General features: G+C 71.0%; 42 protein-coding genes and 2 pseudogenes. 29 read left to right on the top strand and 15 right to left on the bottom strand.

Annotated features, from left to right (window positions below):
• The 4 genes and pseudogenes from ACWCXX_RS30075 to ACWCXX_RS30060 all read left to right on the top strand — a co-directional run.
• Nucleotides 1-160 (top strand): annotated as a pseudogene (locus ACWCXX_RS30075) (flavodoxin-dependent (E)-4-hydroxy-3-methylbut-2-enyl-diphosphate synthase); the annotation flags it as partial.
• A 190-nt stretch (nt 161-350) separates the two neighbouring features.
• The gene (locus tag ACWCXX_RS30070; RefSeq protein WP_451132697.1) at nt 351-1,196 is read left to right on the top strand and encodes a GNAT family N-acetyltransferase; all 846 of its coding nucleotides are present in this window, start codon (nt 351-353) and stop codon (nt 1,194-1,196) included.
• A 64-nt stretch (nt 1,197-1,260) separates the two neighbouring features.
• A complete protein-coding gene (locus tag ACWCXX_RS30065) occupies nt 1,261-1,830 on the top strand; it encodes a GNAT family N-acetyltransferase (RefSeq protein WP_451132695.1) in 570 nt (189 codons plus the stop codon).
• A gap of 79 nt (nt 1,831-1,909) precedes the next feature.
• On the top strand, nt 1,910-3,610 hold the full coding sequence (locus ACWCXX_RS30060; protein WP_451132693.1) for a proline--tRNA ligase: 1,701 nt from the start codon (nt 1,910-1,912) through the stop codon (nt 3,608-3,610).
• A 61-nt stretch (nt 3,611-3,671) separates the two neighbouring features.
• Here ACWCXX_RS30060 and ACWCXX_RS30055 read toward each other — a convergent pair whose 3' ends face one another.
• From ACWCXX_RS30055 to ACWCXX_RS30045, 3 genes are read right to left on the bottom strand one after another with little or no spacing between them, the layout of a single operon-like run.
• Nucleotides 3,672-4,577, bottom strand: a complete 906-nt coding sequence (locus tag ACWCXX_RS30055; RefSeq protein WP_451132691.1) for an aminoglycoside phosphotransferase family protein — start codon at nt 4,575-4,577, stop codon at nt 3,672-3,674.
• A gap of 17 nt (nt 4,578-4,594) precedes the next feature.
• Nucleotides 4,595-5,128, bottom strand: a complete 534-nt coding sequence (locus tag ACWCXX_RS30050; protein WP_451132689.1) for a ferritin-like domain-containing protein — start codon at nt 5,126-5,128, stop codon at nt 4,595-4,597.
• Nucleotides 5,125-5,652 (bottom strand): hypothetical protein, encoded by a 528-nt coding sequence (locus ACWCXX_RS30045; RefSeq protein WP_451132687.1) that lies wholly within the window; start codon nt 5,650-5,652, stop codon nt 5,125-5,127. Before ACWCXX_RS30045 ends, ACWCXX_RS30050 begins: the two co-directional genes overlap by 4 nt.
• Before the next feature lie 173 nt (nt 5,653-5,825).
• Between ACWCXX_RS30045 and rimP the strand changes: the two genes are divergently transcribed.
• From rimP to ACWCXX_RS30000, 9 genes are all read left to right on the top strand, one after another.
• Nucleotides 5,826-6,323 (top strand): ribosome maturation factor RimP, encoded by a 498-nt coding sequence (rimP, locus tag ACWCXX_RS30040; protein WP_451132685.1) that lies wholly within the window; start codon nt 5,826-5,828, stop codon nt 6,321-6,323.
• Between the two features lie 2 nt (nt 6,324-6,325).
• Nucleotides 6,326-7,366, top strand: a complete 1,041-nt coding sequence (gene nusA, locus ACWCXX_RS30035) for a transcription termination factor NusA (protein WP_451132683.1) — start codon at nt 6,326-6,328, stop codon at nt 7,364-7,366.
• Between the two features lie 185 nt (nt 7,367-7,551).
• Nucleotides 7,552-7,830, top strand: a complete 279-nt coding sequence (locus ACWCXX_RS30030) for a YlxR family protein (protein ID WP_451132681.1) — start codon at nt 7,552-7,554, stop codon at nt 7,828-7,830.
• 147 nt (nt 7,831-7,977) lie between these two features.
• Nucleotides 7,978-11,028, top strand: coding sequence for a translation initiation factor IF-2 (infB, locus tag ACWCXX_RS30025; RefSeq protein ID WP_451132679.1), 3,051 nt, complete (start codon nt 7,978-7,980; stop codon nt 11,026-11,028).
• Between the two features lie 167 nt (nt 11,029-11,195).
• Nucleotides 11,196-11,492, top strand: coding sequence for a DUF503 domain-containing protein (locus ACWCXX_RS30020; RefSeq protein ID WP_451132677.1), 297 nt, complete (start codon nt 11,196-11,198; stop codon nt 11,490-11,492).
• 19 nt (nt 11,493-11,511) lie between these two features.
• Entirely contained in the window at nt 11,512-11,964 is a 453-nt protein-coding gene (gene rbfA / locus ACWCXX_RS30015; protein ID WP_451132675.1) for a 30S ribosome-binding factor RbfA, read from the top strand.
• Nucleotides 11,961-12,857, top strand: a complete 897-nt coding sequence (gene truB / locus ACWCXX_RS30010) for a tRNA pseudouridine(55) synthase TruB (RefSeq protein WP_451132673.1) — start codon at nt 11,961-11,963, stop codon at nt 12,855-12,857. The genes rbfA and truB overlap by 4 nt, the downstream gene beginning before the upstream one ends.
• 206 nt (nt 12,858-13,063) lie before the next feature.
• A complete protein-coding gene (locus ACWCXX_RS30005; protein ID WP_451132671.1) occupies nt 13,064-17,017 on the top strand; it encodes a trypsin-like peptidase domain-containing protein in 3,954 nt (1,317 codons plus the stop codon).
• Between the two features lie 43 nt (nt 17,018-17,060).
• Entirely contained in the window at nt 17,061-18,014 is a 954-nt protein-coding gene (locus ACWCXX_RS30000; RefSeq protein ID WP_451132669.1) for a bifunctional riboflavin kinase/FAD synthetase, read from the top strand.
• Between the two features lie 138 nt (nt 18,015-18,152).
• On the opposite strand, the gene ACWCXX_RS29995 is transcribed toward ACWCXX_RS30000, so the two are convergent.
• From ACWCXX_RS29995 to eccE, 9 genes are all read right to left on the bottom strand, one after another.
• The gene (locus tag ACWCXX_RS29995) at nt 18,153-19,160 is read right to left on the bottom strand and encodes an oligopeptide/dipeptide ABC transporter ATP-binding protein (protein WP_451132667.1); all 1,008 of its coding nucleotides are present in this window, start codon (nt 19,158-19,160) and stop codon (nt 18,153-18,155) included.
• Nucleotides 19,157-20,209, bottom strand: a complete 1,053-nt coding sequence (locus ACWCXX_RS29990) for an ABC transporter ATP-binding protein (RefSeq protein WP_451132665.1) — start codon at nt 20,207-20,209, stop codon at nt 19,157-19,159. The genes ACWCXX_RS29995 and ACWCXX_RS29990 overlap by 4 nt, the downstream gene beginning before the upstream one ends.
• The gene (locus ACWCXX_RS29985; RefSeq protein ID WP_451132663.1) at nt 20,206-21,147 is read right to left on the bottom strand and encodes an ABC transporter permease; all 942 of its coding nucleotides are present in this window, start codon (nt 21,145-21,147) and stop codon (nt 20,206-20,208) included. The genes ACWCXX_RS29990 and ACWCXX_RS29985 overlap by 4 nt, the downstream gene beginning before the upstream one ends.
• Entirely contained in the window at nt 21,144-22,223 is a 1,080-nt protein-coding gene (locus ACWCXX_RS29980) for an ABC transporter permease (RefSeq protein ID WP_451132661.1), read from the bottom strand. The genes ACWCXX_RS29985 and ACWCXX_RS29980 overlap by 4 nt, the downstream gene beginning before the upstream one ends.
• A gap of 91 nt (nt 22,224-22,314) precedes the next feature.
• Nucleotides 22,315-24,186 carry an ABC transporter substrate-binding protein gene (locus ACWCXX_RS29975; protein ID WP_451132659.1) on the bottom strand — a complete coding sequence of 624 codons (1,872 nt, stop codon included), beginning with the start codon at nt 24,184-24,186 and terminating at the stop codon, nt 22,315-22,317.
• 197 nt (nt 24,187-24,383) lie between these two features.
• Nucleotides 24,384-27,227, bottom strand: a complete 2,844-nt coding sequence (locus tag ACWCXX_RS29970; protein ID WP_451132657.1) for an SCO5717 family growth-regulating ATPase — start codon at nt 27,225-27,227, stop codon at nt 24,384-24,386.
• Between the two features lie 406 nt (nt 27,228-27,633).
• On the bottom strand, nt 27,634-27,867 hold the full coding sequence (locus ACWCXX_RS29965) for a DUF397 domain-containing protein (RefSeq protein ID WP_148840450.1): 234 nt from the start codon (nt 27,865-27,867) through the stop codon (nt 27,634-27,636).
• A gap of 86 nt (nt 27,868-27,953) precedes the next feature.
• Nucleotides 27,954-28,694, bottom strand: a complete 741-nt coding sequence (locus tag ACWCXX_RS29960; protein WP_451132655.1) for a hypothetical protein — start codon at nt 28,692-28,694, stop codon at nt 27,954-27,956.
• Nucleotides 28,691-30,031, bottom strand: coding sequence for a type VII secretion protein EccE (gene eccE / locus ACWCXX_RS29955; RefSeq protein ID WP_451132653.1), 1,341 nt, complete (start codon nt 30,029-30,031; stop codon nt 28,691-28,693). The genes ACWCXX_RS29960 and eccE overlap by 4 nt, the downstream gene beginning before the upstream one ends.
• A 185-nt stretch (nt 30,032-30,216) precedes the next feature.
• On the opposite strand from eccE, the gene eccB reads away from it, so the two are divergent.
• The 7 genes and pseudogenes from eccB (at nt 30,217) to ACWCXX_RS29920 (ending at nt 37,482) form a co-directional block, all read left to right on the top strand.
• Nucleotides 30,217-31,749 carry a type VII secretion protein EccB gene (gene eccB, locus ACWCXX_RS29950; RefSeq protein ID WP_451132651.1) on the top strand — a complete coding sequence of 511 codons (1,533 nt, stop codon included), beginning with the start codon at nt 30,217-30,219 and terminating at the stop codon, nt 31,747-31,749.
• 13 nt (nt 31,750-31,762) lie between these two features.
• Nucleotides 31,763-33,030, top strand: a pseudogene (gene mycP / locus ACWCXX_RS29945) (type VII secretion-associated serine protease mycosin).
• Nucleotides 33,031-33,198: 168 nt separating this feature from the next.
• Entirely contained in the window at nt 33,199-33,708 is a 510-nt protein-coding gene (locus tag ACWCXX_RS29940; protein WP_451132649.1) for a hypothetical protein, read from the top strand.
• Complete coding sequence (locus tag ACWCXX_RS29935) at nt 33,701-35,320, top strand: hypothetical protein (protein WP_451132647.1); 1,620 nt, start codon at nt 33,701-33,703, stop codon at nt 35,318-35,320. The genes ACWCXX_RS29940 and ACWCXX_RS29935 overlap by 8 nt, the downstream gene beginning before the upstream one ends.
• Before the next feature lie 67 nt (nt 35,321-35,387).
• Nucleotides 35,388-36,671: a S8 family serine peptidase gene (locus ACWCXX_RS29930; protein ID WP_451132699.1), complete on the top strand. Its 1,284-nt coding sequence runs from the start codon at nt 35,388-35,390 to the stop codon at nt 36,669-36,671.
• Nucleotides 36,672-36,755: 84 nt separating this feature from the next.
• On the top strand, nt 36,756-37,115 hold the full coding sequence (locus ACWCXX_RS29925; RefSeq protein WP_451132645.1) for a WXG100 family type VII secretion target: 360 nt from the start codon (nt 36,756-36,758) through the stop codon (nt 37,113-37,115).
• Nucleotides 37,116-37,179: 64 nt separating this feature from the next.
• Nucleotides 37,180-37,482: a WXG100 family type VII secretion target gene (locus ACWCXX_RS29920; RefSeq protein WP_451132643.1), complete on the top strand. Its 303-nt coding sequence runs from the start codon at nt 37,180-37,182 to the stop codon at nt 37,480-37,482.
• 143 nt (nt 37,483-37,625) lie between these two features.
• Here ACWCXX_RS29920 and eccCa read toward each other — a convergent pair whose 3' ends face one another.
• Entirely contained in the window at nt 37,626-41,600 is a 3,975-nt protein-coding gene (eccCa, locus tag ACWCXX_RS29915; protein WP_451132641.1) for a type VII secretion protein EccCa, read from the bottom strand.
• Between the two features lie 228 nt (nt 41,601-41,828).
• On the opposite strand from eccCa, the gene eccD reads away from it, so the two are divergent.
• The 6 genes from eccD to ACWCXX_RS29885 all read left to right on the top strand — a co-directional run bounded on the left by eccD (nt 41,829) and on the right by ACWCXX_RS29885 (nt 48,992).
• On the top strand, nt 41,829-43,337 hold the full coding sequence (eccD, locus tag ACWCXX_RS29910) for a type VII secretion integral membrane protein EccD (protein WP_451132639.1): 1,509 nt from the start codon (nt 41,829-41,831) through the stop codon (nt 43,335-43,337).
• Nucleotides 43,338-43,531: 194 nt separating this feature from the next.
• Nucleotides 43,532-43,822, top strand: a complete 291-nt coding sequence (gene rpsO / locus ACWCXX_RS29905) for a 30S ribosomal protein S15 (RefSeq protein WP_351084700.1) — start codon at nt 43,532-43,534, stop codon at nt 43,820-43,822.
• Nucleotides 43,823-44,154: 332 nt separating this feature from the next.
• Nucleotides 44,155-46,368, top strand: a complete 2,214-nt coding sequence (locus tag ACWCXX_RS29900; RefSeq protein WP_451132637.1) for a polyribonucleotide nucleotidyltransferase — start codon at nt 44,155-44,157, stop codon at nt 46,366-46,368.
• Nucleotides 46,365-47,744 (top strand): M16 family metallopeptidase, encoded by a 1,380-nt coding sequence (locus ACWCXX_RS29895; protein ID WP_451132635.1) that lies wholly within the window; start codon nt 46,365-46,367, stop codon nt 47,742-47,744. The genes ACWCXX_RS29900 and ACWCXX_RS29895 overlap by 4 nt, the downstream gene beginning before the upstream one ends.
• 24 nt (nt 47,745-47,768) lie before the next feature.
• Nucleotides 47,769-48,521, top strand: coding sequence for a 4-hydroxy-tetrahydrodipicolinate reductase (gene dapB / locus ACWCXX_RS29890; RefSeq protein ID WP_451132633.1), 753 nt, complete (start codon nt 47,769-47,771; stop codon nt 48,519-48,521).
• Between the two features lie 12 nt (nt 48,522-48,533).
• On the top strand, nt 48,534-48,992 hold the full coding sequence (locus ACWCXX_RS29885; protein ID WP_451132631.1) for a hypothetical protein: 459 nt from the start codon (nt 48,534-48,536) through the stop codon (nt 48,990-48,992).
• A 110-nt stretch (nt 48,993-49,102) separates the two neighbouring features.
• Here the strand turns inward: ACWCXX_RS29885 and ACWCXX_RS29880 are convergent, their stop codons facing one another.
• Both ACWCXX_RS29880 and ACWCXX_RS29875 read right to left on the bottom strand, forming a co-directional pair.
• Nucleotides 49,103-49,654, bottom strand: a complete 552-nt coding sequence (locus ACWCXX_RS29880; RefSeq protein ID WP_451132629.1) for a hypothetical protein — start codon at nt 49,652-49,654, stop codon at nt 49,103-49,105.
• Nucleotides 49,655-49,747: 93 nt separating this feature from the next.
• Nucleotides 49,748-49,987 (bottom strand): hypothetical protein, encoded by a 240-nt coding sequence (locus tag ACWCXX_RS29875; protein ID WP_451132627.1) that lies wholly within the window; start codon nt 49,985-49,987, stop codon nt 49,748-49,750.
• Nucleotides 49,988-50,173: 186 nt separating this feature from the next.
• Here ACWCXX_RS29875 and thyX point away from each other — a divergent pair, with 186 nt between their 5' ends.
• The 3 genes from thyX (at nt 50,174) to ACWCXX_RS29860 (ending at nt 53,780) form a co-directional block, all read left to right on the top strand.
• Nucleotides 50,174-50,911 (top strand): FAD-dependent thymidylate synthase, encoded by a 738-nt coding sequence (thyX, locus tag ACWCXX_RS29870; RefSeq protein ID WP_451132625.1) that lies wholly within the window; start codon nt 50,174-50,176, stop codon nt 50,909-50,911.
• Between the two features lie 152 nt (nt 50,912-51,063).
• Nucleotides 51,064-51,963, top strand: coding sequence for a 4-hydroxy-tetrahydrodipicolinate synthase (dapA, locus tag ACWCXX_RS29865; protein WP_451132623.1), 900 nt, complete (start codon nt 51,064-51,066; stop codon nt 51,961-51,963).
• 131 nt (nt 51,964-52,094) lie between these two features.
• Nucleotides 52,095-53,780, top strand: coding sequence for a ribonuclease J (locus ACWCXX_RS29860; protein ID WP_451132621.1), 1,686 nt, complete (start codon nt 52,095-52,097; stop codon nt 53,778-53,780).
• Nucleotides 53,781-54,050: the final 270 nt, after the last annotated feature.

Genomic DNA, 54,050 nt, shown 5'->3' with positions numbered 1-54,050 from the left:
GGGCAACGGCAAGGGGCAGATCTTCGTGAAGGGCGAGGTCATCAAGACCGTGCCCGAGTCGAAGATCGTCGAGACCTTGATCGAAGAGGCCCTGAAGATCGCCGAGCAGATGGAGAAGGACGGCGTCGCCTCGGGCGAGCCCGAGGTCTCCGTCGGCTGAACCGGCCTCCGGCTCCGGCCGGACCGCACGACAACACCACGGCGCCCCGCCGGACGACCCGCGTCCGGCGGGGCGCCGTCGTGAGCGACCTCACGGTGCGCCCGGAAGGCCGGTCCCGGGCACGAGCGGCGTCGATGAGCCTCTTTGGGTACAGTGCGGAAATCAGCAGACCGTATGGTGAGGCCCCCTCGTGTTGACGCAGACCACCACCCGGGTCCTCGAACCCGGCGACCTCGGTGCCGCTCTCGCCGTCCTGGAGAGCGAGCCCGTCGCCAACGCCTTCGTGACGTCCCGGGTCCAGATCGCGGGTCTCGACCCCTGGCGCCTGGGCGGCGAGATGTGGGGCTGGTACGCCGACGGACGACTGCGCTCGCTCTGCTACTCGGGCGCCAACCTCGTCCCCATCTGCGCCGGACCCGAAGCCGTCCGGGCCTTCGCCGACCGGGCCCGCCGGGCCGGCCGCCGCTGCTCCTCGATCGTCGGCCCCGCGGAACCCACCGCCCACCTGTGGCGGCTGCTCGAACCCGGCTGGGGCCCCGCCCGCGAGGTCCGCGCCAACCAGCCGCTGATGGTCACCGAGAACCCCTCCACCGAGGTCGCCCCCGACCCCCTCGTCCGCCGCATCCGCAAGGACGAGATGGACGTCCTGATGCCCGCCTGCGTCGCGATGTTCACCGAGGAGGTCGGCATCTCCCCGCTCGCGGGCGACGGCGGACTCCTCTACCAGGCCCGCGTCGCCGAACTCATCGGCTCCGGACGCTCCTTCGCCCGGATCGAGGACGGCAAGGTCGTCTTCAAGGCGGAGATCGGCGCGGCGACCCCGCAGGCCTGCCAGATCCAGGGCGTCTGGGTCGCCCCCGAACACCGCGGCAAGGGCCTCTCCGAAACAGGCATGGCGGCGGTCCTGCGCTACGCCCTGGCCGACGTCGCCCCCGTCGTCAGCCTCTACGTGAACGACTACAACACCCCCGCGCGCCGGGCGTACACCAGAGTCGGCTTCCGCGAGGCCGGCGCGTTCATGAGCGTGCTGTTCTGACCGGCCGGCGACCGGCCCCGCCGCCCCGTACCGCACACCCCGTCCGGGCCAGTAGGGTCGGCGCATGGCAGCAGTCCCCGGGGGCGCCCCCCGCATTCCCAGCGTCCGGATCGGTCCGATCGATCTCGCCGCGCGCGTGGACGAGGCGCTCGCCGTGCAGGCCGTCGCCTTCGGACTGGGCCCGGAAGAGGTCGAGGTACGGCGCCACATCGTCCTCAGACACCTCGACCACCCCCAGGCCCGCGCCCTCGGCGCCACCACCCCCGGCGACCGGCTCGTCGGCTTCGTCTACGGCATGCCCAACGAGCGCGGCCAGTGGTGGTCCACCGTGGTCGAGCCCTACCTCCGCGCCACCGGCTCCGCGCACTGGCTCGACGACTCCTTCGTCATCACCGAACTGCACGTCCTGCCGGAGTTCCAGAACCGCGGCATCGGCCGCACGCTGATCACCACCGTCACGGACGCCGTCGACCAGCCCCGCTCGATCCTCTCCGCGATCGACACGGAGAGCCCGGCCCGCGGTCTGTACCGCAGTCTCGGCTACCAGGACCTGGCCCGGCAGGTGTTCTTCCCCAGTGCTCCCAAGCCGTACGCGGTGATGGGAGCCCCGCTTCCGCTGCGCCGTGCGCACTGACGCGGAAGCAATGGATTTCCGCCCACCCGTGCCGCCCGGCTAACCTCCTGCACATCACCCTTCCTAGCAGGAGTTCATCATGGCCCAGGTCCAGCGCATGTCCCGATTGATGATCAAGACACTGCGCGACGACCCGGCGGACGCCGAGACGCTCAACCACAAGCTGCTCGTCCGGGCCGGATACGTACGTCGCACCGCGGCCGGCATCTGGACCTGGCTGCCGCTGGGCAAGAAGGTCCTGGAGAACATCACCCGCGTCGTGCGCGAGGAGATGGACGCCATCGGCGGCCAGGAGGTCCTGCTGCCCGCGCTGCTGCCCAAGGAGTCGTACGAGGCCAGTGGCCGCTACGACGAGTACGGCGACCTGCTCTTCAGGCTCCGGGACCGCAAGGGCGCCGAGTACCTCCTCGGCCCCACCCACGAGGAGATCTTCACCCAGGTCGTCAAGGATCAGATCACGTCCTACAAGGACCTGCCCGTGATCCTGTACCAGATCCAGACCAAGTACCGCGACGAGGCCCGCCCGCGTGCCGGGGTGCTGCGCGGCCGCGAGTTCCAGATGAAGGACTCGTACTCCTTCGACACCACGGACGAGGGCCTGGCCGAGGCGTACGGGATGCACCGCGCCGCCTACATCCGGATCTTCGAGCGGCTCGGCCTCGACTACCGCATCGTCTCCGCCGTCTCCGGGGCGATGGGCGGGTCGGCCTCCGAGGAGTTCCTGGCCCCCGCCCCGGCCGGCGAGGACACCTTCGTCGACTGCCCCGCCTGCGACTACGCCGCCAACACCGAGGCGGTGACCTTCGAGGCCGCCCCGGCGGACGGTGCCGCGCACGGCCCCGCCGAGGAGCTGGACACCCCCGACACCCCGACCATCGAGACGCTCGCCGCGCACCTGGGCGTCCCCGCCTCCGCGACCCTGAAGAACCTGCTGGTCAAGGTCGACGGCGAGATCGTCGCGGTGGGCGTGCCCGGCGACCGCGAGGTGGACCTCGGCAAGCTGGGCGAGCACCTGGCGCCCGCCGTAGTCGAGCTGGTCACCGCGGAGGACTTCGAGGGCCGCTCCGACCTGGTGCGCGGTTACGTCGGCCCGCAGGGCCTGGACAAGGTCCGCTACATCGCCGACCCGCGCGTCGCCCCCGGCACCGCCTGGATCACCGGCGCGAACAAGCCCGGCATCCACACGAAGAACGTCGTCGTGGGCCGCGACTTCGAGGTCGACGACTACCTCGACGTGGTCGTCGTCGAGGCGGGCGACCCCTGCCCCAAGTGCGGCACCGGCCTCAAGCTGGACCGCGCCATCGAGATCGGCCACATCTTCCAGCTGGGCCGCAAGTACGCGGACACCTTCCAGCTCGACGTGCTCGGCCAGCACGGCAAGCCGGTCCGGGTCACCATGGGCTCCTACGGCATCGGCGTCTCCCGCGCCGTCGCCGCGCTCGCCGAGCAGACCGCCGACGAGCAGGGCCTGTGCTGGCCCCGCGAGATCGCCCCGGCCGACGTCCACGTCGTCGCGGCGGGCAAGGCGCTCCAGACGGAGCTGGCCCTCGACGTCGCCGAGCGGCTCGGCGCCGCAGGCGTGCGGGTCATGGTCGACGACCGCGCGGGCGTCTCGCCCGGCGTGAAGTTCACCGACGCCGAACTGATCGGCGTCCCGAAGATCCTGGTCGCCGGCCGCCGCTCGGCCGAGGGCGTCCTGGAGCTCAAGGACCGCCGCACCGGCGAGCGCGAGGAGCTCACGGTCGACGAGGCGATCGCCCGCCTCACCGCCGAGGGCTGATCCGGAACACGCCAGGAGGCCCCCGCGCACCGCGCGGGGGCCTCCTCGGGTCTCCGGTCTCCTACAGCCAGCTCGCGAACTCCAGCGTCAGCTCGCCCTCCTGGTGGCGGCCCGCCGCCAGCGCCCGGGTCCCCGACTCCACCGCGCGGAACAGCGTCCAGCCGTGCAGCCGCTCCCGGTCCACGTCCAGCGAGTCGGCGAGCTTCCGGACCCGCCGCCGGGCCGTCACCGCGCCGCCGGGGGAGGCGATCAGATCCTCTACCCGGTCGCGCACCAGACGCGCCAGATCGTAGGCGCGCTCACCGACCAGCGGCTCGGGGCCGACCGTCAGCCAGGGCGCCCGCTCCCCGGCGAGCACCTTGCTCTGGCGGAAGTTGCCGTGCAGCAGCAGGAGTTCGGGGGAGTGGACGACCAGCTCCGCACGCGCCGCGAGCGCCGCGGAGACCAGCGGCTCCAGGGCGGGGTCGGCAGCCGCGGCGGCGCGCATCGGCTCGACCCGGCGCCCGGTCCGCTCGGCGACCGTCTCGAAACCGTGCCCGGCCGGCGGCTCGACCCACAGCCTGCGCACCGTACCCGCCGCCTCCAGCAGCGCCTTCGCCTCCGGCAGCGAACGCAGCGACACCTCGGGATGCAGCCGTTCCAGCAGGAGCGCGCCGGGCCCGTCACCGAGCAGCCGCACCGCGCCCCAGCCGTTCCAGTGGGCCAGCGCCGCCCGCTCCGGTTCGGGCGCGGCCCCGGCGGGGGCGAGCTTCAGCGCGGCCGGGGTGCCGTCGGAGCACGTCACCAGCAGCACCAGACTGCTGCGGCCCCCCGGGGCGGCGACCCGTTCCACGGTCATCCGCCGCCCGGTGGAGGACAGCGCCTCCTCGATCAGCGCGGGAAGCCGCGCGAGCCAGTCGGCGGCGGCCGCTTCCCCGCACGACTCGCCCAGCGCTCGCACCAGACGCTGCGGCGGTTCGAAACCCATACGTGCCGTGTTCCCTTTCAGAGTTCCCTCGGTGTCCCGCGGTCCGCGCCGCGGCTCCCCCGGTGCGCCGGGACGGCCCCGTCCCCGTCGCCGGCCTTCGCGTCGGCCCCCGCCGCGGCGGTGCTCCCGGCGGCCCGCTCGGCGAGACCGGGAAAGGGTACGCCGCTGCCCCGCCAGCGGACCGCGCGCACCGCGGCCTCCCGCAGCGCGTCCGCGGCCTCCCGCCTGAGCGGCCCCTCGGCGGCCCGCACGAGGTCGGAGTACACGTTCGCGACCCGGTCCTCCAGCAGGGCCGCCAGCCGCACCGCCGCGGCCGGGTCCGCGACCGGGAACGGCAGGGCGTACGCGGCCAGCGCCGCCACCGGCTCGCCGTCCAGGTCGCGCACGGTCCGGGCCAGCACGTCGCGCCGGGCCCGGTGCGCGTGGTGGGCCGCACGGGCCTCGGCCCGGCGCTTCTCGGCGACCCGGGCGCCGAGCACCCCGTACCCGTACACCGCCGCGTGTTCGGCGGCCAGGGCCGCCTGCGCGGCCTTCAGCTCTCCGGCGCTCATGACGAGGTCTCCTTGGCCAGCTCGGTCAGCAGATAGGCGTGGCCCGCGCCCGCCGCCGCCGTCGACGCCAGCAGCCGGGCCAGCTCCGGCGGGGCCTCCGGGAGGGCCGCCAGCCGCGCGTCGGAGGTGCGGCGCTCCGCCGCGGCCAGCTCCCCGATCGCGGCCTTCGCCCCGGTCGCGCGCGACCGCGAGGCGGCGAGCTCCTGACCGCCCCCGGGCGCCAGCGCCCCGGCGTGGGCCCGGACGGCGTCCCGCAACGGCGAGAGAGCGGCGGCGGTGGCCGGATGGGCCCTGATCACCTGCTCGTAGTGGGCGAGCAGCTCCATGCTGCTGCGCGCGGCGTCCGCCCGGAGCTTCTTCTCCGCCCGCGCCGCGGAGATCTGTTCGGCCGGGGTCCGGGCCCCGTCCCGCTCGGATTCCTTCGGGCGCCCGGAGCCGTCGCCGCAGCCGGCCAGCACCGCCCCCAGGGCGATCGCTCCCGCCGCGGTGAGCGCACCCCTGCGCGTCGTCCCGGTGCGCCGCACTTTTCTCCTTCGGGCTGGACCTGTCTTGACTGGATCTGTCCTGAAGTGATCACCGCAGGCGAGCGTACCCGCGGCGGCGGGGAGGACGGACGGCAACACCCCTCGGGACCGGATACCCTTTGACCTGACACGCGAGATCCCACAACAGCACACGCGGCCGAGGAGTCACCCGGATGAGCACCACCCAGAGCGAGAGGCTGCGCGGACTGCTCGAACCGCTCGTCAGCGCCGAGCAGCTGGATCTCGAGGAGATCGAGGTTTCCCGGGCCGGCCGCCGCCGTGTGCTGCGGATCGTCGTGGATTCCGACGAGGGCGTGGAACTGGACGCCTGCGCCGAGCTGAGCCGCGCGATCTCCGAGAAGCTCGACGAGACCGACGCGATGGGCGACGGCGAGTACGTCCTCGAAGTCAGTTCCCCCGGTGCCGACCGTCCGCTGACGGAGCACCGCCACTACGTACGTGCCACGGGCCGCCTGGCCAAGCTGCACCTGCGCGAGGGCGGCGAGCTGGTGGCCCGCATCCTCGCCGTGGACGAGGAAGGGCTCGACCTCGAGGTGCCGGGCGTCAAGGGCCGCAGGCCCACGTCCCGCCGGGTCGCCTTCGACGAGATCGCCAAGGCACGCGTGGAGATCGAATTCAGCCGCAAGGACAAGAAGGAAGAGGAGGCGTAGCCGTGGACATCGACGTGAAGCTCTTGAAGGGCTTGGCACAGGACAAGGAGATCCCCTTCGACGTGCTCGTCGAGGCGATCGAGTCGGCCCTCCTCATCGCCTACCACCGGACAGACGGAAGCCACCGCCGCGCGCGGGTGGAGATCGACGAGCGCGGCCACGTGACGGTGTGGGCGAAGGAGGACCCGGCCGACCTGGAACCGGGCCAGGAGCCCAAGGAGTTCGACGACACCCCGTCCGGTTTCGGCCGGATCGCCGCGACCACGGCCAAGCAGGTCATCCTGCAGCGGCTGCGCGACGCCGAGGACGACCGGACGTTCGGCGAGTACGCGGGCCACGAGGGCGATGTCGTCACCGGCGTCGTCCAGCAGGGCAAGGACCCCAAGAACGTTCTGGTCGACATCGGCAAGCTGGAGGCCATCCTGCCGGTGCAGGAGCAGGTCCCGGGCGAGGAGTACACCCACGGCCTGCGGCTGCGCACGTACGTCGTGCGCGTCGCCAAGGGGGTGCGCGGCCCGTCCGTGACGCTGTCGCGGACCCACCCCAACCTCGTGAAGAAGCTCTTCGCGCTGGAGGTCCCGGAGATCGCGGACGGCTCCGTGGAGATCTGCGCGATCGCCCGGGAGGCCGGTCACCGCACCAAGATCGCGGTCCGCTCGACCCGCTCCGGACTGAACGCCAAGGGCGCCTGCATCGGCCCGATGGGCGGCCGGGTGCGCAATGTGATGGCCGAACTGCACGGCGAGAAGATCGACATCGTCGACTGGTCGGACGACCCGGCCGAGATGGTCGCCAACGCGCTGTCACCCGCCCGGGTGAGTCAGGTCGAGGTCGTGGACCTCGGCGCCCGGTCCGCCCGCGTCACCGTTCCGGACTACCAGCTGTCGCTCGCGATCGGCAAGGAGGGGCAGAACGCCCGCCTCGCCGCCCGCCTCACCGGCTGGCGCATCGACATCCGCCCGGACACCGAGACCGACGCCGAACGCGACGTCGCCGACCGGGAGCGTGCCGAGCGCGCCCGCGAGCGGTCCGAGCGGCGCTGACCGGCGCTCGCCGACAGGACGGACCCGCGCGGGGTGCCGGGCGCCCCTCCCGAAAGGGGGGTGCCCGGCACCGGTCGCGTGGGGGCCGGGAATATATCTCGGCGGCATGCCGCTGAGATCACGACAACATCCGTTCGATTTTTGCCCCAAAGGGGTGAGGTCGGTGCGGGGAGGTAGACTTAGCCGTGTCTGGCCGGACGCATGCCCGCGCTTGCCCTGAGCGAACCTGTGTGGGATGCCGGGAGCGGGCGGCCAAGAGCGAACTGCTGCGCATCGTTGCGGAAGGGAACGCCTGCGTTCCCGATCCTCGCGGTACGCTGCCCGGCCGGGGTGCCTATGTACACCCCGTCCCCGCATGTCTGGACCTGGCGGTTCGCCGCCGGGCGTTCCCCCGGGCCTTCAAGGCCAAGGGGCCGTTCGACCCCGCCGCAGTGCAGCGGTTCGTCGAGCGGGTGACACCGTAAGAAATGAACGGCACGGGACCCCGTGCGGTCAGGTACCTCGCGAGTTGGAAGTAGGTCGAGATTGCGATGAGCACTCGATGAGTACGCGATGAGTACGCCCATGAAGTAGCGACGGTCCGGCGGTAACCCGGACCTAAAAGGAGCGAAGTGGCTAAGGTCCGGGTATACGAACTCGCCAAGGAGTTCGGCGTCGAGAGCAAGGTCGTCATGGCCAAGCTCCAAGAACTCGGTGAATTCGTCCGTTCGGCGTCCTCGACGATCGAGGCGCCGGTTGTACGCAAGTTGACTGACGCACTGCAGGGGCCCGGCGGCAGCGCCGGCAAGCCCGCTGCGAAGCCTGGCGCGCCCCGCAAGGCGACGCCCGCGAAGCCCGCAGCGCCCTCTCCGGCCGCTGCGGCACGTCCTGCTGCCCCGAAGCCCGGCGCCCCGGCCCCCAAGCCGGCCCCCGCCGCCCCGGCGAGCAGCGCCCCCGCAACCCCCGCCGCGCCGGGCCCGCGTCCGGGTCCGCGCCCCGCGCCCAAGCCCGCCCCGGTGACCCCGGTCCCCGCCGCCGAGTTCTCGGCTCCGGCTCCGGCCCCGCAGCAGGCCCCGCGTCCCACGGGCGCCACCCCCGGTCCGCGTCCCGCCCGTCCGGCCCCGGCCGGCGGTCAGCGCGACGGCGGTCAGCGCGACGGCGGCCGCGGTGGCGAGCGCCCCGCCCGTCCCGCGGGTCAGGGCGCGCCGCGTCCCGGCGGCCGCCCGTCCGGTCCCCGTCCGGGCAACAACCCCTTCACCTCCGGCGGCTCGACGGGCATGGCCCGTCCGCAGGCGCCGCGTCCCGGCGGCGCCCCGCGTCCCGGTGGCGGTCAGGAGCGTCCGGGTGCCCCGCGTCCGCAGGGCGGCCCCGGTGGCGCGCCGCGTCCGCAGGGCCAGGGCGGTCCCCGTCCGACCCCCGGCGGCATGCCGCGTCCGCAGGCTCCCCGTCCGGGCGGTGCCCCCGGTGGCAACCGTCCCAACCCGGGCATGATGCCGCAGCGTCCCGCTGCCGGCCCGCGTCCCGGTGGTGGCCCCGGCGGCCGCGGTCCCGGCGGCGGCGGTCGTCCGGGCGGCGCGGGTCGTCCCGGCGGCGGCTTCGCGGGTCGTCCGGCCGGTCCCGGCGGCGGTGGCGGCGGTTTCGCCGGCCGTCCCGGTGGCGGTGGCGGCGGTGCGGGTCGTCCCGGTGGCGGCGGCGGTGGCTTCGGCGGCCGTCCCGGCTTCGGTGGTCGTCCCGGCGGCCCCGGCGGCCGTGGTGGCACGCAGGGTGCGTTCGGCCGTCCCGGCGGTCCGGCCCGTCGTGGCCGCAAGTCGAAGCGGCAGAGGCGCCAGGAGTACGAGGCCATGCAGGCCCCGTCGGTGGGCGGCGTCATGCTGCCTCGCGGCAACGGACAGTCCGTCCGTCTGTCGCGCGGTGCCTCCCTCACCGACTTCGCGGAGAAGATCAACGCCAACCCGGCGTCGCTCGTCGCCGTGATGATGAACCTCGGCGAGATGGTCACGGCGACGCAGTCCGTCTCCGACGACACCCTCAAGCTGCTCGCGGACGAGATGAACTACGTCCTCGAGATCGTCAGCCCGGAGGAGGAGGACCGCGAGCTGCTCGAGTCCTTCGACATCGAGTTCGGCGAGGACGAGGGCGGCGAAGAGGCGCTCATCCCGCGTCCGCCGGTCGTGACCGTCATGGGTCACGTCGACCACGGCAAGACCCGACTGCTGGACGCGATCCGCAAGACGAACGTCATCGCGGGCGAGGCCGGTGGCATCACGCAGCACATCGGTGCGTACCAGGTCTCCGCCGAGGTCAACGGCGAGGACCGGAAGATCACCTTCATCGATACCCCGGGTCACGAGGCGTTCACCGCCATGCGTGCCCGCGGTGCGAAGTCCACCGACATCGCGATCCTCGTGGTGGCGGCGAACGACGGTGTGATGCCCCAGACGATCGAGGCGCTGAACCACGCCAAGGCGGCCGACGTGCCGATCGTGGTCGCGGTCAACAAGATCGACGTCGAGGGTGCCGACCCGACCAAGGTGCGCGGTCAGCTCACCGAGTTCGGTCTGGTGGCCGAGGAGTACGGCGGCGACACGATGTTCGTCGACATCTCCGCCAAGCAGGGCCTGCACATCGACCAGCTGCTGGAGGCCGTGGTCCTGACCGCGGACGCCTCGCTCGACCTGCGGGCCAACCCGGAGCAGGACGCGCAGGGTATTGCGATCGAGTCCCACCTCGACCGCGGCCGCGGTGCCGTCTCGACCGTCCTGGTCCAGCGAGGCACGCTGCGCATCGGTGACACGATGGTGGTCGGCGACGCGTACGGCCGGGTCCGGGCAATGCTCGACGACAACGGCAACAACGTCGAGGAAGCGGGTCCGTCGACCCCCGTCCTCGTGCTCGGTCTCACCAACGTCCCGGGTGCCGGCGACAACTTCCTGGTGGTCGACGAGGACCGTACGGCCCGTCAGATCGCCGAGAAGCGTGCCGCCCGCGAGCGCAACGCCAACTTCGCCCGCAAGGGCGTCCGGTTCTCCCTGGAGAACCTGGACGAGGCGCTCAAGGCCGGTCTGGTCCAGGAACTCAACCTCATCATCAAGGGCGACGCGTCCGGTTCGGTGGAGGCTCTCGAGTCCTCGCTGCTCCAGCTCGACGTCGGCGACGAGGTGGACATCCGGGTCCTGCACCGCGGTGTGGGTGCGGTCACCGAGTCGGACATCGACCTGGCGACCGGCTCCGACGCCATCGTCATCGGCTTCAACGTCCGCGCTGCCGGGCGTGCCCAGCAGATGGCGGAGCGCGAGGGCGTCGACGTCCGCTACTACTCGGTGATCTACCAGGCCATCGAGGAGATCGAGGCGGCCCTCAAGGGCATGCTCAAGCCGGAGTACGAAGAGGTCGAGCTCGGTACGGCGGAGATCCGCGAGATCTTCCGCTCGTCCAAGCTGGGCAACATCGCCGGTGTGCTGGTCCGCTCCGGCGAGGTCAAGCGCAACACCAAGGCGCGCCTGCTGCGCGATGGCAAGGTCATCGCGGAGAACCTCAACATCTCCGGTCTGCGCCGCTTCAAGGACGACGTCACCGAGATCCGCGAAGGCTTCGAGGGCGGTATCAACCTCGGAAACTTCAACGACATCAAGATCGACGACGTCATCGCGACGTACGAGATGCGCGAGAAGCCGCGAGGCTGATCCGCGGGGAATCCGGGGGAACACCCCCGGACCTCTCTTTCACAGTCGGGGCCGGTCGACGGGGCGTATTTCCGTCGATCGGCCCCGGCCGTTCCGTGTACGGTTCTCGTGTTCCCGCCAAGCGCTGGCAGGACACGAACCCGAACCGGCGGGACATCCGGACATTCATGTATGTGGGGACACTGTCCTTCGATCTGCTTCTCGGCGACGTACGGTCGTTGAAGGAGAAACGCTCCGTCGTCCGCCCGATCGTCGCCGAACTCCAACGCAGATTCGCAGTGAGCGCGGCGGAGACCGGCGGTCAGGATCTCCATCGCAGGGCCGAGATCGGCCTTGCCGTGGTCTCCGGGGACACCGGACACCTCACAGATGTTCTGGACCGGTGCGAGCGGCTGGTGGCCGCCCGGCCGGAAGTGGAACTGCTGTCCGTACGACGGCGGGTCCACAGCGACGAAGACGATTGAGCAAGAGGGAGACGGACCAGTGGCCGACAACGCGCGGGCTAAGAAGCTGGCGGACCTCATCCAGGAGGTGGTCGCCGAGAAACTGCAGCGCGGTATCAAGGACCCGCGTCTGGGTACGCACGTGACCATCACGGACACCCGGGTCACCGGTGACCTGCGGGAGGCCACGGTCTTCTACACGGTCTACGGCGACGACGAGGAGCGGGCGAGCGCCGCGGCGGGCCTGGAGAGTGCCAAGGGCATCCTGCGTTCGGCGGTCGGAGCGGCGGCGGGAACGAAGTTCACCCCCACCCTGACCTTCGTGGCCGACGCGCTTCCGGAGAACGCCAGGGCGATCGAGGACCTCCTCGACCGGGCGCGGGCCTCGGACGCCCGGGTGCGCGAGGCGTCCTCGGGCGCCACGTACGCCGGCGGCGCCGACCCGTACCGCAAGTCGGAGGACGCGAACGACGAGGACACCGCCTCCGAATGACATCGCAGAACACGCCGGACGGCCTTGTCATCGTCGACAAGCCGTCCGGCTTCACTTCGCACGACGTCGTCGCCAAGATGCGCGGCATCGCCCGGACCCGCCGGGTCGGCCATGCCGGCACCCTGGACCCGATGGCGACCGGTGTGCTCGTGCTCGGCGTCGAGAAGGCCACCAAGCTCCTCGGCCACCTCGCGCTGACCGAGAAGGAATACCTCGGCACGATCAGGCTCGGGCAGAACACCATCACGGACGACGCGGAGGGCGAGATCACCTCGTCCACCGACGCCTCCGGGGTGACCCGGGAGGGCATCGACGCGGGTGTCGCGGCCCTGACCGGCCCGATCATGCAGGTGCCGTCCAAGGTCAGCGCCATCAAGATCGACGGCAAGCGGTCCTACGCACGGGTGCGGGGCGGCGAGGAGTTCGAGATCCCGGCCCGGCCGGTGACGATCTCGTCCTTCAACGTCTACGACGTCCGTCACGAGGTCGCCGAGGACGGGACACCGGTCGTCGACCTGGTCGTCTCGGTCGTCTGCTCCTCGGGCACGTACATCCGAGCCATCGCCCGGGACCTCGGTGCCGGGCTCGGCGTCGGCGGGCACCTGACCGCGCTGCGGCGCACCCGGGTCGGACCGTACGGCCTCGACGCGGCGCGGACGCTCGACCAGCACCAGGAGGAGCTGACGGTGATGCCGGTGGCCGAGGCCGCCGCCGCCGCGTTCCCCCGCTGGGACGTGGACGACAAGCGCGCCAGGCTGCTGCTGAACGGCGTACGGCTGGACATGCCGGCCTTCCCGCCGGGCCCGGTCGGGGTCTTCGGGCCCGACGGGCGGTTCCTGGTCCTCGTCGAGGAGCAGAAGGGCAAGGCCAAGAGCCTCGCCGTCTTCGCCTGACCGGCGCCCCGGACCGGACGGAACGTCATCGTGGAGCGGGCGGGACAACCCCCACGCCCGCTCCACGGTTTCCCAACGGTTCCTGTCCACCGGACGCCAACAATTCACCCCAACGAGCAGGCGCTCGGAGTGAAACAGGGGTGCATTCGGGGGCGCTTTTACTCCGAGTGGTACACGCGCCGATCATCGGACCTAACGTTCTGATCATGGGAAGCGGGGACCGGGCAGCGCTGGTACGTATCTGCGATCAGGCCGGTCGGCCGCGGGGGACCGGATTCGTCGCGGACGACCGGGGCACGGTACTGACCAGCCACGAGGCGATCGACGGCCTCGACGGCCCGGTCCTGCACGGGGCGGACGGCCGCAGCCGCACCCTCGGGGCCGACGACATCACTGCGCTGCCCGAGCTCGATCTCGCCCTGCTGCACACCCCGGGGCCCGAGGCGCTGGGCGTGGAGCCGGTGCCGATCACCCTGCGGGACCGGATCGACGCCGGGACGTACGTGACGATCGCCGCCCACGGCTGGCGCGAGGCGCGGGTGCTCGGCACCACCCCCGTGACGTACCCCGCGCGCGGCGGCTCCCACCGGATCGGCGCGGCACTGGAGCTGGCGCTCGGCACGAACGGCCGGGACGCGCTGCAGCTCCGCGGCGCGGCCGTGGGCGGGCCCGTCCTCGATCCGGAGAGCGGCGCGGTCATCGCCGTGCTGGGCACCGCGCTGCGGGCGGAGCATTCCGCCGCGGGCCTCGCCGTGCCGCTGCGGGACACGGGCACCGACGGCCCGCTCGACGTACTGCTGCGGCGCAACGCGACGAGCGTCCCCGGATACGGACGCGACCTGAACCTCGCGGGCGCCCTGCACCTCACGGCGACCTCGCTCGGCTCGGCGGGCGGCGGTCCGGACACCGGGCCCGACCCGGTCGAACGCCCGGACGTCAGCGCGGAGTTCATGGCCTTCGCGGGACCGGCGGGCGCCTCGTCCGCGGCGGGCGGCACCGCCGTCGTCCTCGGCCTCGTCGGCGCGCCGGGCACCGGGCGCACCACCGAACTGACGGCGCTCACCGCCCGCCGGGCGCGCGGCCCGGTCCCCGCGCCCACCCTCTGGCTGCGCGGCGCCGACCTGCTGGCCGACGACACCTCGGTCGCCGACGCCGTCGCCCGTGCGCTGGGCCGGGCCGGGCGGATCGTCACCGCCGCCGGGGCCCGGGGCGACATGGCCACCGCCACCCCCGAGCGAGTGGCCCGGCTGGCCCGGGAGTCCGGAATCCCGCTGCTCGTGCTGCTGGACGGCCCCGAGGAGATGCCTCCCGCGCTGGCCCACGGAACGGCCCGGTGGACCACCGCCACCGTCGACTGGCTGCGGACGAACGGCGCGCGGCTCGTGATCGCCTGCCGGCCCGAGTACTGGGAGACGGCCGGTGCGCTCTGCCCGCCCGGCGCACTGCACCGTCCCGCCCGGCCGGCCGGACGGCTGCCGTCCGCGATCCGGCTGGGCGACCTCACCGCGAACCAGGCCGAACAGGCCCGGCAGCGGTACGCCGTCCCGCCCGGGGCACTCGCCCCCGGACACGACCGGCATCCGCTCACCCTGCGCCTTCTCGCGGAGGTGCGCGCCGCCATGCCCGGGGAGGTCGCCGGACAGCCCGACACGGAGGAGGTCTTCGGCGCCCACCTGGACCTGATGTGCCTGCGCATCGCGGTCCGTGTCGCGGCGGGCTCGGGCCGGGCACCGGGGGGCGCCGCGGTCCGCAGGCTGGCCGCCCGGGTGGCGGGGCAGGTGCACGAGGCGGCGCGGCGCTGTCTGGGCCCGGGGCAGGGGGAGCTGGACCGGGCGGCGTTCGAGGAGGTGTTCCCCTGGCGCCCCGGCTGGGCGTCGGCCGTCCTCACCGAGGGCCTGCTCGTTCCGGCGGGGGCCGGTTACCGCTTCGCGCACGAGGAGCTGGGGGACTGGGTGCAGGGCGCCCACCTGGACGTGGACGCGGCGCTGTACGCGCTCGTCCACCGGTGGCACGCGCGGAAGGGACCGGAGGACGGGACGCCGGGCCCGGCGGACGCGGACACAGCTCCGGCGGGCCCGGACACGGCGGGTACGGACGCGGCGTCGGGTACGGGCACGGCGGCGGTCCGCCGGGTGCCGCAGCCGAGGCGGCCGGGCCCGCCCCGCGACCGGAGCAGCACCGCGGCGGGGACCGGGGCGTCCAGGCCGGGCGGGGGGCCCGGCGAGCCGCCCGTACCGGACGCGGGAACGGACCCTTCGGCAGAGGCGGACCGCCCAGCGGGAAGGGGCTTTCCGGTGGGTACGGGCTCCCCGGTGGGGCCAGGCTCCCCGGTGGGGCCAGGCTCCCCGGTGGGGCCAGGCTCCCCTGCAGGGGCGGATTCCTCGGCGGGTAGGGGCTCCTCGGCGGGGGCGGGACCGCGCACCCTGCCCGTGCCGCGCCACCGGATCGGCCCGGTGATCCAGGCCCTGCTCCGTCTGGGCCGCAGGCAGGGCCCCGTGGCGCTCTCCCACCAGCTGGCCGATCTCATCGAGGCCCTGGACCGGCTGCTGTCCGTGCCGGGGCCGGAAGCAGCCCCGGCACGGACGAACGCCGAGGGGGAGCGGCACACCCCGTGTCACGACGCCCGGTGGTGGGCCGTCCATCTGCTCTCCGAGACCCTGATCCAGGTGCCCGACGCCCGGCCGTACCTCGGGGTGCTGCGGCTCCTGGCCGGCCGGGTCGTGCGCGGCGGCGGGGCGGGCGGACCGGCGGGCCCCGGCACGTACGCCGAGTTCGGCCCCTGGTTCTGGCGGCGGCTGACACTGCCCGAGGCGGACCGGATCGACCTGTTCCGGCGGCTGGTCCCCGCCGACGGCCCGCCCGACGGCCACGGCGAGCGGTTCCTGGACGCCGTCGCCCGGCGGCTCGCCGCCCGGCCCCGGACCGTACAGCCCCTGCTCTGCGACTGGTTCACCGACGAACGGCCGCTCCCCGCCGGGGAAGGGGACGCGCTGCGGCCGACCGTGGCCACCGCCGCGCAGGCGCTGCTCTACGCCCGCCGCGACCTGGCCGTCGACGACCTGACCGACGCGCTCGTCTCCGCCCACCACTCCCGGGCCGGGGAACTGCTCACCGCGCTGGCCGAGGACGAGCCCGCCGCCCTGTGCCGGGCCGTCCACCGCTGGGCCCACGACGGGGACCGGCCCGCCCGCCGCACCGCAGCCGCCATGTACGCGGCGGTCGCCGCGTCCCACGCCGTCCTCGACGCCGACCGCGAGCTGCTGCGCGGGGCCGCCCGCGCCCTGCTGGCCCGCCCCGGCGACGCCGCCCTGCACGGGGCCGCGCTCGCCCTCCTCGTCCGGGATCCGCAGAGCCGGGACGGCTGCCTCCCGCAGGCCCTGCGGGCCTTCGTCAGGGGCGAGCCACAACTGTCCGCCGAGGTGCTCGCCGCCGCCCTGCCGTCCCACCCGGAGCAGGTGCTCGCCGCGTTCCGGGAGCGGCTGACCCGGCCGGACGAGGGGGCGGGCGAGGTGCTGTGCGCGCTGGCCGCGATCGACGCTCCCGCGCTGGCCCTGCACACCGCCGGGCTGGTGCGCGCCTACGTCGAGAGCCACCCGGACGACGCCGTGCACGCCGCCTCGTACATCCACCGGAGACTGGAGCGCGGCCCCGCCGCCCGCGCCCTGCTGCTGCCGCTGGTGACCGGGCTGCTGCGGGAGCGCCCCGTCCCGCCGCCCGTGCGCGGCGCGCTCGCCGGGGTGTTCGCCGCGCCCGGCAGCCCGGCCTCCGCACAGCTGCGGGGCGAGCTGCTGGAGGTCCTGCTCGACTTCGAACAGGACACCCACCGCGATCCGGCCGTGCTCGACGCATTGCTGCGGGCCGCCGCGACCGGTTCCGGAGGACGCACGCCGGCCCGCACCCGCGCCCTGGTCCACCGCACCGGAATGCTGCTGCTCCGCACCCCCGAGGGCGCGGACCGCTTCGACCGGCTGCTGGTCGAACTCGCCCGTGAAGTGCCGGGATTCGCGGCCCTGGTCACCGGGTGGCTGACCGACGCCCCGCAGGAATGGGCGGCGCTCGTCGGCCCGGACGCGCAGCGGACGGTTCGGCGGCTGGGCGGCCCCGAGGCGATGCCGATGCAGGCCGCGGGACGTGAGCATGGCAGTCTTAGACCTGCGTAAGAGGCATATCCACGTACACAGGTTCGGGCGAGGAGCGGTCAGAGTGCAGCGCTGGCGTGGCTTGGAGGACATCCCCCAGGACTGGGGACGCAGCGTCGTCACCATCGGCTCCTACGACGGGGTGCACCGCGGACACCAGCTGATCATCGGGCGCGCCGTGGAGCGGGCCCGCGAGCTCGGCGTGCCGTCGGTCGTGGTGACCTTCGACCCGCACCCCAGCGAGGTCGTGCGGCCCGGCAGCCACCCGCCGCTGCTCGCCCCGCACCACCGGCGCGCCGACCTGATGGCCGAGCTGGGGGTGGACGCGGTGCTGATCCTGCCGTTCACCCCCGAGTTCTCGAAGCTGGCCCCGGCCGACTTCATCGTGAAGGTCCTCGTCGACAAGCTGCACGCGCAGCTGGTCATCGAGGGCCCGAACTTCCGCTTCGGCCACAGGGCGGCCGGGAACGTCGAGCTGCTCGCCGAGTTCGGCGAGACCTACGACTACCGCGTCGAGGTCATCGACCTGTACGTGAGCGGTGAGGCGGGCGGCGGCGAACCGTTCTCCTCCACCCTCACCCGGCGGCTGATCGCCGAGGGCGACGTCGCGGGCGCCGCCGAGATCCTGGGCCGCCCGCACCGGGTCGAGGGCGTCGTGGTGCGCGGTGCGCAGCGCGGCCGTGAGCTCGGCTTCCCGACGGCCAACGTGGAGACCCTGCCGCACACCGCGATCCCCGCCGACGGCGTCTACGCGGGCTGGCTCGAAGTGAACGGCGAGGCGATGCCCGCCGCGATCTCGGTCGGGACGAACCCGCAGTTCGACGGCACGGAGCGGACGGTGGAGGCGTACGCGATCGACCGCGTGGGCCTCGACCTGTACGGGCTGCACGTCGCGGTGGACTTCCTCGCGTACGTGCGCGGGATGCTGAAGTTCGACTCGATCGACGCGCTGCTCGTGGCGATGGCCGCCGATGTGAAGCGGTGCTCCGAACTGATCGCCGCGTACGAGCGGGGCTGAACCCCTTCCGGACCTCGGCCGGATCTCTAGCGGACCCCGTCCGGGCCTTTTCCGGGTTCCGTCCGGGCGCCGGGCGAACGAACAGGGCCGGGCCCGTCCGGCGGTGATCCCCCCGGACGGGCCCGGCCCTGTCGCTTCCTACGCCTTCTTCGCCCGCACGGCCGGAGCGGCGGCAGCCGCCCAGTGGCACGCCACCTGGGTCCGGCCGCCGCCCGCGAGCACCGGCAGGTCCTCCGTGCGACAGGCGTCCGCGACGCCCGCCCGCTCCGCCTCGCCCGACGCCAGTACCTGGCAGCGGGCGTGGAAGCGGCACCCGGACGGCACCTTGGACGGGTCCGGCGGCTCACCGGTCAGGATCACCGGCTCGCCCCCCGCCTCCGGCAGCACCGACAGCAGCGCCCGGGTGTACGGGTGGCGCGGAGCCGTGAGGATCTGCTCCACCTCACCGGTCTCCACGATCCGCCCGAGGTACATCACCGCGACCCGGTCCGCGATGTTCCACGCCAGCCCCAGATCGTGCGTGACCACCAGCGCGGACAGCCCCAGTTCGTCCCGCAGTCGCAGCATCAGGGCCAGGATCTCGCCGCGCACCGAGGCGTCCAGCGAGGCCACCGGCTCGTCGGCCACGATCAGCTCGGGCTCCAGGACAAGCGCACCCGCGATCACGACCCGCTGGCGCTGACCGCCGGACAGCTCGTGCGGATAGCGCAGGAAGAACCGTTCCGGCGGACGGAGACCCGCCCGCGACAGCGCCTCGGACACCGCCGCCCGCTCGTCCCCCGCGTACCCGTGGATGCGCAGGCCCTCGGCGACGGCTTCGTACACCGTGTGCCGGGGGTTGAGCGAGCCGCTGGGGTCCTGGAGCACCAGCTGGACCCGCTTGCGGTACGCCTTCAGCGCCCGGCTCCCGTAGTCGAGCGGTTTGCCGCCGAAGGTGACCTGCCCGGACGTCGGCGGGACCAGGCCCAGCAGCGAACGCGCCAGCGTCGTCTTGCCGCAGCCCGACTCGCCGACCAGCGCCACGATCTCACCGGGCCGGATGTCCAGGTCCACGCCGTCCACGGCCCGCGCCGGGGCGGCCCCGCGCCGGCCGGGGAAGGTGACCTTCAGCTCCTGGGCGCTCAGCAGGGGAGGGGTGGTGCTCATGGGGTGCTCCTTGCTTCCTCGGCGTCCGGCGCTTCCTCGACGTCCGGCAGGGCCGGGGCCGGGGCCGCGGTCGCCCCCGGCTCCACCAGCACACAGGCGGCCCGCCGCTCCGGTCCCGCGACCCGCAGCTCCTGGTCCTCGGTCGCGCAGGAGTCCAGGGCCACCGGACAGCGCGGGTGGAAGGTGCAGCCGCCGGGCAGCGCCGACGGGTCCGGCGGGTCGCCGGGCAGCCCGCGGGGCGCGAACCGGGAGGCCGGGTCGCCGATGCGCGGAAAGGCACCGGACAGGGCCTTGCCGTACGGGTGGTGCGCGTTCTCGTAGACCTCGGACGCCGGGCCCTCCTCCACGACCCGGCCCGCGTACATCACCGCGAGCCGGTCGCAGGTGTCCGAGAGCACCGCGAGGTCGTGGCTGATCATGACGAGGCCGAGGTCCTGCTCGGACACCAGCTGCTCGATCAGCCGCAGGATCTGGGCCTGGATCATCACGTCGAGGGCCGTGGTCGGCTCGTCCGCGACGATCAGTCCCGGATCGCAGGCCAGCGCCATCGCGATCATCACGCGCTGCCGCTGCCCGCCGGACAGCTCGTGCGGGTAGGCGGAGGCGCGGGCGGCCGGCAGACCCACCTGCTCCAGGAGCTCGCCGACCTTCTTCGCCGCTCCGGCCTGCGTCGCCTTCCGGTGCAGCAGGATCGGTTCGGCAATCTGGTCGCCGATGCGGTGCACCGCGTTGAGCGAGTGCATCGCGCCCTGGAAGACGATCGACGCCCCCGCCCAGCGCACCGCCCGGACCTGTCCCCACTTCATGGCGAGGACGTCCTCGCCGTTCAGCAGGATCTCGCCGGAGACCTTCGTGCCGGCGGGCAGCAGCCGCAGCAGCGCGAGGGCCAGCGTCGACTTCCCGCAGCCCGACTCGCCGGCGATGCCGAGCTTCTGCCCGGCGTCGACGGTGAGGTTCACGCCGCGCACGGCCTGCGCCCCGCCGGCGTACGTCACCGTGAGGTCCCGTACGTCGAGGAGCGGCGGCCGGTGGATGTTCGTGGTGCTCAACGGGCCACCCCCAGCTTGGGATTGAGGACGGACTCGATCGCGCGCCCGCAGAGTGTGAACGACAGGGCCACCACGGCGATGGCGATGCCGGGCGGTGCCAGGTACCACCAGTGGCCCGCGCTCACCGCACCCGCCTCGCGGGCGTCCTGGAGCATGCCGCCCCAGGAGGTGGTGGTCGGGTCGCTGAGGCCGAGGAAGGCCAGCGTGGCCTCGGTGAGGATCGCGTTGGAGATCACCAGCGTCGTCTGGGCGAGCACCAGCGGCATCACGTTCGGCAGTACGTGCCGGACCATGATGTGCCTGTGGCCGCCGCCCAGCGCGCGGGCCCGTTCGATGTACGGGCGGGACTCCACCGCGAGGGTCTGGGCCCGGACCAGCCGGGCCGTGGTCGGCCAGGTCGTGACCCCGATCGCGATGATGACCGTCCACATCGAACGGTCCATCACCGTGGCGAGCGCGATCGCGAGGACCAGGGTCGGCATCACCAGGAACCAGTCGGTGACACGCATCAGGATCGTCGAGTACCAGCCGTGGAAGTGGCCCGCGACGATGCCGACGATCGTGCCGATGGCGACGCACAGGAACGCCGCGAGCAGGCCGACCGTCAGCGAGATCCGGGTGCCCCACACCAGCAGCGCCAGCACACTGCGGCCGAACTGGTCGGTGCCGAGCGGGAATTCGCCGCTGAGGGACTCCAGTGCCCCGCCGGGGGCGTCCGTGACGGACTGTGAGTCCGCGCCGACGAGCTGCGGCGCGAACACGGCGGTCAGCGCGATCAGGACGAGGGCGGCCAGCCCCCACAGACCGCTCCGGTGGCTTCGGTACTCCCGCCAGAAGCGGGCGGCGGACCGGCGCTTGCGGGCCCGTGCCAGGGCGCGCGGGTTAGGGGCGGCCCCGGCCTCCGCGGGCGTGGGCGTGGGCATGGATTCGGTCGTCATCGGCCCACCCGGGGATCGAGCAGCGGATAGAGCACGTCGGCAAGGGTGTTCGCCAGGATCACCGCAGTGGCGAAGACGAAGAACAGCCCCTGCACGAGCGGGAGGTCGGGCACGCTGAGCGCCTCGTAGAACAGCCCGCCCAGACCCGGCCAGGAGAACACCGTCTCGACCAGGATCTGTCCGGCGACCACGTGCCCGAGGTTCACGAACATCAGGGTGAAGGTCGGCAGCATCGCGTTGGGCACGGCGTGCTTGCGGCGCACGACGTCGTCCCGCAGCCCCTTCGCGCGGGCCGTCGTCAGATAGTCGCTGCCCATCTCGTCGAGCAGCGAGGAACGCATCACCAGGAGCGTCTGCGCGTACCCGACGGACACCAGCGTGATCACCGGCAGGACCAGGTGGTGCGCCACGTCGAGGACGTAGGCGAAACCGGTCTCGCCGGTGCCGGAGTCCAGGTTGCCCGTCGGGAACAGGCCGGGGACCGGACCGATGCCCACCGCGAAGACGATGATCAGGAGCAGGCCCAGCCAGAACGCCGGCACCGAGTAGAGCGTGAGCGCGAACGCGGTGTTGAAGCGGTCGCTGAGGGAGCCGTTGCGCCAGGCGGTACGGGTGCCGAGCCAGATGCCGAGCGCGGTGTACAGGACGTACGACGTGCCGGTGAGGAGCAGGGTCGCCGGGAGCGCCTCGGTGATCTTGTCGATGACCGGCGCGTGGAACTGGAACGACAGCCCGAAGTCACCGGTGAGCGCGTCGCCCACGTAGGACGTGAACTGCTGCCACATCGGCTGGTCGAGCCCGAACTGGCGTTTCAGCGACTGGAGTTGTTCGGCGGACACGGGTCGGCCGCCGGTCATCTGCTTGACCGGGTCGCTGGGGATGAGCCGGAAGAGGAAGAAACTGGTGACCAGGACCGCGAACAGGGAGACCGCGGCGCCCGCGATCTTGGCCGCGACGTACTGGAGGTATGCCTTGGTGTTGTGCGCCCGTGGACCGCGGTCGGCCGACGGACCGGCCGGGGCCGGTCCGTCGCTGTCCGCGTTCTGCACGAGCGCCGGAGTGCTGTCAGCTGTCATGGGGAACTCTCGTTACTCGTGCCGCAATGAGGAGGGGCCGACCGGTGGAGCGAGTGTTCCCCGGCCGGCCCCTCTTCACCCGTTCAGGTGATTACTCGCGGTCGTCCGCCGTGTTGCGGCGGCGCATCGCGACGAACAGCCCGCCACCGGCGAGCACCACGACCACCGCGATGATGCCGATGACGACGCCGGTCGAGCCCGACCCGCCGGAACCGTCCGAGCCCTCGCCGTCCGCCGGAACGGCCGACCACCAGCTCCAGTAACCGTCCTGGCCGTAGATGTTGCCCCCGGACTTCGGCATCGTCGTGATCGACTTGATCTGGTCGGTGCGGTACGCCTCGACCGCGTTCGGGTACGCGATGACGTTCATGTACCCGGAGTCGTACAGCCACGACTGCATCTGGTTGACGATCTCGGTGCGCTTGGCCGGGTCGTACTCGGCGAGCTGCTTCTTGTACAGCTCGTCGTACTTCTTGTCGCAGATGAAGTTGTCCGTGGAGGCGCTGTCCTTGGCCTTGGAGGGCAGCGCGGCACAGGTGTGGATGCCGAGGACGAAGTCCGGGTCCGGGTTGACGGACCAGCCGTCGAAGGCGAGGTCGTACTCGCCCGCGTACCAGGGCACGGAGACGTTGTCGAGGCAGTCGACCTTCAGGCCGATGCCGAGCTTGCCCCACCACTCCTTGAGGTACTTGCCGATCGCCTTGTCGTTCGGGTCCGTGGCGTGGCAGAGGATGCGCAGGTCGAGCGGCTTGCCGTCCTTGCCGACCCGCTGGTCGCCCTTGAGCGGGTAGCCCGCCTCGTCGAGCAGCTTCGCCGCCCTGGCCGGGTCGTACGCGAGGCTCTGCTCGGCGGTCGGCTTCCACTGGTACGCCGTGAAGCGCGGCGGGATGTAGCCCTGGCCCTCGACGGCGTGGCCCTGGAAGACCTTGTCGATGATGGTCTTGCGGTCGACGGACAGGAAGAGGGCCTGGCGCACCTTCTGGTCGAGAAGCGCCTTGTTGCCGTTGCCGAACTTCTTGCCGTCCTTGGTCTGCGCGCCCGGGTTGGTGGCCAGCGCGAAGAAGCGGCGGCCCGGCCCCTCGTTGACCTTGATGTTCTTGTCGCCCTTGAGGGAGTTGGCCTGGGCGGGCGTCAGCGCGGGGGAGCCGGCGACGAAGGAGACCTCGCCCTTGCGCAGGGCCGCGACCGCGGTGTCCTGGTCCTTGTACGTCTTGAAGACCAGCTCGTCGAACTTCGGCTTGCCGCGCCAGAAGTCCTTGTTGGCCTTGAGCTTCACATACTGGTCGACCTTGTAGTCGGTCACGACGAACGGCCCGTTCCCGACGATCGGGAAGGTCTTGTCGTTGTTGAACTTGGAGAAGTCACCGACCTTCTCCCAGACGTGCTTCGGGACGATCGGCACGTCGAGCGCGGCCATGGTGGCCTGCGGCTCCTTGAGTTCGATGACCAGCTGCGTCGGGCTGGGCGCCGTCACCTTCTTGAAGTTCGCGACGAAGCTGCCGTTGGCCTGCGCGGCGGCCTCGTCGGTCATCATCTTGTTGAACGTCCAGGCCGCGTCCTCGGCGGTGGCCTGCTGCCCGTCCGACCACTTGGAATCGGAGCGGATGGTGTACGTCCAGGTCAACTTGTCCGCGGACGGCTCCCACTTGGTGGCGAGACCGGGGATCGCGTGGTTGTCCTCGGGGTCGTAGTTGGTGAGGAAGTCGTACATGAGCCGGCTGATGCTGGTGCTCATGAGCCGCTGAGCGAGGAACGGGCTCAGCGAGTCCACGCTCTGCGCGACGGCGACGGTCAGCGTCGACTTGCCGCTGTCGGCGGCCTGCGCCTGCTGCGGCGCGGCGCCGAGGGGCACACCGGGTACGACGGAAGCGGCGGTCAGGGCCAGGGCGGCGGCACCGGAGGCCAGGAGGACGCGCAGGCGCGCGCGTGGCTGGACAGGGGACGGTGGAACTCTTTCGACCATGGTCGGGGACCTCGCGTCATGACTCGCACGGAGAAGGCGGGTTGATCTGTGGTTCGCCAGCTGGTGAAGCGAAGGTTTATCAGCGGTGGTCAAGCCCCGTCAACGGTCATCGAAACGGCGTGTGGTCTGCGGGAATGCACAAAGGGCCCACACCGTGGAGACGGTGCGGGCCCTCATTGGTTCAGACCTCTGAAGCCTTACTGCTGAGGCGCTGACGGTGGCTGCTGCTGCCATCCGCCGGGCGACGCGGGGCCGGGCTGCGGGGCCTGGCCGGGCTGTTGCTGATGGGGCGTCGGAGGAGGCCCGGCCGGGCCGGCCGGGGGCTGGGCCTGCGGGGGCGGCGACTGCTGCCAGCCGTTGCCCTGCACCGCAGGACCGGGGTGCGGCGGGTACGGCTGCGGGGGCTGCTGACCGCCGTACGGCTGCTGCTGCGGGTACGGCTGCTGCGGGGCGTACTGCTGCTGGCCGGGCATCGGCGGTGCGTACTGCGGGGGCGGCGTGGAGCCGTCCGAGGTCCAGAGCCCCTGCTGCTGCTGGGCGCGCGCGAAGTCCTCGGCGACCAGCGCGGAGAGGTTGAAGTACGCCTCGCGAGTCTTGGGCCGCATCATGTCGAGATCGACCTCGGCGCCCGCCGCCAGGTGCTCGTCGAACGGCACGACCACCACACCGCGGCAGCGCGTCTCGAAGTGCTGCACGATGTCGTCGACCTTGATCATCTTTCCGGTCTCGCGGACCCCGGAGATGACCGTGAGGGAGCGCTGCACCAGCTCCGCGTAGCCGTGCGCCGAGAGCCAGTCCAGGGTGGTGGACGCGCTGGACGCACCGTCGACCGACGGCGTCGAGATGATGATCAACTGGTCGGCGAGGTCCAGCACCCCGCGCATCGCGCTGTAGAGCAGGCCGGTGCCCGAGTCGGTGAGGATGATCGGGTACTGCTTGCCCAGCACGTCGATGGCGCGCCGGTAGTCCTCGTCGTTGAACGTCGTGGAGACCGCCGGGTCCACGTCGTTGGCGATGATCTCCAGTCCGGAGGGCGCCTGCGAGGTGAAGCGGCGGATGTCCATGTACGAGTTGAGGTACGGGATCGCCTGGACCAGGTCACGGATGGTGGCCCCGGTCTCCCGGCGCACCCGGCGCCCGAGCGTGCCCGCGTCCGGGTTGGCGTCGATGGCGAGGATCTTGTCCTGCCGCTCGGTGGCCAGGGTCGCGCCGAGGGCGGTGGTCGTCGTGGTCTTGCCGACGCCGCCCTTGAGGCTGATGACCGCGATCCGGTAGCAGGACAGCACCGGCGTACGGATCAGGTCGAGCCTGCGCTGCCGCTCGGCCTCCTCCTTCTTGCCGCCCAGCTTGAAGCGGGACACCCCGGACGGGTTGCGGCTGCTCTTCGCCTTCTGCTTGCCCCGGACCAGCCGGTCGGAGGAGAGCTCCACGGCCGCCGTGTACCCGAGCGGTGCGCCGGGCACGGAACGCTCGCGCTGGTCGTGGGTGACCGGGTTCGGCCAGGCGGCCCCGGTGCGCGGGTCGACGGGCTGCCCCTGCTGCCCCTGGGGCTGCTGAGGCGCCTGGTGCTGTTCCTGGGGCTGCTGGGCGGGCGGCTGCGGTGCGCCCTGTGCGGGCAGGTGCGGCGCGGCCTGAGCCGACCGCTGGGGCACCTGGGGCGGCAGGGGTGCCTGTGCGCCCTGGGGTGCCTGAGGCGGCAGGGGCATGCCTTGCTGCGCGGGCCACTGAGCTGCCTGCGGCGGCTGGGGAGCCTGTTGCCCCTGGGACGGCTGAGAGGTCTGGGGCGGCTGAGAGGCATGGGGGGTTTGTGCCGCCTGCGCCGCCTGCGGGAACCCGTAGCCGCCCTGCGGAGGTTGCGGGGCTTGCGCTGCCTGCGGGAACCCGTAGCCGCCCTGCGGCGGTGTCTGCTGGGCGGGGGGCGCGGTCTGCTGCGGGAACCCGTAACCGCCCTGCGGCTGCTGGGGCGTCCCGGCCCCGGGGAACCCGTAGCCACCGGCCGCCTGGCCGCCCGGCGCCGGAGCCGGGTCAGGCATCGGTGCCGGAGCAGGGGCGGGAGCAGGTGCCGGGGCGGGCGTCGCGGCGGGCCACTGCTGTGCGGGCTGCGGCGCGGCGGGCTGGAAGGCGGGCGGCAGCGGCGGCAGGGCACCCTGCGGTGGCGGCGCCGGTGCCCAGGGCTGTGGCGCGGCGGGCGGCGGGGTGCTCTGCGGCGCGGCGGCGGGCGGCGCGTCCTGCGGCACCGCGTCCGTGGCGACGTCCGAGGGTGCGGGGCCCACCGGTCCGTCGGCGCCCTCCTGCACGCCCGGTGCCGCAGTACCGGCGGACTCCGGGGCACCGATCGCGGAACCGGCCGGGGCGACGCCGTCGGACGCCCCCGTGACGGACTCCGCCGACGCGGAACCGGAACCGGGGGCCCCGTCCGCACCCGTACGGTCGGCACCGATACCGGAGCCGGTGTCCACGGATCCCAGGTCCGAGGGCCCGACATCCACGGACCCCAGGTCCGAGGGCCCGACTCCCGAGCCGTAACCGGAACCCGGACCGTCCGTCCCCCCGGCCCCGTCCGTGCCGGCGGCGCTTCCCCCGGCGCCTCCCTCGATCTCCGCGATCTGCCGCTTCAGCGAGGCCGGCGAGAACCGCACCGTCGAGCCGCTCTCCACGTCCCCGTCCCCGACCCCGAACGGGGCCGACGTGCCAGCGGTGGCCCCCGCCTCCGGCGCGGAGGAGGACGCGGGGTCGTTCCCCGCGGCCGGGGCGTCCGCCGAGGCCCGGACCGGGGCCGGGGCGGGCGGTGCCGGAACCCAGTCGGAGTCCGCCCCGTTCCCGGTCGGCGGCGCGGGCACGGACAGCGGCGCGCCGGTGGGCGGCGGCGGGGCCAGGTGCGTTCCGGCGCCCGACGAGTCCCCCGGTGAGTTCTGCGTGTACCAGGCGGGCGGGGTGTAGTCGATGGTGAACTCACCCGTCATCTCGACGGGCTCCGCGTCGGACGACTCGTCGACGGGCTTGTTCCAGCCCCCGCGGATCTCGTCCCGATCGCCGTTCACTTTGCCTCCTGGTGTGGTCGAGCACCCTTGTGCGGTCATGGGTGGGGGCGACCGTTTCCGTCTGTCCGACCGCCCGGCTCTCCCCCTGGGACACGCATCGCCTGCCCGCAGGTTCTTCTGCCGCGCCCGGACCCACCCTAATCGCCATGGTGCCCCCTGCGGCAGGCCGTACCGCAGGGCAGAAACTGTCCAGTAGGTCACGTACCGGCCTGCAAGCCCCCAGGGTGCGACAGAGCCCATGGAACGAATCGGGTGATGCGCCGCACAGTTGGGCACAACGCATTTGAACGCAACGTACCGGGGCGGTCCGTTTCCAGTATGGGCACATCGCATCGACCGGTACCCGTGCATGAGGAAAGGGGCGGCCGTCGTGTGCGGACGGCCGCCCCTTCCACCCGGTCATCGACTACGCGAGGTCGAACTCACCGTCCCGGGCGCCCAGTACGAAGGCACGCCACTCGGCCTCCGTGTACCGCAACACGGTCTCCGGGTCCAGCGACGAACGCATGGCGACCGCGCCGCCCGGCAGATGCGCGATCTCGACCCGCTCCTCGACGTCCTCGGTGCCCGGCGCGCTCAGCCACGTCACATCCGAGATGTCGAGAGCGTAGAGCTCTTCCTTTTCCTGCTGGGTGCCCATGTCGGCGTCCCTTTCGATCGAACTGTGTCGTTGCCCGGCCATCTTCCCCGGAAGCGGTGGGTCCGGGGCGGCGAACGGAACAGTATTCAGTCCATCCGGCGAGCGGCGCCCAACAGGCCGTTCTCGACCTCCGTCGCACCCGTCACCACCCAGTGGCGCTCGCGGCCCGCCACCCAGAGCGTGACCCCGTCCGCCAGGGTGGGCAGGGCCTCGCTCTCGACGCGGGCGAGCCCCAGGATTTCGCCGATCCGGTCCGCCTCGTCGGGCGAGACCCGCTGGACGCCCACGAGCGCCGACGCCCGCATCAACCGTGGCGCCACCGGGCTCAGATAGGGCAACAGCGTCAGCACCGACTGCCACGGCGAGGACACCACCCGGCCCCGGGGCGGGCGCATGCCGCAGTCCCGTACCACCACCACCGGACTGCCCACGGTCGCTCCGGTCGGCGGAACCCGGCCCACGTCGTGGAGGGACACGCACTCGAGACCGGCACCCGCGGCCTGCGCCAGAGCGGTCCACGCCTGGGCGCGCCCGGTCTCGACCGCCACCCGCGCCCCCGTGGCCGCCGCCCGCAGCGCCAGCACCTGCGCGGTCCACAACCCACCGATCAACAGGACGTCGTACGGCACCGGGCGATGGAAGCCGACCATCCGCGTGTGCCCCTCGGCATCGGTGCCGATGATCACGCCGTCGTCCCCGACCGGCAACGACAGTGCGCCCAGGTGCTCCGCGGCCAGCGTGTGCCCCGCGTGACGAGGACCGCGCAGCCCGCGCCCCGGTCCGATACGACGCGCCGGCCCGCGCCCCGGTACGGTGCCACGCCTCATCGTGCGCCTCCCAGCGGGAGCGTCGCCAGTACACCCGGCAGTTGCTCGCGGTCCAGCCGCACCAGGCCGACCTTCGCATGCCGGGCGGCCTGCTCCAACGTCCTTCGCATTCCGACCAGTTCGGTGTCGGAGCCGCCGGTGATCCGTACATGACCGGACACGGACACATCGCCCCGGCGCACACCGTGCCGCACCGTCAGACTGAAGGCCGTCGCATACGCGGGCACCTGGGTCAGCAGCGAGACGAGGCGTGGCAGGGGCGTCGCCCCCCGGCCCAACTCGGGCCAACGGTCCACCGCGTAGGCGGTGTGCCAACGGTCGTCGCACCGCCAGACCCTCGACGTCTCCGCCGTCCGCCGCTGCGGTACGGCCCCCTGCTGCCCGGCACGGGCCGACAGGACGGGATTGGCACACACGGACGTGGCCACGGCCGAGTGCAGCTCCTCCTGGTCCAGCACCACGGCCCGGAACCCGGCACCGGTGATCCGGCTCGCCACATGGTCCGCGACCCGGACCAGACAGCGCTGCGCCCCGCCGATCCCGCCCCCGCGCGCCTCGACCGCCTCCCGGCACAGCTCCGGGTCCAGCTTCACCGCCACCCAGGTCGTGCGCAGCGCGGGCGCCCCGGTCTGCTCCTGGAGCGGGGCGTAGGCGAGCCGCGCCGTCGACCGCTGCGGCAGATGCTGCGCCGGAGCGGGGCGCACCTGCTGCACCAGCTGCGCGGACTCCAGCACGATGTCGTCCACCGAGAGGGCATCGCCCAGCAGGGACAGCGGGAACGCCCGCTCGCCGTGCGCCCGGCGCAGCGATTCACCACCGGCCTCGACCCGCACGACAGCGGTCAGGAACGTACCGTCCCCGACCATGCCCACCGTGCGACGGTTCCGGTCGACATGGGCGTACGGGGCGAAGCCCGGCACGCCTTCCGCCACCGGCGCCAGCTGCGGCTCCGTGTCCGCGGCGGGCGCCCCGGCCGCTCGCCCGCGTCCACGGAGCGCGAGCGTCGTCGACACCCACTCCGGCACGGCGCGGCCCCGGCGGCGCAACACCGCGAGCAGCACCAGCAGACAGGCGACCACGCCCGTGGGAACCAGCCAGATGCCATTGAGCACAACACCCACCGCGGCGAGCGCCAGGGCTGCCTCGACGAGCACCAACCGCCGCAGTACGGGGCCGGAACGGCCGGCCCGGGAAGCCGGGCGCGGAGTGGTCGCCGCAGGAGGATTCACCGACGGGACGGGGGCCGGGCCGGCCGGTTCGTTGCTGCGTTGCCATCGGGAAGGGGAAGACGGTCGGCGGGTGGACCGCCCCGTGCGCTCGCGCGTCGCCGAACCCATCGCCGCATTGCCCCCTCGTGTTCCCGGTTACCGTTCTTCTCACGGGTGTTGACCGGGCGATCACCCTAACCCGAGCAGCGGTGGCCGAACGCCAACGGGCATAGTGGGGAGCCCGGTCGAGGACGTTTGCTCATGAACCATGTGGCAATCTGGTTGCCCACCGGGGGAAAAGGGGCAGCGGACAGATGGCATCACGGCGGGACGAACTCAACGCCTATACCTTCGCGAAACGGAGACTGGTCGCACAGTTCCTGCAACCCAACGCGACCGGTTCGGAGGAGGGCGCGCCGCGCCCCCTGCGCGCGGTGGTGCCCGGTGCGGTCGTCGGCGTTGTGATCCTCGCGGGGTTCGGGGCGTGGGGGATGTTCAAACCGGCGGCTCCCCAGGGCTGGGACACCCCCTACGAGAACGTCATCATCGCCGGCAAGTCCACCACGCGCTATGTGGTGTTGAAGACCAACGGCAGGAAACAGCTCCACCCGGTGCTGAACATGTCCTCCGCCAGACTCCTCCTCGCCCCGGACAAGGGCAAGGTCATCAAGGTCGACGAATCGGTCCTCGACAACGGCAGGATTCCCCGCGGCGCCACCCTCGGCATCCCGTACGCCCCCGACCGGCTGCCGGACGGGAAGGAAGCCGGTTCGAAGAAGCGGTGGGCCGTCTGCGAGCGGCCCGGCCAGGGCGGCAGGGCCATCCAGAAGGCGGCGTTCGTCCTCGCGGAGCGCGAGCAGGAGAAGACCGAGGGCACGGACCGGCTGCGCGGCGGCGAACTGCTGTACGTCGAAGGGCCGGGGCCGGACCGGACCCGCTACATCGTGGACGCCAGGGGCAGGGCGTACCGGGTGAAGAAGGACGAACTCCTGCTCCGCACCCTGATCGACGACAACCGCGCCCCCCAACGGGTCTCCGCCGCCTGGCTGGCAACCCTGCACACCGGGGACGCGATCGACTTCCCGGTGCTCCCCGGCCCCCTCGGCGTCGACGCGGGCATCCAGGGACAACTGCCGCCCGGGGCCGACAAGGTGGGCACGGTCCTCGCGGCGACGTCCGGCACCAGGACCCAGCAGTACGTGGTCCTGCCCGGCCGGGTCGCCCCCGTGTCGGACTTCGTCGCGAAGCTCCTGCTCAACAGCCGCCCCCTGGTCGACCTCGGCCAGGACGGCAGGGCGAGGCACGTCAGCGCCGGAGCGTTCGAACCCGGCGAGCCCTTCGAACAGGACCGGAACTGGCCCACGCACGAACCGAGGACCGTCAACTCCGCGAGCACCAGGGCAGGCAGCCGCAACACCGTGTGCAACGTCCTGCGCGACGTCGCCACGAAGGACGGGTCCGAAACGCTCAGCACATGGGCGGGCAAGGGCTTCCCCGCAACGCTCCCCACCGGCTCCAGCAGCGCCTACGTCACCCCCGGATCCGGCCAGCTCTTCCGCCAGTTCAAGGGGGCCGATGTCGACTCCGGCCCGCTCTTCCTGGTCACCGACACCGGTCTGCGCTACGCCATGCAGTCCAACGGGGACAGCGTCCAGGACGACTCCGGCATCGGCGAATCGGGCTCGAAGAAGGAGAGGGAGCAGCGGCGGCAGGAGGCACAACAGGCGCAGAACCGGCTCGGATACAAGGACGTCGTGCCCGCCCCCGTCCCCGCCGCCTGGTCCTCGTTCCTGCCCACGGGACCGCGCCTGTCGACCGGCGCGGCACGCCAGCCGCAGGGTTCCTGAGGAGCGCATCCGCATGACGACGCACCTCTTCCTGCCGTACCGGCGTCCGCTGACGGCCGCAGCCGCCACCGTCCTCCTCCTCGTCGCCCTGCCCGTGCCGTCCGCCGCCGCGGACGACTCGACCCAGTGCACCTTCCCCTCGGAGAAGTACCCGGGCCGCCCCTGGTCGTTGCAGCGCGTCCTGATGGACGAGTTGTGGGAGCAGTCCACCGGCGAGGGGGTGCGGGTGGCCGTCATCGACACGGGCGTGGACATCAAGAATCCCCAGCTCAAAGAGGCCGTGGATGTCAGGAGCGGCCACAACTTCCTGCAGAAGGGCCTCAAGGACGAGAACGGCCGCAGGATCGCGCGCGGCAAGGAGGACGGCACCACCGACACGGTCGGCCACGGCACCAAGGTCGCCGGAATCATCGCCGCGCGAGAAGGGAAGGGCACCGGTTTCACCGGCCTGGCCCCGGACGCGACGATCATCCCGATCCAGCAGAACGACGCCGAGGGCCACGGAACGGCCGAAACGCTGGCCGAGGCCATTCGCTACGCGGCCGGCACCGCCCACGCGGACATCATCAACATCTCCCAGGACACGGCCAACGCGGTGAAGCCCGCGGAGATCCTGAAGCAGGAGGTGGACGCCGCCCTGGCCAAGGAGATCGTGATCGTCGCCTCCGCCGGCAACGACGGGCTCGGCGGCAACGTCAAGAAGACCTACCCGGCCTCGTACGAGGGCGTCCTGGCCGTGGCCGCGTCCGACCGCAACAACGAGCGGGCGGCCTTCTCCCAGTCCGGCGATTTCGTGGGCGTGGCCGCCCCCGGCGTGGACATGATCTCGACGGTCCCAAGGGCGGACACTGCGCCGACAACGGCACCAGCTTCTCGGCCCCGTACGTCGCGGGAGTCGCCGCCCTGATCAAGGCCAAGCACCCGGACTGGACGCGGAAACAGATCGTCGCCCAGATCCAGCAGACGGCGGAACGCTCGGTCGCCGGCCACGACCGCCTGGTGGGCTGGGGCGTGGTCGACCCGGTGCGGGCCCTGACCGAGGACGACAAGCCCATCGAACAGCCGGTGGCGAACGAAGGCATGAGCAGGGGCGAGGCGCCGACACCGGCCGAATTCCACCTGGGCGAAACGGCGGACGAACGCAACGCCCGCCTGGCGACCTACGTGATGGTGGGCGGAGCGGTACTGGTCGCTGCGATCGCGGGCACCGCCGTGGCCGTACGCGATGCTCGACGGCGGTCCGGGCGCCCGGGAAGAGCTGGCAACGCGGGCAATTCCTGACCAGGAGTCAGGCGGAAATTGATCGGTGGAACTCGCCGTACAAGTAGGAGAGTTGGCCCTGTCATTGCCAGTGGCTAGAGTTCATGGCTTGGCGTCAGATCCGTTCACGAGGGTGCGATAGCAACGAGTGACGGTCTGAGCAAACGGGGAATCGGGGAGGGCAGCATCGTGATCTTGGCCGGTCCAGGTGACGGTGGGGGAGGCTCGGGCAACCTCCGGCGTGGCGTCGGCGCGCTGGAAAAGTTCAGGGGACGCGTCAATACGCTCCTGGCGGAGCTCGAAGGTTCGGCCGCCGGCAAGTCGAAGATCGCGGCACAGACGGTGTCGCGCGCGGCCCTGAGTGGCCAGAACACATGCTTTGCGGAAGCAGACGGCCTGTACGCCCAGTACAACCGGGTCCACGAGGCGCTCGTCTCGCTCTCCAGGTCACTCGGCGACCAGATCGAATACCTGAGCATCGGCGTGCACGCGGCAGCGGTCGGCTTCGACAACGTGGACGACGACGCACGGCGCCGGTTCTACGAGATCCAGGTCCGCCTGGACAAGGAGCACGAGCTGGACAAGGAGCACGAGAAGGCGGGGGCCGAGAGGGCTGACAGGGCGGGCAGGCCTGAGCAGCCGCGTTCCGATGGCAAGGCCGGCTCTGCCTACGACGACCTGGAGATGGCTGATGAGTGACGCCAAGCAACCAGAACTGACCCCCAAGGAACAGCGGGCGCAGGACCAGCAACGCATCCAGAACCAGCTGATCGCCACCGACGTCAACCGGCAGTCCCAGAACGTCATGGATGCCTTCGGCGGGAGTTCGGGCCCCTCAGGACGTACCTCGTTCGAGGGATGCGATCTCAACGCGATGATCGACCTGATCGAGAACTCCAATCCGGAGCACCTCGAAGACGCGGGTGGGGCGCTCCTGAAGGCAAGGACGGCCATCAAGGACGCCGCGAAGGAACTGGGCGACTTCATCAAGGGTGTCGACTGGGAGGGCGAGTCCGGAACTGCCTTCCGCGACTGGGGAAACGGCCTGGTCGCCCACGCGATGAAGCTGGGAGATTTCGCGGAGGCGGCAGGCACTCAAATCACAGTCGCGGGCACGGGCCTCGCATCGGTGCGCAAATCCCTGCCACCGCGCGACAACCGCCTGAGCCCCAAGTCCGTCGAGGAGATCGAGGCCCCGAAGCGGATCGACGGCAACCCGGAGTACGCCGCGGCGGTGAAGGTGGAGAAGGACCGCCAGGAGGCCATCAACCAGGCGAACAGGCTGGCTTCGTACTACTCGGTCTCGGCGGAGTCGCTGGCGGCGCAGGAACCGCCGCGATTCGACAAGAAGCTTGATGTTGCGATGCCGAGGCCGAGGGGCTGGAGGCGCGGACAGGCCGAGGCAGGGGCCTCATCGCAGACAGATGTCGATGCTTCGGGGAAAGGCATGACATCCAGTAGCTCAGAGTACGTTGCAGCAGACAGCCCGGTCAGTGTCGGCGTTTCTGGTGGTCAAGCTCCCGCTGAGGTGCTCGGAACTTCATCAGTGCTGGACAAGAGCACCTCGACGGAGATCGACAGCGTGACAGTGCCACAGGTACCTGTGGCAGTTTCCGACACACCCCCCATGCCCTCGACTGCAAACCCTACGGGTCCGAGCACGAGCCCGGCTCTGCCCGTAGCAAATAGCTTTGTGAACCCTGTGGCAGACAGTTCACGACGGTCCCCGACACCAACTGGCTTGCCCAGAATGATCGGACAACCCGGAAACAGCGGTCCCGCGAACAGTGGACCTGTGTCGAATGGACGCACTGGAGGTCCGGTCGGACGGCCGTCCATGCTGGGTGGTGGCCCGGGGCCGGGCATGCCCGGCCGCTCTGGTGGGAGCGGAAATCAGTCACCTTTTGTTGGTCGGCCCGGTGTGATCGGAGGCGGGCCCGCAGCAGGTACCCCCAAGCATCCTGGTCCGCCTGTTGGCCGGACAAGCGGCATCGTGGGCGGAACCTCGCAGCGCCCCGCTCCGGGTGCAGGTACGTCCGGAAAGGCTTGTGGTGTTCCGCGAGGTGGGGTTATCGGAGCTGGCGGAACGAACAAGGCGCCTCGCCCCAGCGGGCGGGGTACTCCCAGTTCGAACGGCGTTGTGGGTGTGCCCCGCAGCGATGTTTCGGGAACAGGATCGGCTGCAAAAGGCTTCACTCCCGGAGGTGCAGGCCTTGTACGTGGATCCGCAGACCGGCAGGGCTCTGATAGCGAAGACCAGAACAACAATACCCTGCGTCCTGACCACCTGACAGAAAACAGAGATGCATAGGGAGCCGGACGGCATGGAGTCGCACCTGCGGCGATCGAATAGGCATAGGGAAGGTTCGAAATTCAGGATGACAGCGGAGACGAGTCAGACTCGGAAGCGCCGCGCACCTCTCGGAGTTTCGGGTTGCCTACTTGGCACGATGGTTGCAGCCGCTGCCTGGAGCGTGGGGCTCTCAGGTTTCGCTCCCCCTGCGGTCGCTGCGGACGTGCAGTCGAAGCAGTGGTACCTCAGTGCCATGCACGCGGAGGAGATGTGGAAGGTCACTACGGGCGAAGGCGTCAAGGTCGTGGTCATCGACTCCGGTGTCAACCCAACGACGCCATCCTTGCAGGGGCAGGTTCTGAAGGGGCTTGATGCCACAGGGGCTGACGGCGATGAGTACGACGATTATGACGGGCATGGCACGACCATGGCTGAGCTGATCGCGGGGACGGGTAAGGGCGGAGGACTGCAAGGCCTTTCTCCGGGCGCAAAGATTATCCCGATGCGAATCACTGATACAGAATTCCAGAACACGCATTCAGTGAATGCCAACGATGCTGCGGATGCTATTCGTGCCGCAGCGGACAGCGATGCGCAGATTATTAGCATGTCGTTCGGTAGCGAGTTCCCGGACAGAAAAGAGCGAGCGGCGGTAAAGTATGCGCAAGGTAAAGGGAAACTCTTCTTTGCGGCTGTTGGCAACGAAGCCAAAAAAGGTAACAAAGAAGAGTATCCTGCCGCATATCCAGAGGTCGTAGGTGTCGCCGCAACCGATCGAACAGGCAGAGTGTCTGATACCTCCCAGCACGGTGATTTTGTAGACGTCGCCGCCCCTGGGGATGATGTGCCATTCTGGTGCGATCAGAAGTTTGAGCGGTATTGCCAGGGAAATGGTGGAACCAGCGCAGCCACTGCCATCACATCAGCCGCCGCCGCCCTGATCTGGTCCGCTCACCCCGACTGGACAGCCAACCAAGTTCTCAACGTCCTCTTCGACACGGCTGGGCGAGGAGACTGGAAAAAGGGCACCCTCAGCAACTATCTCGGCCACGGAATCATCCGCCCGGCCGTCAACATCCTCAAGGGCAAGGGCGACCCCGGCGACCCCGACATCAGCCCCCTCACCAAGGAGAGGACGTCCGGCTCCCCGGCTTCCTCCGCCCCATCCGCATCAGCTTCGTCGCAGCCCGAAAAGAACGACAAGAACGAAAAGAACGGAAAGGCCGACGACACCGCCCTGGCGGGTTCCGCTGCCGATGCCGAGAAGGACGACAACGGCCAACTGGGCCTGGTCCTCGGCGGAGTGGCAGCAGTCGTCGTGCTCGGTGGCGGAGCCTTCGCCCTCGCCCGTAGGCGTCGTACCGCCTGACCGGCGGCAGGTTCTCCATCCGTACTCACCGGCGAGTGAAGCCGGACCGAAAAAGAGCACCAGACCAGAAAGGAAGCCGAAGACATGGCTGATCAGAAGCTCTCGGATGCCGCCCTCCTCAAGCTGGAGGGCGAGCTCTCCACGCGGTTCGACTCCGTGAAGGGCCAGCTGAAGACGCTCCAGGCGACGATCGACAGCCTGGAAGGCGCTTGGAAGGGCATCGGCGCCGGAGCCTTCAACACCAAGCAGGAAGAGGTCAACCGGAAGATGGTCAGCATCGCCCATCGGCTCCTCAACTTCCAGGAGGCCATCAAGGCGGCGCGAACCATTTCGGGCAACACCGAGGACGAAATCCGGCAGGCCCTGCAGGGCGTCGATGTCGTCAGCGGTCACTCGGGGGACACGGCTGCAGAGGCCAGGATGTCGAACCTCAACAAGTTCTGACCCGGTCGGGCCCGCACCACGTACGACCCCTTCACGCCAAATCTAGATCACACGGGAGGACCGCATGCCGAACAACAACGACGGCACGATGGTTGTCACTTATTCGAGCCTGGACCTCGCGGCCGGCGCCATCGAGCGGCAGAGCAAGCAGCTCCAGGAGGACCTCGCGTCCATCAAGCGGATGATCGCCAATGTGTCCGAGCTCTGGGTGGGCGAAGCCAAGAGTGCCTACGACACCGCTCAGCGCGGCTGGGACAACGACGCCACGGCGATTCACAACGCCCTGAGCGAGATCTCCCGCAAGGTGCGCGAAGCCGGTGCCGCGTACCACGCCGGTGACAAGCGGGCGAGGGCCAACTTCGAGTAGAACTCGGCAGAAACACAGGTCGGGGTGGGCACACACGGGAGGTGCCCACCCCGACCTGTTGTGTTTCGAGCACCGAGCACCGAGCACCGAGCACCGGGGCGGGCGGGCGCAGCCCCGCCCCCCGGCACACAGCCCGCCCAGCCCTACCGCTCCTCGCCCACGAGCCCCGACTGCACCAGTGGATTCCCTCGCCGCCGCGTGACGAACACCCCGCGCCCCGGAGGCATCGGGCGCGGTCGTACGTTGCCGAGGACATCCCCCTCGACGGGGTCGCCCGAGAGCATCATGCCCTGCGCGCCCAGCTCCATGACGCGCTGCATGAACGGCTCGTACAGGGCCCGTCCGGCCCCCGCCGTGCTGCGGGCGATGATGAACCGGACACCGACGTCACGCGAGAACGGCAGCATCTCCGTCAGCCTGGCCAGCGGGTTCCCGCTGGAGGTGGAGACCAGGTCGTAGTCGTCGACGACCACGTACACCGTCGGCCCGTTCCACCAACTGCGTTCGCGCAGTTCCTGCGCCGTGACGTCGGGCGACGGCGTGCGGCGTTCCATCAGGTTGTACAGCGCGTCCACGTGGTGCTCCATGTTGTTGGACATGGGCACGTACTCCGCCAGGTGCGTCGCGGGGGTGACGTCCAGGAGCGTTCGCCGGTTGTCGATGACGAAGAACTTGCAGACGTTCCCGTCGTACCTCTCGCTCAGCTGCTTGATGAGCAGCCGCAGCAGGTTGGACTTGCCGGACTCGCTCTCGCCGAACACCAGGAAGAACGGGTCGCGTTCGAAGTCGAGGAAGACCGGCTCCAGGTTGTTCTCGTCGATGCCGAACGCGATGCCCCGCTCCGGATGCGCGTGGCCCGGGGGCAGCTCGTGCGCCGGGAGTTCGCGGGGCAGCAGCCGGACCGCCGGGGCGGGCGCCGCGGCCCAGTGCCGGGCGACCTCCCGGTTCATGGCCGCCGTCGCCTCGGAGAGGTCGCTGTCGGAGTTGATGCCGTCGATCCGCGGTACCGCGGCCATGAAGTGCAGCTTCTCCGGCGTGAGGCCACGGCCGGGCACGCCGGCCGGCACATTGGCCGCGGCCCTGCGGTCCAGTTCGGAGTCCATGACATCGCCGAGCCGCAGTTCGAGCCGGTTCATCAGGTGGTCCTTGAGATTGGCCCGGACCTCCATGGAGCGCGACGCCGTGACGATCAGATGGATGCCGTAGCCGAGACCGCGCGCCGCGATGTCCACGGCCGCGGCCTCCAGCCCCTCGTAGTCCGTGCGGAAGCTGCCCCAGCCGTCGATGAGCAGGAAGACGTCGCCCCACGGCTGGTCCGTGACCGGGATGTCGCCGCGCGCCCGCAGCCTGCGGAAGGTGGCGATGGAGTCGATGCCCGCGCTGCGGAAGTACTCCTCGCGCCGCGCCATGATCCCGTACACCTCGGAGACCGTGCGCCGCACCCGCTCCGGGTCGAGCCGGGAGGCGATCCCGCCGACGTGCGGCAGCCCGGAGACCGAGGCCATGCCGCCGCCACCGAAGTCCAGTCCGTAGAACTGGACCTCCTGGGGCGTGTGGGTGAGCGCGAAGCCCGCGACGAGGGTGCGCAGCAGCGTGGACTTGCCGGACTGCGGACCGCCGGTGATCTGCATGTGGCCCGCCGCCCCGGAGAAGTCCCGGTAGAGCGTGTCGCGCCGCTGCTCGTACGGCTTGTCGACCACACCGAGCGGTACGACGAGACGCCCCGAGCCCTCGAAGCCGGGCCGGGTCAGCCCGCGGCCCTCGACCGGGGAGAGCCCCGGCAGGAGCTCGTCCAGCGACGGCGGGGCCTCCAGCGGCGGGAGCCACACCTGGTGCGCGGAGGCGCCCCGGCCCTCCAGCCGGCGCACGATCACATCGAGCACCGTGTCCGCCAGGGCGTCGTCCTCCGGCGTACGCGCGGCGGGCACGGCGGCCCCGGCCCGCGGGCTCGGCTGCACGTACCGCACCGGCACCGGAGCCGCCGTGAACACCACCGGCCTGCGGTCCACCGGCAACGGGCCGGAGGGCACGGCCGACTGGGCGCCCGAGCGGTACACCCCGGAGACGTACGCGGCCTTGAAGCGCACCATCTCGTCCGTGCCGTACTTCAGATAGCCGGAACCGGGAACGTTGGGCAGGTGGTAGGCATCGGGCACGCCCAGCGCCGCCCGGGACTCGCCCGCCGAGAAGGTGCGCAGCCCGACCCGGTACGACAGATAGGTCTCCAGACCGCGCAACCGCCCCTCCTCCAGGCGCTGCGAGGCCAGCAGCAGATGGACGCCCAGCGAACGGCCGATGCGTCCGATCTGCACGAACATCTCGATGAAGTCGGGCTTGGCGGTGAGGAGTTCGCTGAACTCGTCGATGACCAGGACGAGGGAGGGGATCGGCTGCAGCGGGGCGCCCGCCGCGCGCGCCTTCTCGTAGTCGTGGATGTTGGCGTAGTTGCCCGCGTCGCGCAGCATCTCCTGTCGGCGGTTGAGCTCACCGCTGATGGAGTCGCCCATGCGGTCGACCAGGGTCAGGTCGTCCGCGAGGTTGGTGATCACCGCTGCGACGTGGGGCATCCGCGCCATACCGGCGAAGGTGGCACCGCCCTTGAAGTCCGCGAGGACGAAGTTGAGCGTCTCCGAGGTGTGGGTGACGGCGAGGCCGAGTACGAGCGTGCGCAGCAGTTCGGACTTGCCGGAACCGGTGGCGCCGACGCACAGGCCGTGCGGCCCCATGCCCTCCTGCGCCGCTTCCTTGAGATCCAGCATCACCGGGCCGCCGTCCTCGCCCACACCGATCGGGACGCGCAGCCGCTCCGTCCGGGAGCGGGCCCGCCAGGTCCTGCTGACATCGACCGAGGCCGCGTCACCGAGGTTCAGCAGATCGGTGAACTCCAGGTCGGCCAGCAGCGGTTCGTCCTCGTCCCCGCCCGAGGCCGCGCGCAGCGGCGCCAGCTGCCGGGCCAGCGCCTCGGCCGCCTCCGGGCCGAGCAGATCGGGAACGCCGTCGTAGACCAGCCCGTGCCCGGACTCCAGCCGCAGCGCGTCGGGACGCACCACGACGGACAGACCGCCGCGCGCCCCGTCGACCTCGCCCGGCAGGAGCTCGAGGACCGTCACGCCCTGGAGCCCCTCGGCCGCGGCGAGGGCCGACACCGGCGACACGGACCGGCCATCGAGCACGACGACGACATGCGGCCGGTCCATGAGCGGCTGGCCGTCGGGCTGGAAGCGCGGCCGGCCGTCGAGCCGGCCCGCGAGCATCTCCTCCAGCTCCGCGACGTCGGTGGTGATCAGACGGCGGCTGCCGGCCCCGTCGACGGTGCCCGGGGCCTGGACGTGCGGAAGCCATTTCGCCCAGTCCCAGTGCGGAGCGGCGTCCTGGCCCGTCGCGACGGCGACGACCAGATCCTCGGGGGAGTGCAGCGAGGCGAGCGAACCGACCATCGCACGGGCCGTGGAACGGACGGACTCCGCCTCGCCGCTGACGGTCAGGTGGTAGAAGGCGCGCAGCGAGACCGCCATGGGCAGGCCGTCCAGCGTGCTGTGGGCGGCCAGGAACCGCCGCATCGCCCCGGCGGTCAGCGGCTCCAGCTCATCGACCGGCGCGGTCTCGGGCGCGACGAGCGGCGTGGCGAGTTCCTGACGGCCCAGCCCGATGCGCACCTGCGCGAAGTCGGCGTCACCGACGCGGCGTTCCCACACCCGGCTGCCCTCGGCGACGAGCGCCCACAACTGGTCCGGGGACGGGTGGAGATAGAACTGGGCGTCGCGCTGCCTGCGGGCCGTCTCCAGCACGGCGCGTCTGGTCTGCGTCAGGTACTTCAGATAGTCGCGCCGCATGTCCGCGAGCTGACCCTGGGCACCCCGCCGGAAGCGGACGATCATCGCGATGGCCATGGCGACCGTCGACGCAATCATGATCATGCCCATGATCCGCATGATCGGGTTCGGGGTCATGAAGAAGAAGACGACGGAGCCGCCCATGCCGAGCATCGGCAGCAGCTGCATCATCATCCCCTCCTGCTGGCCGCGGGGCAGTTCGGGCGGAGATTGCAACTGCACCTGCCCCTCCGGCACTTCGGAGGGCAGGGCCCGTGGTGGGCGCTTGACGACGATCTGACTCACGGCTCACCAATTCCCTTGCCGGAAAGGGCTGTTCGTATCGGCGCCCCCGTGGCGACGGGCCCCATCCGCAGAGGGATCCTACTGGCGTACGGGGCGGCCGGGGGGCGATAGGGTGTCGCGACGCGTATGAGCATTCGCTAACAGCCGCAAGAAACCGGCCAGTTCGGAGCACGGGCGCGGAACCCGCGCTCCGGGACGCGACCGGAGAACGACGAGGGGGAGCAACAGGTGACGACGACGGCCCGAGCGGCAGCCACCGCATCCGGTCGGCCGGGGACCGGATCCCCACCCGGCGACGGAACCGGTTTCTGCCGGATCACGGTCGTCGCGCCCGACGGCCGCGTCGACGTGGCACTGCCCGAGGACATCGCCGTCGCCGACCTGTATCCGGAGCTCCTCCGGCTGTCGGGACAGGGCCCCGACCGGGGTGCTCCGGTCGGCTACCACCTGGTGCGCCGCGACGGCACCGTCCTCGACGGCGGACGCACCCTGGCCGGGCAGCGCATTCTCGACGGAGAACTGCTGTCCCTGCGCCCCTTCTCCGAGTCCCTGCCGCCCGCCGTCTTCGACGACGTCTCCGACGCCGTCGCCACCGCCGTCGTCCGGGACCGCACCCTCTGGGACGACGGCCTCACCCGCGCGGCCGGACTCCTCGGCGGGTCGGTCCTGCTGGTCCTGCTCGGTTTCGTGCTGTGGACCTCCGACGCCCGGCACGACACGCATGGCCTGCCCGGCGTCCTCGCCGCCGTCGTCGCCGTACTGACCCTCGCGCTCGCCTGCGTACGCGCACGGATCTACGACGACCGGGGATCGTGCACGGCCCTGGGGATCGGCGCGCTCGCGAACGCGGCGGTCGCCGGTGCCGGGCTGCTGCCGCTCGGCGCGGGCCAGGGCATCGGCAGGCTCCAGTTCCTGCTCGCCTGCACCGCCGTGCTGGTGGTGGCCGTGATCCTCATGATCGCCGCCCCCGGTGGGGACGGCGTCTTCGTCGCGTTCGCCTTCGCCGCCGCCGTCGGCCTGCTGATCACCTTCGTCGCGATCACGACCGGCATGACGCCCGCCGAGGCCGCGGCGGTGTGCGCCCCGCTCTCCGTGGGCGTCCTCGCCTTCCTGCCCGGCCTCTCCACCCGGTTCGCCCGCCTGCCCATCGGCTTCGAGCCGCCCCGCACCACCGCCGGTGACTACGGGACGTCCGAACCGGCACCGCAGGGCCCGGTCGACGCCGACCGCATCGCCGCCCAGGCGCGCCGCGGCCACGAACTGCTCGTCGGCCTGGTCGGCGGATGCGCGCTGGTGGCCGTGGGCGCCGCGGCCGTCCTGGGATTCTCGGACGGCGTCTGGGGGCGGCTGCTGGCACTCGCCACCGGGATCGCCATGCTGATGCGCGCCCACCTGTTCCGCTACACGGCCCAGGTCGGCTGCGCCCTGGCGGCCGGCCTCGGCGCACTCGTGCTGCTGGGCCTCGGCCTGTCCCTCAACCCGCCGGCCGACCTGCTGCGCGAGGCCGCCGCGGGGGACGCCTCCGCACTCGACCTCCGCACGATCTGGCTCGGCGCGGCCGTCGCGGGTGCCGCCGCCCTGGTCACCGCCGTGGGGCTGATCGTGCCGCGCAAGGGAGTCACCCCGTTCTGGGGGCGCTTCCTGGAGATCGCCGAGGCGTGCGTGCTCCTGACCCCGATCCCCCTGTGCCTCGCCGTCTTCGACCTCTACCGCTCGATCCGGTCCCTCACCGGCTGACCTGCCCCGGCAGGGCCGCCCGCCCGAACCGGCTCCGCCGGACTGGTACGCTGTGTGACGGCCGTTTGTGTACGCGCTCCCGGATCATCCTGGGAGCTGCGCTCATCGGACCCTCGCTCCCGAGTCATGGAAGCCCCCCTGAGAACGGACCAGGGGCACTCGCGGGCGCATCGAACACCAAAGAGGAGTACCGCGTGTCGCTCGACGCCGCTACGAAGAAGCAGATCATGGCCGAGTTCGCCACCAAGGAGGGTGACACCGGTTCCCCCGAGGTCCAGGTCGCGATGCTCTCCCGTCGCATCTCGGACCTGACCGAGCACCTCAAGGTCCACAAGCACGACCACCACTCCCGTCGTGGTCTGCTGATCCTGGTCGGCCAGCGCCGCCGCCTGCTGCAGTACCTGGCCAAGAAGGACATCCAGCGCTTCCGTGCCCTGGTCGACCGCCTCGGCATCCGCCGCGGTGCGGCCGGCGGCGCCAAGTAAGACGCCGTGAAGGGAGCGGTTCCCACCACTGAGGGGACCGCTCCCTTTGCTGTACGTACGATTGTGCGTATGCGTGCATGCACGGGAAGTGACGGGTCTCCGTACGACCGGCATGCCAAGCTGAGCCGAATCTCAGTAACCTGGTCGGAGAACGACCAACAGACGAGCGAGAAGCAGACCTCCCCGCCGCCGGTCCTCGGTAGTGGCCCCCGGACCCATCGAACCGGGTGCTTCGATCGAAGACCGGCCCGCCGATGGAGGGCTTCTCCGCTACCGTCCCCCGCCACACGGGCGTGGGGGCGCGAAGACGATATGTATCGGAGAAAACGCTAGTGGAGAACGAGACCCACTACGCCGAAGCCGTCATCGACAACGGCACCTTCGGCACCCGCACCATCCGCTTCGAGACGGGCCGCCTGGCCAAGCAGGCCGCCGGCTCCGCCGTCGCGTACCTGGACGACGACACCATGGTGCTGTCGGCCACCACCGCCTCCAAGAAGCCCAAGGACCAGCTCGACTTCTTCCCCCTCACGGTGGACGTCGAGGAGCGGCAGTACGCCGCCGGCAAGATCCCCGGCTCCTTCTTCCGCCGTGAGGGCCGGCCCTCCGAGGACGCGGTCCTCACCTGCCGCCTGATCGACCGTCCGCTGCGCCCCTCCTTCAAGAAGGGCCTGCGCAACGAGATCCAGATCGTCGAGACGGTCATGGCGCTCAACCCCGACCACCTGTACGACGTGGTCGCGATCAACGCCGCCTCCTGCTCCACGCAGCTGGCAGGCCTGCCCTTCTCCGGCCCTGTCGGCGGCACCCGCGTCGCCCTGATCAAGGGCCAGTGGGTCGCCTTCCCGACGCACACCGAGCTCGAGGACGCCGTCTTCGACATGGTCGTCGCCGGTCGCGTCCTGGAGGACGGCGACGTCGCGATCATGATGGTCGAGGCCGAGGCCACCGAGAAGACCATCCAGCTCGTCAAGGACGGCGCCGAGGCCCCCACCGAGGAGGTCGTCGCCGCCGGTCTCGAGGCCGCGAAGCCGTTCATCAAGGCCCTCTGCAAGGCCCAGTCGGACCTCGCCGCCAAGGCCGCCAAGCCCACCGGCGAGTTCCCGGTCTTCCTGGACTACCAGGACGACGTGCTGGAGGCGCTCGCCGACGCCGTCACCCCCGAGCTGGCCCAGGCGCTCACCATCGCCGGCAAGCAGGACCGCGAGGCCGAGCTCGACCGCGTCAAGGAGATCGCCGCCGAGAAGCTCCTCCCGGCCTTCGAGGGCCGCGAGAAGGAGATCTCCGCCGCGTACCGCGCGCTGACCAAGAAGCTGGTCCGCGAGCGCGTCATCAAGGACAAGATCCGCATCGACGGCCGCGGCGTCACGGACATCCGTACGCTCGCCGCCGAGGTCGAGGCCATCCCGCGGGTGCACGGCTCGGCCCTCTTCGAGCGTGGCGAGACCCAGATCCTGGGCGTCACCACCCTCAACATGCTCCGCATGGAGCAGCAGCTGGACACCCTCTCCCCGGTGACCCGCAAGCGCTACATGCACAACTACAACTTCCCGCCGTACTCCGTCGGCGAGACCGGCCGCGTGGGCTCGCCCAAGCGCCGCGAGATCGGCCACGGTGCGCTCGCCGAGCGCGCCATCGTGCCGGTGCTGCCGACGCGCGAGGAGTTCCCCTACGCGATCCGCCAGGTCTCCGAGGCGCTGGGCTCCAACGGCTCGACGTCCATGGGCTCGGTCTGCGCCTCCACCATGTCGCTGCTGAACGCCGGTGTGCCGCTCAAGGCCGCCGTCGCCGGTATCGCCATGGGCCTGATCTCCCAGGAGATCGACGGCAAGACCCACTACGTCGCCCTCACCGACATCCTCGGTGCGGAGGACGCCTTCGGCGACATGGACTTCAAGGTCGCCGGTACCAAGCAGTTCGTCACCGCGCTCCAGCTCGACACCAAGCTCGACGGCATCCCCGCCTCGGTCCTGGCCGCCGCGCTGAAGCAGGCCCGCGACGCCCGCCTCCACATCCTCGACGTGATGAACGAGGCCATCGACGTCCCGGACGAGATGTCCCCGAACGCCCCGCGGATCATCACCGTCAAGATCCCGGTGGACAAGATCGGTGAGGTCATCGGCCCCAAGGGCAAGATGATCAACCAGATCCAGGAGGACACCGGCGCCGACATCACGATCGAGGACGACGGCACCATCTACATCGGTGCCGCCGACGGCCCGGCCGCCGAGGCCGCCCGCGCCACGATCAACTCGATCGCCAACCCGACCATGCCGGAGGTCGGCGAGCGCTACCTGGGCACGGTCGTCAAGACCACCACCTTCGGTGCGTTCGTCTCCCTCATGCCGGGCAAGGACGGCCTGCTGCACATCTCGCAGATCCGCAAGCTCGCCGGCGGCAAGCGCGTGGAGAACGTCGAGGACGTGCTCGGGGTCGGCACCAAGGTCCAGGTCGAGATCGCCGAGATCGACTCCCGCGGCAAGCTCTCCCTGATCCCGGTCATCGAGGGTGAAGAGGACGAGAAGAAGGACGACGCCGCCAAGTGACGTCCCGTAGTTCCGTGACGACGGCCCGTGCCTCTTCGAAGGCGCGGGCCGTCGCCCGTACCCAAACGCTTCTCAAGGGCACCAACGGCATCGGCACGGTCCGCCGCACCGTCCTGCCCGGCGGTCTGCGGGTCGTCACCGAGACCCTGCCCTCCGTACGCTCCGCCACCTTCGGCATCTGGGTCAACGTCGGCTCGCGCGACGAGACCCCGGCCCTGAACGGTGCGACGCACTACCTCGAACACCTCCTCTTCAAGGGCACCGCCAAGCGCAGCGCCCTCGACATCTCCGCCGCGATCGACGCGGTCGGCGGCGAGATGAACGCCTTCACGGCGAAGGAGTACACCTGCTACTACGCGCGGGTCCTCGACACCGACCTGCCGCTGGCCATCGACGTCGTCTGCGACATGCTGACCGGCTCGCTGATCACCCCCGAGGACGTGGACGCCGAACGCGGCGTCATCCTCGAGGAGATCGCGATGACGGAGGACGACCCGGGCGACTGCGTGCACGACCTGTTCGCGCACACCATGCTCGGCGACACCCCCCTCGGCCGCCCCGTCCTCGGCACCGTCGACACCATCAACGCGCTCGACCGCGGCCGGATCGCCCGCTTCTACAAGAAGCACTACGACCCCACCCACCTGGTCGTCGCCGCCGCGGGCAACATCGACCACGCCACGGTCGTGCGCCAGGTCCGCAGGGCCTTCGAACGCGCCGGCGCGCTGTCCCGCACCGACGCCGTCCCGGTCGCCCCGCGCGCGGGCTCCCGCTCCCTGCGCACCGCGGGCCGGGTGGAGCTGCTGAACCGCAAGACCGAACAGGCCCACGTCGTCCTCGGCGTGCCCGGCCTGGCCCGCACCGACGACCGGCGCTGGGCCCTCGGGGTGCTCAGCACCGCCCTCGGCGGCGGCATGAGCTCCCGCCTCTTCCAGGAGGTGCGGGAGAAGCGCGGCCTGGCCTACAGCGTCTACTCGTACACCTCGGGCTTCGCCGACTGCGGCCTGTTCGGCGTGTACGCGGGCTGCCGGCCCAGCCAGGTCCACGACGTCCTCAAGATCTGCCGGGACGAGCTCGACCGGGTAGCGTCCGAAGGACTGAGCGACGAGGAGATCGGCCGCGCCATCGGGCAGCTCTCCGGCTCCACGGTCCTCGGCCTGGAGGACACCGGGGCGCTGATGAACCGCATCGGCAAGAGCGAACTGTGCTGGGGCGACCAGATGTCGGTCGACGACATGCTGGCCCGGATGGCGCAGGTCACTCCCGACGACGTCCGCGAGGTCGCGGGCGAGGTCCTCGGACACCGCCCCTCGCTCTCCGTCATCGGCCCGCTCAAGGACAAGCAGGCCGACCGCCTCGACGAAGCGGTCTCCTAACCCCACCCGTAAGGAAGCAGAGCAATGAGCAAGCTGCGCGTGGCCGTTCTCGGCGCCCGGGGCCGCATCGGCTCCGAGGCGGTACGAGCCGTCGAGACCGCCGACGACATGGAGCTGGTGGCCGCCCTCGGCCGCGGCGACAAACTGGAGACCCTCGCGGAAGCCGACGCCCAGGTCGCCGTCGAGCTCACCACCCCCGCGTCGGTGATGGGCAACCTCGACTTCTGCATCCGGCACGGCATCCACGCCGTCGTCGGCACCACGGGCTGGACCGACGAACGGCTCGCGCAGCTGAACACCTGGCTCTCCGGCTCCCCGGAGACCGGTGTGCTCATCGCGCCGAACTTCTCCATCGGCGCCGTCCTCACGATGAGGTTCGCGGAGCAGGCCGCCCGCTACTTCGAGTCCGTCGAGGTCGTCGAACTGCACCACCCCAACAAGGTCGACGCCCCCTCGGGCACCGCCACCCGCACCGCGCAGCTGATCGCCGAGGCCCGCCGGAAGGCCGGCCTCGCCCCGCAGCCGGACGCCACCACCACGGCCCTGGACGGCGCCCGCGGCGCGGACGTCGACGGCGTCCCGGTGCACGCGATCCGGCTCCGGGGGCTGCTCGCCCACCAGGAGGTGCTGCTCGGCGGCGAGGGCGAGACGCTCACCATCCGCCACGACTCGCTGCACCACAGCAGCTTCATGCCGGGCATCCTGCTCGGCGTCCGCCGCGTGGTGACCACTTCCGGCCTCACGTTCGGCCTGGAACACTTCCTCGACCTGAACTGACTGAGCCCAGCCATGCGCGCAAAGATCACTTACTTCGTCACCGCCGCCGTCCTGGTCTTCTACTTCGTCCTGGTCGGCAGCCGCGGCGTGATGCTCATCGAGCACGGCACCCTGCTGACGGTCGCCTTCGGGGTCGCGGTGCTGATCCTGCCGGTGATCGGGGTCTGGTTCCTCTGGAAGAACACCCAGTTCGTGGCACGGGCCAACGCGCTGGCGGCGGAACTCGACGCGGAGGGCGGCCTGCCGGTCGACGAACTGGTCCGTACGCCGTCCGGCAGGATCGACCGCGACTCGGCCGACGCCGTCTTCGCCCGCCGTCGCGAGGAGACCGAGGACTCCCCGGACGACTGGCGCTGCTGGTTCCGCCTGGCCGTCGCGTACCAGGACGCCAGGGACACCCCGCGGGCCCGGAAGGCCATGCAGCGGGCGATCGCCCTGCACGCCGGATCCGCCGGGGCCGGCACGTCCTGACCCGCACTCCGTGTCCATGGCCCGGACCGGCTCCGGTCCGGGCCATGGACACGGAAAAGACCGAAGCCGCCCGGTGAACAGCTCCCGGACGGCTTCGGCGCATTCTCGTCTCAGACCCGGCGGTACTCGTCCCCCCACGCCTCCAGGGTGTCCGCCGCCCGGTCGAACGCCTCCTCCCGCGTCAGGAAGTCCGCGTTGTTGTCGGTGAGCAGCGGCTCCATCGGCCCGCCCCCCTGACGCACGAGGAGCAGCGCCTGACCCTGCACCGTGCGCGGGAACCCGAGCCACCGCACCGGCTGCTGCACCGTGCGGATCGCGGTGATCCGGTTCCACGGCACGGTCGTCGTCGAGAGGAAGCCCACCCGGCGCACACCGTGCCGGCTCACCCAGGCACCCATCCGGAGCAGCCGCAGGGCACAGGCGATGATCGCGAGGGCCAGCCCCAGACACACGGCGGCGCCCGGCAACGCCCCGGCGAACGCGATGATCATCCCGGCGAACAGCACGAAGGACGCGAGCAGCAACAGGCCCGCTCCGGCCGCGACCCGCCAGGGGCCGGGGCGGTACGGGCGCCGCCAACTGTCGTGGTCGTCGAACGGCAGCGCGGTGTCCTCAGCGCTCGCGTCAAACGCGCGGTCGGCCGTCAGGAAGGGCAGGGGCACGACTGATCCTCACTCACAAGCACGCTCGATTGCTGTGCCCGGTGAGGCTACCGAGGAGGCCGTGACCCGACCACCCCCGGGGGCCCGTACGGGTCAGCGACCGTCGGAGGCCTCGGTCTGCTCGATGTGCGAGGGGCTCTGGGCGGGGCTGAGCGCGGGCAGGCCGAGAACCAGCGAGCCGACGAGACCGGCGACGATCGTCAGCCCGACGAGGGAACGGCCGGCCAGCTGGGAGACACTGGCGCGCTCCCGCGGGGGCGGAGTGACGTTGCTGCGGAATCGGTCGGCCTCGGCCACGAACGAGAACGGGACGGATTCACGCCGGCGGAACATGAGGAAGCTCTCCTTGAACTCTGTTACTGATACTGCTAATGAGTCAGACGTGCGAAAGGCCCGATCGGTGCCCCGAATCGCCGAATTCGTCGAAGAAGTCCCCGGACGGACCTTCCGGTCCTGGTTGTCGGTGGCGGCCCGTAGAGTGGGCGCCGCCCGAGCGACGCGACTGGAAGGACCCCGCCGGTGACCGAGACCCCCGAGCCCGCAAAGCCCAGCTTCCGCAGCGATGTCACCGTCGAGCTGGTGAAACACGCGGCGGGCGACTCCGACGTCCTGTTCGCCGCCCGTGTGTCCACGGCCGGCGAGCAGTCCCTGGAGGAGGTCACCAAGGACCCCGAGCGCTCCAAGGGCCTCATCAACTTCCTGATGCGCGACCGGCACGGCAGCCCGTTCGAGCACAACTCGATGACCTTCTTCATCAGCGCCCCGATCTTCGTGTTCCGCGAGTTCATGCGGCACCGCGTGGGCTGGTCGTACAACGAGGAGTCGGGCCGCTACCGGGAGCTCCAGCCGGTCTTCTACGTCCCGGACGCGTCCCGCAAGCTGGTCCAGCAGGGCCGCCCCGGAAAGTACGAGTTCGTCGAGGGCACCCAGGCCCAGCAGGAGCTCACCGGCCGCGTCATGGAGGACTCCTACCGCCGGGCGTACGAGGCGTACCAGGAGATGCTCGACGCGGGAGTGGCCCGCGAGGTGGCCCGCTCGGTGCTTCCCGTCGGCCTCTTCTCCTCGATGTACGCCACGTGCAACGCCCGCTCGCTGATGCACTTCCTCGGCCTGCGCACCCAGCACGAGCTGGCGAAGGTGCCGTCCTTCCCGCAGCGGGAGATCGAGATGGTCGGCCAGCAGATGGAGGAGCACTGGGCCCGGCTGATGCCGCTCACCCATGCAGCCTTCAACAAGAATGGACGCGTCGCCCCGTAAGTAGTGTCCGTATTGCGACGTTTCGAGAAGTTCATCTAGGCTGATCAAACGGACCCGGCACTGCTTGAACCCCCGAGCAGGCAGTGCCGGGCTCCTATCGCTTGTCCCCCCGAGGGGGCATTGGGCGCTGAGCAGCGAGTAGCGTGTTACCCATGGCTCCGATCTCCACTCCGCAGACCCCCTTCGGGCGGGTCCTCACCGCCATGGTCACGCCCTTCACGGCGGACGGCGCACTCGACCTCGACGGCGCCCAGCGGCTCGCCGCCCATCTGGTGGACGCAGGCAACGACGGCCTGATCATCAACGGCACCACCGGCGAGTCCCCGACCACCAGCGACGCGGAGAAAGACCAGCTCGTACGGGCGGTCCTGGAAGCAGTGGGGGACCGGGCCCACATCGTCGCCGGCATCGGCACCAACGACACCCGGCACAGCATCGAACTCGCCCGCACGGCCGAACGCGCCGGCGCCCACGGCCTCCTCGCGGTGACGCCCTACTACAACAAGCCGCCGCAGGAGGGCCTCTTCCGCCACTTCACGGCCATCGCGGACGCCACCGGCCTGCCGGTGATGCTCTACGACATCCCCGGCCGCAGCGGCGTGCCGATCAACACCGAGACGATGGTCCGCCTCGCGGAACACCCGCGCATCGTCGCCAACAAGGACGCCAAGGGCGACCTCGGCCGCGCGAGCTGGGCCATCTCCCGCTCCGGTCTCGCCTGGTACTCCGGCGACGACATGCTGAACCTGCCGCTGCTCTCGGTCGGCGCCGTCGGTTTCGTCTCCGTCGTCGGCCACGTCGTCACCCCCGACCTGCGCGCCCTCATCGGGGCGTACCTCGGCGGCGACGTCCAGAAGGCCACGGAGATCCACCAGAAGCTCCTGCCGGTCTTCACCGGCATGTTCCGCACCCAGGGCGTGATCACGACCAAGGCCGCGCTGGCCCTCCAGGGCCTCCCCGCCGGCCCGCTGCGCCTCCCCCTGGTCGAGCTCACCGAGCAGGAAACGGCCCAGCTCAAGAGCGATCTCGCCGCCGGTGGGGTAGAGCTCTGATCAACGGACTTCACAACTGAATATGCGAAGAACACTCGCAAGAGCGAAAAACACAGACAACAGCAAGTGCACGAATGACATGCGCGCCACGTGCCCAAGCGGTACGTGGCGCGCGTGGTAAGGAGAGTCTTTTGAGTCATCCGCACCCCGAACTCGGCACCCCACCGAAGCTCCCGAAGGGCGGCCTGCGCGTCACCCCGCTCGGCGGCCTCGGCGAAATCGGCCGCAACATGACGGTCTTCGAGTACGGCGGCCGCCTGCTCGTCGTCGACTGCGGCGTCCTCTTCCCCGAGGAGGAGCAGCCCGGGATCGACCTGATCCTGCCGGACTTCACCACGATCCGGGACCGCCTCGACGACATCGAGGGCATCGTCCTCACGCACGGCCACGAGGACCACATCGGTGGCGTCCCGTACCTGCTGCGCCTGAAGCCGGACATCCCCCTCGTCGGCTCCAAGCTGACCCTCGCACTGATCGAGGCGAAGCTCCAGGAGCACCGCATCCGCCCGTACACCCTCGAAGTCGAGGAGGGCCAGCGCGAGCGCATCGGCGTCTTCGACTGCGAATTCGTCGCGGTCAACCACTCCATCCCGGACGCCCTCGCGGTCGCCATCCGCACCCCCGCGGGCTTGGCCGTCGCCACCGGCGACTTCAAGATGGACCAGCTCCCGCTGGACGGCCGCCTCACCGACCTGCACGCTTTCGCCCGGCTGAGCGAGGAGGGCATCGACCTTCTCCTCGCCGACTCGACGAACGCGGAGGTCCCCGGCTTCGTACCGCCCGAGCGGGACATCTCCAACGTCCTGCGCACGGTCTTCGCCAATGCGCAGAAGCGCATCATCGTGGCGAGCTTCGCCAGCCATGTGCACCGCATCCAGCAGATCCTCGACGCGGCGCACGAGTACGGCCGCCGGGTGGCCTTCGTCGGCCGGTCGATGGTCCGCAACATGGGCATCGCCCGTGACCTCGGCTATCTGAACGTCCCCGCGGGACTGATCGTCGATGTCAAGACCCTCGACGACCTGCCGGACGACGAGGTCGTGCTGGTCTGCACGGGTTCCCAGGGCGAGCCGATGGCGGCCCTGTCCCGGATGGCCAACCGCGACCACCAGATCCGGATCGTCCAGGGCGACACGGTGATCCTGGCGTCGTCCCTGATCCCGGGCAACGAGAACGCGGTCTACCGCGTGATCAACGGCCTGACCCGCTGGGGCGCCAACGTCGTCCACAAGGGCAACGCCAAGGTCCACGTCTCGGGCCACGCCTCGGCCGGCGAGCTGCTGTACTTCTACAACATCTGCAAGCCGAAGAACCTGATGCCGGTCCACGGCGAGTGGCGCCACCTGCGGGCCAACGCCGAACTGGGCGCGCTCACCGGTGTGCCGAAGGACCACATCGTCATCGCCGAGGACGGCGTCGTCGTCGACCTCGTCGACGGCAGGGCCAAGATCGTCGGCAAGGTCCAGGCGGGTTACGTCTACGTCGACGGACTCTCGGTCGGCGACGTCACCGAGACCTCGCTCAAGGACCGCCGGATCCTCGGTGAAGAGGGCATCATCTCCGTCTTCATCGTGGTCGACAGCTCCTCCGGCAAGATCACGGGCGGCCCGGACATCCACGCCCGCGGTTCCGGCATCGACGACTCGTCCTTCACCGCCGTCGTGCCGAAGATCGAGGAAGCGATCAACAAGTCCGCCCAGGACGGTGTGCTGGAGCCCCACCAGGTCCAGCAGCTGGTCCGCCGCACAGTGGGCAAGTGGGTTTCCGACACCTACCGCCGGCGCCCGATGATCCTTCCGGTCGTCGTCGAGGTCTGACCCACGGCCCGACCCGGGCAGCGCGAACTCCGGAGCGGGACCCCCGATTTGCATCGGGGGTCCCGCTCCAGTACGTTTACGGCTCCGCCTGACCGGGAAGCGCCGCGCACAGTCATGTGCTGTGGGCGTGCCGGACGGGGCGGAAATTCCGAATCAGAACTTCTGATAAAGTCGGATCCGCCGAAAGGCAAAAGACCACTTCGACGGTCGCTGGAATTCGAAATCCGGTCCGGAAACGGGACGGGAAAAGGTTCTGGTAGAGTCGGAACC

It is taken from the genome of Streptomyces sp. NPDC001732 (assembly GCF_053596315.1).
Note: the sequence above shows the minus strand (reverse complement) of the source record. Positions and strands in the feature narration are given on the sequence as shown.

What these genes read in the sequence shown, in the direction of transcription:
- ACWCXX_RS30065 (WP_451132695.1), top strand. Translation starts at nt 1,261, where the DNA reads ATGGCAGCAGTCCCCGGGGGCGCCCCCCGCATTCCCAGCGTCCGGATC.
- ACWCXX_RS30060 (WP_451132693.1), top strand. Translation starts at nt 1,910, where the DNA reads ATGGCCCAGGTCCAGCGCATGTCCCGATTGATGATCAAGACACTGCGC.
- ACWCXX_RS30055 (WP_451132691.1), bottom strand. Translation starts at nt 4,577, where the DNA reads ATGGGTTTCGAACCGCCGCAGCGTCTGGTGCGAGCGCTGGGCGAGTCG.
- ACWCXX_RS30050 (WP_451132689.1), bottom strand. Translation starts at nt 5,128, where the DNA reads ATGAGCGCCGGAGAGCTGAAGGCCGCGCAGGCGGCCCTGGCCGCCGAA.
- rimP (WP_451132685.1), top strand. Translation starts at nt 5,826, where the DNA reads ATGAGCACCACCCAGAGCGAGAGGCTGCGCGGACTGCTCGAACCGCTC.
- ACWCXX_RS30020 (WP_451132677.1), top strand. Translation starts at nt 11,196, where the DNA reads ATGTATGTGGGGACACTGTCCTTCGATCTGCTTCTCGGCGACGTACGG.
- truB (WP_451132673.1), top strand. Translation starts at nt 11,961, where the DNA reads ATGACATCGCAGAACACGCCGGACGGCCTTGTCATCGTCGACAAGCCG.
- ACWCXX_RS30005 (WP_451132671.1), top strand. Translation starts at nt 13,064, where the DNA reads ATGGGAAGCGGGGACCGGGCAGCGCTGGTACGTATCTGCGATCAGGCC.
- ACWCXX_RS29995 (WP_451132667.1), bottom strand. Translation starts at nt 19,160, where the DNA reads ATGAGCACCACCCCTCCCCTGCTGAGCGCCCAGGAGCTGAAGGTCACC.
- ACWCXX_RS29985 (WP_451132663.1), bottom strand. Translation starts at nt 21,147, where the DNA reads ATGACGACCGAATCCATGCCCACGCCCACGCCCGCGGAGGCCGGGGCC.
- ACWCXX_RS29980 (WP_451132661.1), bottom strand. Translation starts at nt 22,223, where the DNA reads ATGACAGCTGACAGCACTCCGGCGCTCGTGCAGAACGCGGACAGCGAC.
- ACWCXX_RS29975 (WP_451132659.1), bottom strand. Translation starts at nt 24,186, where the DNA reads ATGGTCGAAAGAGTTCCACCGTCCCCTGTCCAGCCACGCGCGCGCCTG.
- ACWCXX_RS29965 (WP_148840450.1), bottom strand. Translation starts at nt 27,867, where the DNA reads ATGGGCACCCAGCAGGAAAAGGAAGAGCTCTACGCTCTCGACATCTCG.
- ACWCXX_RS29960 (WP_451132655.1), bottom strand. Translation starts at nt 28,694, where the DNA reads ATGAGGCGTGGCACCGTACCGGGGCGCGGGCCGGCGCGTCGTATCGGA.
- eccE (WP_451132653.1), bottom strand. Translation starts at nt 30,031, where the DNA reads ATGGGTTCGGCGACGCGCGAGCGCACGGGGCGGTCCACCCGCCGACCG.
- eccB (WP_451132651.1), top strand. Translation starts at nt 30,217, where the DNA reads ATGGCATCACGGCGGGACGAACTCAACGCCTATACCTTCGCGAAACGG.
- ACWCXX_RS29935 (WP_451132647.1), top strand. Translation starts at nt 33,701, where the DNA reads ATGAGTGACGCCAAGCAACCAGAACTGACCCCCAAGGAACAGCGGGCG.
- ACWCXX_RS29930 (WP_451132699.1), top strand. Translation starts at nt 35,388, where the DNA reads ATGACAGCGGAGACGAGTCAGACTCGGAAGCGCCGCGCACCTCTCGGA.
- ACWCXX_RS29925 (WP_451132645.1), top strand. Translation starts at nt 36,756, where the DNA reads ATGGCTGATCAGAAGCTCTCGGATGCCGCCCTCCTCAAGCTGGAGGGC.
- ACWCXX_RS29920 (WP_451132643.1), top strand. Translation starts at nt 37,180, where the DNA reads ATGCCGAACAACAACGACGGCACGATGGTTGTCACTTATTCGAGCCTG.
- dapB (WP_451132633.1), top strand. Translation starts at nt 47,769, where the DNA reads ATGAGCAAGCTGCGCGTGGCCGTTCTCGGCGCCCGGGGCCGCATCGGC.
- ACWCXX_RS29885 (WP_451132631.1), top strand. Translation starts at nt 48,534, where the DNA reads ATGCGCGCAAAGATCACTTACTTCGTCACCGCCGCCGTCCTGGTCTTC.
- ACWCXX_RS29875 (WP_451132627.1), bottom strand. Translation starts at nt 49,987, where the DNA reads ATGTTCCGCCGGCGTGAATCCGTCCCGTTCTCGTTCGTGGCCGAGGCC.
- dapA (WP_451132623.1), top strand. Translation starts at nt 51,064, where the DNA reads ATGGCTCCGATCTCCACTCCGCAGACCCCCTTCGGGCGGGTCCTCACC.